The sequence below is a fragment of the Sphingobacterium sp. UBA3549 genome, assembly GCF_002376635.1.
Classification (GTDB): domain Bacteria; phylum Bacteroidota; class Bacteroidia; order Sphingobacteriales; family Sphingobacteriaceae; genus Sphingobacterium.
The window spans coordinates 118,570-176,240 of the sequence record NZ_DFOE01000034.1; the positions used below are offsets into that span (position 1 = coordinate 118,570).

Below are 57,671 nucleotides of genomic sequence, written 5' to 3' on the forward strand. Positions count from 1 at the left end.
TAGAAGTTATCGCTTCCCAGCAACGTTCCACCGGGCTTATTGATGGCGCATGGGCGGGCATCTATCATTGGAGTGAAACTGAAGGTAAGCACTGGAATAATGATATCAAACAAATGACCGATGAGCAGTGGCGTGAAATGGTGCGCGCCATGCACAAATTAAAAATGGATATTGTTGTTGTTCAGGAAGTTTTTCGAAATGAAGAATATGTAGGCAAGCATGAGACGACGGTAGATTCCTATAAAGGCAAGGCATTTTATCCATCTGTACTGTATCCCGAGCGGGTTCCGATCACGGCAAAAGATCCCGTGGAGGCCATTTTAGATGAAGCCGATAAGCAAGGTATGCATGTTTTTGTAGGTGTGGGGATGTTTGCTTGGTTCGATTTTACCAAAGAATCACTGCTTTGGCATAAGAAAGTGGCCCAAGAGCTTTGGGAAAAATATGGACATCATCCATCGTTCTATGGTTTCTATGTTTCGGAAGAAAGTGGTGGTAACTTAGATAATTGGGAGCATAGCGAAGTGATGCGAATGCAGCGCAAAAAAGAGATTGTTGACTTCTTTCGTGAATTCAAAGCCTATTGCAACCAAATTGCGCCTGCAAAGCCGGTCATGCTGGCCACGAATAGCATGCAGGTGCCCGTGGGGCTAGATACTTATCCAGCACTGCTACAGAATCTGGACATTCTTTGTCCCTTTGGCTTCGCTCGGATGCCCGAAGGTGACTTGACGGGCAAAGAAGCTGCCGATCTATTGCAGTCCCTATGCAACCAAGCGGGAGCTCATCTTTGGTTTGATTTGGAAACCTTTTTGTTTAATGAGGATCAATCCCTTTATCCGCGTCCTATGGAAGAGATTGTCCGCGACCTTAATCTTTTCCAAAACTTCGAAAAAATACTTTGTTATCAATTTCCAGGTGTATTTAACGATCCTAAAATGTCTATCCGCATCGGTGAGGAGCGCACATTAGATCTCTTTACGGCATATCAGCGCTATCTGGAAAAAACAATGAAAGATCGCCTGTCAAAAGACAAACGTATCCGTTAGGAAGGGTGGTGCGGCAGCGTTGTTAATTTCAGGTGAATTTTTCTTAAAGGAATTTATTCAGTTTATTTTATATTTTAAAATATTTTAATATTGTATAGTTTTATAGATATATTTATTAATAACTATGCGATACCACTACAACTACTAACCAAAAACTTTTATGAAGCCATTTAAACAAAAGCAATTAAGCAAAGAGGGGCAGAGGCGTGATCTTACATTCTCGCGTTCCTTATTTGCGCTGTGTCTCTTGTCTTGTACCTTCGCGAGATCCTACGCACAACAGTCACGACTTGAAGGTGTCGTTCGAAACGCCACTAACAGGCAGACATTAGAAAGGGTAAGCATACGCGAAACAGCAACAAAGCTCAATGTAGCGACAGACCTATCGGGTCGCTTTTCGTTACCAGTGGAAGGAAATAAGGTACGCCTTTTACTAACGGCAATTGGGTACGTTTCAAAGGATACTATAGTCACAGTGGGTAATAAACCCATTGAGTTTCTGCTGAAAGAAGATAATACCAAATTGGATGAGGTTATCATTGTGGGGTATGGGCAAATGAAAAAAGCGAGTGTTACAGGAGCTATTGCCCAGATGAGCGGCGATGAATTGAAAACAGCACCGACGGCCAATCTTTCTTCAATGCTGCAAGGGCGTTTACCTGGATTGGTAACTCGCCAAAGCAGCGGCCAGCCGGGGTCCGATGGTGCTTCGCTCATGGTGCGTGGCTATAATACACTGGGAAATAATTCACCGCTGATTATCGTGGATGGTATAGAACGCGAGTTTCCGCAGATCAATCCCGATGAGGTAGAAGCGATCTCGGTTTTAAAGGATGCGTCAGCGGCTATTTATGGTGTGAGAGGTGCTAACGGTGTAATCCTAATAACCACAAAAAAAGGAAAACAGCAGAAACCTACCTTAAATTACAAGGGATCCTATGCCCTAAGTAAAAATACCGCTTTTCCTGAATTTTTAAATGCAGCGGATTATGTAAAATATTACAATAAAGCACAGGAACTCGATGGTGTTGCTGAAACTTCGCGCCGTTTCAATGTTGATGAGATTGAACGCATCACCCATGGTGACCCGCAAGGGATATTTGGCAATACGGATTGGTTTAATATGCTTTTTAAAAGTAGCGCTCCAACGGTGACCAATAATTTGACTCTCAATGGTGGCTCAGACCGATACCGTTATTTTGTGTCAACGGGTGCTTTTAATCAAGATGGCATCATCGATCGCACGTCCTACGACCGGTATAACGGTCGTATAAATTTCGATGCCGATATCCTTGATAACCTCAAACTTTCACTAAACATTGCTTATCGGGATGACATCCGTAAAGAACCAGGCTTATCTGCGGGCTTGGGAAACAGCTATGCCTCGGTATTTGCACAGGCTATGATGTCCTATCCGTTTTTACCAGCTTACAATGCTGCAGGCATTCCCGTCGGAAGCCTGAATCCAGGGAACGGTAATCAGAATCCGCTGGCCGCGAGAGATTTATCGGGCGAAAACTCAATACGATCCAACCGTTTCCAAAGTAATCTTTCTCTTGAGTACGAGGTGCCTGGCGTGTCTGGCCTTCGGTTGAAAGTAAATGGCGCCTTTGATAAAGGATATACGATGCGTAAAGCCTATTTGTTACCTTATCAATTGGATGTATACAATAATGCTACCCGGCAGTATGCATTAGCTTTTGCACGGCATGCAAATGGTGGCGTAGCAAGTTTAAACCAATGGTTTACCGACTCATGGCAAAAGACGATCCAACCATCAATAAGCTATGCGAATAAGTTTGGAGCACATTCGGTCAATGCACTATTTCTCTATGAATATATGCGCACAGATAATAGCTCGTTATCTGGCGGGCGCCGTGGTTATCCGATCACAGATATTATGGACTTGAACTTTGGTGAGGAAGTTATTGATAATCTAGTAAAAGGAGGGCATGGGATGTTCAGTAGAGCCGGTTATTCTTTCCGTTTAAACTACGACTACGCTGATAAATACTTGTTGGAAGTGTTAGGACGTTATGATGGCTCGCCGATGCTTCCCGCTCATACACGCTGGGACATCTTTCCAGCCGTATCTGCCGGTTGGAGAATCTCTAAGGAGCCCTTTTTCAAAGAAGCGCTTGACGTGGTAGATGATTTAAAAATCCGTGGATCGATTGGCAAACTTGGAAACGACAGGATCGGAGACTATCAGTTCTTACGGACGATGAGTCTCGGGGCTGATCCCGTGGTCCTCATCGGGAATACGTTAGGAAAACCGCTTAATGTCACCACGGTACCTAATTTTGATATAAAATGGGAAACAACCACCACTTATAATGGTGGTCTGGAAGCTACCTTATGGAAAGGCCTTCTTGGCGTGGAAGCCGATGTATTTTATAGGGTCACCAAAGACATCTTGCAGGGTCAGTCAAATCTAAATCCACCATCATTTGGCGGATATTTTCCCAACTATATCAACTCGGGGGTAGTAGATAGCAGGGGCTTTGAGCTTGTTTTGTCGCATCGGAACACTATCGGTGATTTTAATTACAATGTACGTGGAAATGTAAGCTTTGCACGTAGTAAAGTAATCGAAACAACTGAAAATGCCAATGTACCCGATTATCTTCGTCGTACCGGAAGACCTATCGGTCTGAAATATGGTTTCGTAGCAGACGGATTTTTTCAAAGTGAAGAGGAAATTATGAGCAGTGCACTTTTTGGTCCTACGCGGGTAGGAGAGATTAAATTGAAAGATCTGAATGGCGACGGACGTATTACGTTCGATCAGGATTGGACTGTGATTGGAAAAAGTGACTTGCCAGAAATGATGTTTGGACTAAATTTGGGAGGCTCTTATAAAGGTTTTGATTTCAGTGCTTTCTTTCAGGGAGCAGCACGTTCGGATGTCGCTTTGTCAGGTCTTTATACCAATTCAGGAATCTATGATAATACCTTCTATACGATGCCTTTTTATCAGGATGGAAATTCGCCAAAATATTTAGTGGAGAATGCCTGGACACCGGAGAACACAAATGCGAAATACCCTCGTTTAAGTACGCAGTCGGCACAGAGCGGCGGCAAGTTCTCATCTTTCTGGATAAAAGACGGCGCTTATCTACGTCTAAAAACGGCGCAGATCGGTTACACGTTGCCGGCATCTTGGTTGAATAAAGCCAAAATTCAACAAGTACGCTGTTTTGTTTCGGGTAGCAACCTGGTTACATGGAGCAGTTTGCCCTATCTGGATCCCGAAATGCCGAGTGTGAATCAAGGTTATTATCCGCAACAGCGCGTTTATGAATTTGGCTTATCTCTTACCTTTTAACTAGTAAAACCATGAAATTGATATATAAATATAGCATACTGGCTTTGACCGTAATGCTTAGTTTTCAAAGCTGTTCGATAGAACCGGAACTTACCGATGTATATGATGAGCGGGTCGCCTGGAGTGGGGAAGCCAATGTGGAGCTTTCTCTAAATAAGTTCTATCCATTGATAGGACAATCCTATTATTCTGCACATGTCAATCAGGATGCGTATGCCGACTTGCTAAAGAAGAATACACCGAATGACGAGGTCAACCTGTTGATCTTAGGTTCATCTACGATCACACCGGGAGCCAATCCGCTCGATAACTGGTCTTGGGGATACACCTGGATCCGACATTGTAATGAGTTTTTGGACGGGCTGCAAACAAAGGGTGTCGGGCTGCCGACAGAATTTTATCAACGTGCAGAGGGAGAGGTTTTGTTTTTTAGAGCTTACGTGTATTTTGAATTGGCAAAGCGATATGGGGCTAGCGTAATTTTGTATGATGGCCTGAGTGATGGAATGGGACGCTCGCTTAGCAAGCCAGATGAGGTGTGGAATTTTATTGCTGCGGATCTGGATAAAGCGGCTGCGCAGCTGCCCGCGACTGTTCCAGCTGCAAAAAGGGGCAAGATAACCAAGGGGGCAGCATTAGGTCTTAAGGCACGTGCCATGCTCTATGCAAAACGATGGAAGGCCAGTTCTGATGCGGTAGCGTCCTTGCAGGCACTTAACCTGTATGATCTTTATCCTGATTACAGAGCTTTATTTAACCAACGCCGGAGCGAGGGCGCTGAAAATAAAGAGAGCATTTTGGAGTTCGGTTTCTTGGCACCTAACTTTACTTATTCTTTTGACTATTTCTTTGGTCCACCATTGGATGGTGGATATGCCCAGATTAGCCCCACAGAAAATTTGGTAAAGGAATACCAGATGGCAGACGGGACAGATTTTAGTTGGAACAACCCTGTACATGCAGCTAATCCGTACCAAGGGAGAGAACCTCGTTTTTATGCGTCAATACTCTACAATGGAGCTACTTGGAAAGGGCGTACTTTGGAAACTGTAGTGGGATCGAAAGAAGGGTACGCCGTTGGGGGCGGAACGACCTCAACAGGTTATTACATGCGTAAATTGTTTGATGAAAAACTGACGGATCTTGGAAGGGGCGAACTAACGTTCTATTTCATGCGGTACGCAGAAGTTTTGTTAATCCAAGCCGAGGCGATGGCCGAGCAAGGGCAATTGTCGGCAGGACTGGAAGCCTTGAACAAAGTGCGTCGTCGCGCTGGCTTTACAAGGGATCTAACCGCGACAAATACCGGCCAGTTGTTGAGCTTAATTCGTCGGGAGCGGATGGTGGAGCTCGCATTTGAAGGGCACCGTTTTTGGGATCTTCGCCGATGGGGACTCGCAACGAGCGTATTGAATGGTACACATGCTACAGGTGTTAAAATCACCAAGGGGACCAGCGGAAACTTAACTTATGAATTGGTGGATGTTGATAATGGACGTAGCCGTGTTTATCCGGAAAAATACAATCGCTTCCCTATTCCTATAGCAGAACTGCAACGGAATCCAAATATTGAACAATTTAATGAGTGGAAATAAACCAAGATATAGACCGATGAAAAATTATCTAAAATATACACTGCCGCTGTTGTTTATCCTCAGTTTGCTATCCTGCCAAAAAGTGGAATTGCATAAAGATGCGGAATTTAATCGTGGATTGTTAAATTTCATGTTGGCTATTCCAGGACAGACTACAGAGTACATGGCTAAAAATACTGGACCTTATGCGGATGGAGATACCATCTATGTCGAAGTACCAACAACAGAGGAAGAACCTATTGACATTTCCAAGTTAAAAGCTACAGCTAGCTTGGAAAATAATGCCCGCATGGAGCCGGCGCTGACAGGTGTGATGGACTTTACCCATCCGCTAGCGGTACGGGTGATTGATGGTGACGGAAATAGCAAGCGCCATATTATCAAGGCTGTGCCAACCCTTCCACGCACAACATTCAAGAAACGCTGGTTCTATACTGCTGACAAAATGGGGATACTTCGCACCAATATCTCTGGAATGACAGTGGTAAAAGATCAACTATTGGTTGCCGATTTTTCGGGTGGCAATTTGGGAGAAACAGTAGGTGTGCGGGTGTACAACGCTAGCGACGGAGCCTATGTGAAGACTATCCCTGCGCCAACAACATTCTGTATGCAGGTGAGCGCAGATGACGCGGATCACTTTGTGGTCAACCGATACAATATCTATTCGGCAGGATTGATGTTATATTACTACGAGGATGTGGATAGTAAGCCGAAGCTTATCTTGAACTATACTGCTGCAGATGGAGCTCCAGCCGAGCTAGGACGTAAAATCTCTATCATCGGTAATTTAAAGCAAGGGAAATCGTATGTTTATGCAACAGCACCGGCGGTCAATAATCAGATTTACTATTGGGAGTTTAACGACGGTGTGGTCGTGAATTCAAACCCAACGGTTATTCGCTATGCAGCGGCTGCTCCATGGACATTTGCAACCGTACAGCGTAAATCTTTGGACGATAATTCTGATCACTACCTGACATACTGTAACTACGTGGCTTCAGATGCCAACCGGGAAAAAGGAAGCCGCTTTGTTAAATTTACACCGACAATGGATGTCGTTCAAATGGCCTCATCAAACCATTATTATAAAATCTTAGACTTCGAAGTGTTTAATGTCGATGGAAATCAGTTTATGGCTATCCTTACACAGGGCTTTTTCGCTTGGGATGCAACCCACATTAAGGTCTATGATATTACAGACCCAAACAAAATGCTGCTGCTAGCAGATTCTCCATCTTACCGTGATTTTATGTTATTCGAATCGGACGCCTATGGTGGTACAAACTACAATCGCTACGGCGATATCGATGTACGTGTGGTGGGTAGAAAGATTTCAATCTTCGCTACCATGGCAACAAATGATAAAGCGTACGCCGGCGTGATGGCCTACGACATGAGTTATAACAGGTAAATTAGATAAAGCAACAAAATTCAACGCGTTATCCTTAGAGATAACGTGTTACCTCTTTTTTTATACGATGGAAAAAATAGCAGCGATTTTAATCTTTGTTTTGGGCTGTGTTTGCAAATGCTTTTCACAGGACAGAGCGGTGCGACAGCTCCCAGCAAATACACCACAAGTCACATATGTCGGACGGACGATTACCAATGCATCTAACGACGTGACTTTTGATTGGGTTGGAACTTATTTTGAGTTTAAGTTGACCGGACAATCTGTCGCCATGCGCGCTTCGGATACAGGGGAAAGTTATTACAATGTTTTCGTTGATGGTAGACTAGAGAAGACTTTTCTGATCAATAGCAGGGATACAGTGATTACGATCGTTTCAAACCTGAAAGGCAACAAGGCATATCACGTACGTGTACAAAAACGCTCGGAAGGCGAGTTCGGTTGCACGACGATAAAACGTTTTATGCTCGGCAATAAGTCTTTACTCGATGGTGTTGTGTCTCGACCAGCTCGATTTATAGAATTCATCGGCGACTCTTTTACGGTAGGATATGGCGCAGATGGAACGAACAGAGAGCAGGACTTTAGTGTGGAAACTGAAAATGCGGACAAGACCTACGCTTGCATACTGGCGCGGTACTTTCAAACAGACTATGCCCTGATTGCACATTCAGGACGTGGTGCAGCTAGAAACTATGGCGATACGTTAACGAGTTCTCGATACACCATGAAGGATGCCATGTTGAATACCTTGAATAGCGATTCATCCACACGCTATAAATTTGATCAGTACAAACCTGATTTAGTTATTATCAATCTGGGATCGAACGATTTTTCTACGCAACCAATTCCTTCGCAAACAACATTTGAAAAAGCGTATCTCCGCATTATTAGACAATTGCGGAGTGTATATGGTCCCGAGGTGAAAATTTTATGTGTCGTATCTCGTTTAGCTGATCCGGTTGAACGCTACATTGCCGAAATTGTAGAACGCGCTGGAGACACCAATCTGCACCATACAGCTTCCTTAAAAAACGTTATGAACAATGATTCGGATATGGGAGCTGCTTGGCACCCTGGCGTACGTGGGCAGCGGAAGATGGCTACTTTTTTGGTGCCCTATGTGGCTACGGTAATGGATTGGTCACTGGAAGACCGAGTTATAAAATAACGTTATGATGAAAATTTACAAATTTACATCCTATTGGCATAGATTATTATATCTAGTGCTGATCGTTGGTGTCCTTCCCAGTTGCGGTGCAACAGCACCAGACCCACCAATAATTCCTACGCCCGAACAGCCGAATGGTTCCGAAAAGGGATTATTTATTGAAACACCTGCACTAAAAAAGATAAAAGGCAACTCCATACAGATTGATCCGGAGATGCTTTACCAACAACAGATCTCCCCAGAGACGCTGGTTGCTGATCTTCGTATGGCCAATGTACGATCGGTACATTTTTTTATAGTTGGTAACTGGGATGGCAGTAGGAATGACCAATTGTTGAAGCCTGCGTATTTGCAGGCTCTTAAAGCAGAAAAAATTGCTGTTTGGTTTATGCTGCTCGGGAACTGTATCTATGGCAATTCTGACCTGCCGAGCGACTGGCAAATGGAGTTCCTTAAACCTTATCCAAATCCTGGTATCAAGTTTTTTTCTTTCCACAGACCGGAGTTTGTCGATTGGCAAATAAATCGCGTGAAGCGCATCTTGCAAAATTACGAGGTGGATGGCGTCGAATTTGCGGAAAGTTACTTTCCCGAATGGAAAACATTGAATGGAAATGGTTTTTATGGTGATGTGAGCGCGTTTGCGCGAAAAAAGTTTACCGAGAAATATATAGGATCTGGATTGGCGACTGTTTCTTTTGATTACATCGTAAAGAATCCGGCTGTTTATAGCAAGTGGATGGATTTTAGAGCAGACGCAATTTTGTCTTTTAACAAGCAGATAAAGAAGGCCATTAAAGAGGTTAATGCCGATGTCCTTTATGCGATATGGGGGATGGGCATTAGACAAGGCACCATTGCTGAAATTCGCGAACACTTTGGCTTAGATATGCCTGCACTTGCCGAAGAAGTACAGCCGGATGTCATGGTTTTGCAAACCGCAGCCCAGGATTGGCTGGATCCTAAACTTCCTTACAACTATCTACAGGATTATGCCACTTTTGCTAAGGCCATACAGGCAGCCAACCCAAAGGTTGCATTGAGTATCCAGGCAGATATCGTCTCCTTGGGCTACAGTAATCCGTCTGTAGAAAAGCGATACCCAATTTGGTGGTTGCCGTTTTTTGATCTAGCGCTGCAATCGGGGTACTATAGCAATGTGGCTTACGAATACGCCTTTTCAAAAAAAGAAGGTATCTGGCCAAAAAATAATATCGACAATCCGGTGCCAAGAAAACTCTATAGGGATCCTTCGCTGCAATCAGCTGTGATTAGCGATGCCATCGTACCATTAGCACTGATAAAAGAGGTAGATGCGCACTGGAAAATGGTTTATACAGAAAAAGGGCTGGGCTGGTTCTATATCAATTAATTATATTTTTATACTAAAATTTTGCCTAAATATCATGAAAAGATTATTCGTTAAAATAGGATGCTTTTTGTTTGTCGTTAGTTTGTTGACTGCCGCGGTTGCTGTAAAGCTCCAGGCACAGGACTTAAAAGCATTAAAAGGTACATGGCTTAATTTACCCTACCAAGATGTACGCAATAAATACATGAATCCGGCGCATGTCGATTGTCTTGCGCCAGCATTCTGGAAAACAAAAATTGAGGAATACGCGCAGATGGGCCTCAGGTATCTCGTTCTCATGGCGGTGGCCAACGACGGCAAAGCATTCTACCCTTCCTCTTTTATGCCGGCAGCGTATCCAGCGGGGCAACAAAGTCCTGTTGAGGCCATCATGGAGGCTGCAGATCAATATGGCATGCATGTGTTTATGAGTTGTGGTTGGGCTGAAAATCAGGACGATAACATACGTGATCCGAAGATTAAAGCATTGCAACAACGTATTATGCAAGAAACCGCCGCTCTATTCGCGAGAAACAAATCATTCTACGGCTGGTATCTTCCTGTGGAGGATAGCATGGAACCTATTCTTTCTGATGAAGCGGTCCATGCTGCAAATACACTTACAGGGATAGCCAAAATTTTAACTCCGGGTAAGAAAGTGATGATATCACCTTATGGTGTTTGTTACGCCGCGTTGGAAGATCCAAAGTTTGCCCAACAGATCAAGAAGCTAAACGTCGATATCATCGCCTATCAGGATGAAGTTGGCTGCGTGCGCGAACCGATGCCTTTGCCACGTGTTAGGGAAAACTTTAAAAAACTGGGCAAGATACATGAAGACACAGGGATAGAATTTTGGTCCAATATCGAATCGTTTACCTGGCAGAAGGAGGACAACTCTCGAGAATCTGCGTTGATTCCAGCTGCTTTTCCACGCTACCTGTCGCAGCTTGTTGCCGCTTCACTGGCGGGAGCAAAAAATGTGATCAGTTTTTCAGTTTATGGTATTATCGATGATGCAAACTCGATTATGCCAATTGGTCAGCCCATCGAGTCGGCACAGTCGTTCATCGATTTTACAGATTGGAAGCAGCGCAAAGGACGTTGGCCTTTGCTGGAGGCAACATTTAAAGGCGACGTAATGCACTATGCAATAGGTGCAGACATAAAGGTCGAAGGTAATTTTGCAAAATCCGTTGTTTATGATAAATTAACAGATGGTAAGTTGGGCGAGGAGCACACCGATGACTTAAATTGGGTGGATTTTGGAAATCAGAATATGGGTGTTATACTTGATCTGAAGAAACAACTGCCTATTAATTCACTAGCAGCACGGTTTCTGCACTATCGCCCTGCGGGTATCTTATTGCCTGCAGCAGTACATTTTTATGTTTCTAAGGATGGAAAACAATTTAATCACCTGCAAACTATAAACCTATCTGCGTCAAAAAATGATAAACATGATTGTTGGATCGACATCGCTTCGACCGCTAAATTAAAAACAACAGGTAGATACGTGAAGGTTGTCGCAGAACGAGAAGTTAATTTCCGGATAGTATGTGATGAAATATTGGTTAACCCTCGTATTGATAAATAGATTGGCAATAAATGCATTTTGCGAATAGTGGTGATGAGAACGGAGTGCAACGTTTCGATGCTGGGTTAAATTTATTGGGTGGTTACAAACTAACAAATGGTTTCTTGATCAATGCTGGTTATGGATTAGGACTCACCAGTATGGATAAAGAATCTTTCGATGGTGCATCGATTAAAAACTACGTATTCTCAGTAGGTGTCGGTTACCAATTCTAGTCACAAAAGTATAAACAACAAAAAAGAGCTTTTCTTACGAAAGGCTCTTTCTTTTTTCAGTGATTGAAATCTATCACACTTTGATTTCTACTTCAACACCTGAAGACAATTCAAGTTTCATCAATGCGTCAACAGTTTTAGCGTTTGATGAATAGATATCCAACAATCTTTGTAGCACACAATTTGAATTGCTCACGTGCATTTTTGTTAACATGTGGTAGACCTATTATCTAAGATTTTTTTAGAATATCTTGCAGAGATTACTATTTTATTGTATTTAATTAAATTATGTTGTATTTTTGTTTTATATTTAATTTATTTTTAATGAAAAGAAAATTACTAACAATCGCCGCGGCATTATGTTTTGTTGCTGGAGCAAAAGCACAGACTTCTTATGGTTTAAAGGCTGGTGTTAACTTCGCAAAGTTAATAGCAAAAGGAGGAAACATTACTACTATATCTAATAACGCTACTAATTTTTATGTTACCGGATATGCGGATGTGCCTTTAGCGAATAGCTTTAGTATTCAACCTGGAGTGTCCTTCCAGGGTAAAGGTGGTAAAGATTTTGATGATACAAAATTAAATTTAATGTACATTGAAGTACCAGTCAATTTTGTATATTCTATTCCAACAGGAAATTCTGGTAACGTATTTTTAGGCGCAGGTCCTTATGCTGGATTTGGTATTCACGCTAAAGCAAAATTAGGGAATGTAAGTGAAGGTATGAGCTTCAGTGATGCTAATATAAAGACCTTCGATGCTGGTTTAAATTTATTGGGTGGTTACAAACTAACAGATGGTTTCTTGATCAATGCTGGTTATGGATTAGGACTTACCAATATGGCCAAAAAACCTGTCGATGGTGAATCGGTTAAAAACCGCGTATTCTCAGTAGGTGTTGGATACCAGTTCTAAAAAAAAATATAAATAACAAAAAAGGGCTTTTCGCAAGAAAAGCCCTTTCTTTTTTCAGTGACTGAAATCTATCACACTTTGATTTCTACTTCAACACCTGAAGGCAATTCAAGTTTCATCAATGCGTCAACAGTTTTAGCGTTTGATGAATAGATATCCAACAATCTTTTGTAAGCACACAATTGGAATTGCTCACGTGCTTTTTTGTTAACGTGTGGTGAACGTAATACCGTATAGATTTTTTTCTCAGTAGGCAATGGAATAGGACCACTAACAACTGCACCTGTAGGTTTTACTGTTTTTACGATTTTTTCAGCTGATTTGTCAACCAAATTGTAATCGTAAGATTTCAATTTAATTCTGATTCTTTGGCTCATTTTTATTTATTTAAAATGACTGCTAATTAGAGCTATTCACAACTAGCAATCGGTGTTTATTTAATATTTTATTAAAGAACAAAGACAAATTACAACAGTACTTCATCTTTGTTCCTCTATCTATGTTCTATATTATTCTACAGAACCTTTGATTTTACCTTTTGATTTTGCAATCACCTCTTCAGCAACGTTACGAGGAGCTTCTTCAAAGTGATCAAATTCCATTGTAGATGTAGCACGGCCTGAAGTGATTGTACGTAATTGTGTTACGTAACCGAACATCTCAGAAAGTGGAACCAATGCTTTGATTACTTGTACACCATTACGTGAATCCAAACCTTGCATTTGACCACGACGACGGTTTAAGTCACCCATTACATCACCCATGTTTTCTTCAGGTGTTAAAACCTCAATCTTCATGATTGGTTCCATTAACACTGGAGAACATTTAGGCAATCCTTCACGGTATGCTTGACGAGCAGCTAATTCGAAAGACAATGAATCTGAATCGACAGCGTGGAATGAACCATCAATCAAACGAACTTTCATTCCTGATAATGGGAATCCTGCTAACACACCATTTTTCATTGAAGTTTCAAATCCTTTTTGAACTGAAGGGATAAATTCTTTAGGAATTTTACCACCAACGATTTCATTAACGAATTGAAGAGGTGATTTTGTTAAATCGAAATCTTCATCCGCTGGAGAGATAACAACTTTGATATCCGCGAATTTACCACGACCACCTGATTGTTTTTTGAATACTTCACGGTGCTCAGTAGTACCATTGATAGACTCTTTGTAAGATACTTGAGGAGCACCTTGGTTAACCTCAACTTTAAATTCACGTTTCAAACGGTCGATCAAGATCTCTAAGTGGAGCTCTCCCATACCAGAGATTACTGTTTGACCAGTTTCTTCATCAGTTTTTACAACGAATGTTGGATCCTCTTCAGCCAATTTACCAAGACCAATACCTAATCTATCAACGTCAGCCTGAGTTTTAGGCTCAATTGCCAAACCAATTACTGGCTCAGGGAAAGTCATAGACTCCAATACGATAGGAGCTTTTTCGTCACAAAGTGTATCACCAGTTTTGATGTCTTTGAAACCTACAACAGCGCCGATATCACCTGCCTCAATGAAAGGGATAGGGTTTTGTTTGTTCGCGTGCATCTGGAAGATACGAGAGATACGCTCTTTGTTTCCTGAACGTGTGTTCAATACATAAGAACCTGCATCTAACTTACCAGAATAAGCACGGATAAAACATAAACGACCTACAAATGGGTCAGTCGCGATTTTGAAACCTAAAGCAGCGAATGGTTCGTTTACAGATGGTTTACGTAATATTTCTTCGCCTGTATCAGGGTTAGTTCCTTTTACAGCCTCTACATCAAGAGGAGAAGGCAATAATTCCATCACCAAATCCAACATGGTTTGAACACCTTTGTTTTTGAAAGATGAACCACAAACCATAGGAACGATAGAGTTATCCAATACAGCAGCGCGTAACGCATTTAAGATCTCACGCTCAGTCAATGAATCTGGATCTTCGAAGAATTTCTCCATCAAAGTCTCATCATAACCAGCAACAGCTTCTAATAATTTCTCACGGTATTCGGCAACTTCTTCCACCATATCATCAGGAATAGGAACTTCAGTGAAAGTCATTCCTTTATCATGCTCATTCCAAACGATACCACGGTTGTTGATTAAGTCAACTACACCTTTAAAACTATCTTCCGCACCGATAGGCAATTGCAAAGCAACTGCATCAGAACCTAACATATCTTTAACTTGTTTTACAACTTTCAAGAAGTCAGCTCCTGAACGGTCCATTTTGTTAACGAAACCGATACGAGGTACTTTATAACCATCCGCTAAACGCCAGTTTGTTTCAGATTGAGGCTCAACACCATCAACAGCTGAGAACAAGAATACTAATCCGTCTAATACACGTAATGAACGGTTTACTTCAACCGTGAAATCCACGTGTCCTGGAGTATCGATTACGTTTACTTGGTATTTGCTACCACGGTAGTTCCAGAATACAGTTGTAGCAGCAGAAGTAATTGTGATACCACGCTCAGCTTCTTGCTCCATCCAGTCCATTGTTGAAGCACCTTCGTGAACTTCACCAATTTTGTGGTTTACACCTGAGTAATAAAGGATACGCTCAGTTGTTGTAGTTTTACCAGCATCGATGTGAGCAGCGATACCGATATTTCTAGTGAATTTTAAATCTCTTGCCATAATATTTTTAAGCAACTGGCCGTACAAGGGCCTTATGTGTTTAAATGTAATGTTAAATAAGTACACCGACCTTGATAAAGGATTGTTCTTTTATCGGAGGTCGGTGTAATCATATTTTTTTGAATGTCTTCAAAATTAGAATCTGAAGTGTGAGAACGCTTTGTTAGCTTCCGCCATTTTGTGCGTATCTTCTTTCTTCTTAACAGCAGCACCTTCACCTTTAGAAGCTGAAATGATTTCTCCTGCTAATTTCTCGAACATTGTTTTTTCACCACGTTTGCGAGCGTACGAAATTAACCATTTCATACCTAAAGCAATTTTACGGTCTGGACGAACCTCCATAGGAACTTGGAAGTTTGCACCACCCACACGACGTGATTTCACTTCAACAGCAGGCATAACGTTGTTTAAAGCTTTTTTCCAAGCTTCTAAACCGCTTTCTTGTGTTTTTTGTTCTACTAATTCTACTGCATCGTAAAAAATAGAATACGCGATGGATTTTTTACCATCTACCATCATATTGTTTACGAAACGTGTTACCTGAACGTCGTTAAACTTTGGATCAGGTAAAATGATTCTCTTTTTCGGTTTTGATTTTCTCATTTTTCTTTCCTCCGTTTAATTATTTCTTTTTACCTTTTGCTGGAGCTGCAGCTGCTTGTCCTGGTTTAGGACGCTTAGTTCCGTATTTTGAACGACGTTGGTTACGACCTGCTACACCTGAAGTATCTAATGCACCACGGATGATGTGGTAACGCACACCTGGTAAATCCTTAACACGACCACCACGGATCAAAACGATCGAGTGCTCTTGTAAGTTGTGACCTTCTCCAGGGATGTAAGCGTTGACCTCTTTACCGTTTGTTAAACGTACACGAGCTACTTTACGCATTGCTGAGTTTGGTTTTTTAGGGGTAGTAGTATATACACGTGTACATACACCTCTTCGCTGTGGACAGGAGTCCAACGCTGGTGACTTACTCTTATCAACCAGAGCTACTCTACCTTTTCTAACTAATTGTTGAATAGTAGGCATTTACCTGTTTTTGTTTATAAATTTTGTACCTAAATTATTTTAAGTTCGCAAAGATACTGATTCCCTTTTGAATATGAAATAGTTACTATATAATATTTAGATTATTTTTTCGAAATAGGACCTCTAATTCGTCATTACGCTGTCCTATCCCTATGCAGAACTCTTTTGTCCTGAAATATAGACAGTCTATGCTAGTAATTGGTATATCCTGAATCAACAATAATTTTGGAATAATAGCTGCTGCGGATCTGTTTTCCCTTGGTATTACACTTAATAACAGTCTTTTGCCCGAAATTATTTTTCTACTTGTTTCCAAGTATATTGTGTAGTCTGCATGTTTTTGCGTGCTGTTTGGCAAAGCATTTGATAAACACGGATAAAATTATTTAGTAAAAACAGATAAAGTATTCAAGTTATGAAAATGAAAATGAAATTAATGTATGCGGTTGTATTGGCCTTGGTAACCTTCGCTTTTGTTGGATGTTCGAAAGATGATGATAATACCGTTCCGACAAGTGGTAGTATTGATGCTGCTGTAGGTACGTATAAAGGATCAATTAAAATTGCGGGAGTTGATAAAATGTTCGATAAAATACTTGTAGTAACAAAGGTCTCAGACGGTGTATTGAAAGCTGAGGTGTCAGATAAATCTTTAAACCTTCCTGTAAAACAATTTAATGTTGTGAATAATATGAACATATCTATTCAAACAGCTGGTGTTTCTCCAGAAGGATCATTTTTATTTGATGTAAAAAATAAAACGCTTCTTTGTCAAGGAGAGGAAACAAATGCAGGTGATATCTTTTATACTTTCGAAGGAACGAAACAATAATTTTTTCCTTTCTTATTCCAAAAAAAGCGGTATTGACTTTAATCAATACCGCTTTATTTTGTCATAGACCCAATTGGATGAGTTTAATGCGCAGCAAATTATTGCAGATTTATTTTTAAGACAACAACGTAAAATCAATCTGCCTTTTATCCAGATCGACTTTCTTCACGCGGATCTGAACCTCATCACCCAATTGGAATTTCTTTTTCTTCCGTTGTCCAATGATTGCATAGTTTTTCTCGTCAAGCACGTAAAAGTCATCGGTAATATCACGCAAGCGCACCATACCTTCACATTTGTTCTCCTCAATCTCTACATACATACCCCATTCGGTCACGCCCGACACAATACCGGTATAGTCAGTGCCAATCTGGTCCTGCAAATATTCCGCTTGTTTGTACTTGATTGATGCACGCTCGGCCTCAGCTGCCTTTTTCTCCATTTGCGAAGAATGTTCCGCCATTTTCTCGTAATGCTCTGCATTGATCTTCGTGCCGCCATCCAGATAAAACTGTAAAAGACGGTGTACCATCACATCCGGATAGCGGCGGATAGGAGAGGTGAAGTGTGTATAATAATCGAATGCCAATCCATAGTGGCTTGTTTTCTTCGTCGTATAGATTGCTTTGGCCATCGAGCGCACAGCCAATGAAGTCAGCATATTCTGCTCTTTGCTACCTTCGATCTTGGTCATTAGTGCATTCAAAGATTTTGCCGTTTCCTTATCTGTTTTGATGGTCAATTTATGGCCAAACCGCGCAGCAAATTGAGAGAAGGTAGTGAGTGTTTCTGGATTAGGTACATCGTGAAAACGGTAAACAAACGTAAGCTTGTTTTTTCCGCGCCCTTGTTTACCGATAAACTCAGCAACCTTACGATTGGCCAATAACATAAAATCTTCAATCAGTTTATGGGCATCTTTACGGACTTTGGTGTATACCCCCGTAGGTTTGCCATTTTCATCCAACGTGAATTTTACTTCTTCACTTTCAAAGGCTATTGCTCCATTTTTAAACTTCCGCTCCCGAAGGATATAAGCGAGTTCATTTAGTTTCAAAATCTCCTCGTTGAAATCACCCGATCTCGTCTCGATCACCTCCTGCGCCTCTTCATAGCTAAACCGTCTATCCGAGTGAATCACTGTGCGCCCAAACCATTGATCGTGTACATTAGCTTTCTCATCCAGTTCGAAAACAGCTGAAAAACACAGCTTATCTTCATGCGGACGTAAGGAACATACACCATTGGAAAGGCGCTCCGGAAGCATAGGAATAACACGGTCCACCAAATAAACCGATGTGCCGCGACTGAAGGCTTCTTTATCTAATTCTGTATCTGGCACCACAAAATGGGAAACATCAGCAATATGAACACCAATTTCATAATTGCCATTCTCCAGTTTCTGAAATGAAATTGCATCATCGAAATCTTTTGCATCTGCCGGGTCAATGGTAAAGGTCGTCACGCTTCTAAAGTCACGTCTTTTCGCAATTTCCTCGTTGCTTATTTCTTCCGAAATCTTATTGGCTTCAGCTTCCACTTTTTTCGGGAATTCCAATGGAAAACCAAAGTCGGCCAAAATCGCATTCATCTCGGTATTGTTTTCTCCTTTGGTTCCCAAAACGTGTTTTACTGTCCCCACAGGGTTTTTGCTTCCGCTCGGCCAGTCAATAATCGAAACCACTACTTTTTCTTTATCCTTAGCACCATTCAGGTTATCCAAGGGAATGAAGATGTCGTGCAACATCTTTCGATCGTCCGCAATGAAAAATGCAAAATTATTGGAGATACTGATGGTTCCCGTAAAATCGGTCTTGGCCCTTTGCAGGATTTCAACCACTTCACCTTCTTTTTTACGGCCGCCTTTTCGTTTTTCAAAAGTATGTACCTTAACGATATCGCCGTGTAGCGCTTGCCTCAGCTTACGTGGGGCAATATAAATGTCATTTTCAAATTCGTCATCAGGAATGACATAGGCAGAACCATCGGCGGTCATATCGACCTTCCCTGTGACATAAACTTTGAGTTGCTTCAAATTAAACTTGCCTCGCTCGACCTCAACAAAAAGTCCATTTCTAACATTATCATGTAAGATATCGGCAATAGCGACTTTGGAATCGTTATCCGTAAGGTTCAATTTTGAAGATACTTGTTTATAGTTGAGCGGCTTGTTAGCTGATTTTTCGAAAATATCGACGATCAGTTGTGTCAAGACCTCTTTATATGGATTTTCTTTTCTTGTTTTCATCCAATTTTTTTCTTAATTATTATTTATTCAGTTGTATCGATCCTATACAGCCTTCGGCTTTCCGCTAACTGACTGCGCGGTAATGGATCGCGCAAAGCCAGTCCTTGGAACGCAGCATGAGAGTGTCGGATAGCAAGATCGATGTTACTACAAGGTACAAAAAAAACAGCAGTTGGCACGACAATAACGAGCTAAACGGAGCATCTTCCGATAGCTGATGTATAGACACTTGAACCGACAAATAGTTTTTGATTCGTATAGCCTGATTTATTTTTTGCAATGATTGCACACGCCAAGCGCATTTACAGCTATGGCTTCGAGACTAAAGCCTTCAGGTATAGATACCTTCGGTAAAGTCATATCTTCCAGACAGTACACAGAATTGCACACCCGGCAAATAAAATGTACGTGTTGGTCGTGGTGATCATGTTCTGAACAGTTTGTCGAGCACATGGCATAAGTGGCCGTACCATGTAGGTCAAAGATTTTATGGATAATCCCTTTCTCTTCAAAACTGGCCAGTACGCGGTATAATGTAACACGGTCAATATCCTTGCCCAGTAATTTTTCCAGCTCCGGCTGAGAAATCGCCGAATCTTTACGGGAGATAATTTCAAGTACCTTCAACCGTGGCTGGGTAACTTTTAAACTATTTCGTTTGAGAATTTCTGGATATACAGTGTTGGAATCTTCCATGGATTTTCTTCGTTAAGCCTTAGATCAGATACAAACTAAGAGAAATTTACGGTCATTTACAAGTTTTAAAAACTGTCTGACGAATTTATTCATCGCACTTTTCCCCTTTTACCCTTCCCTAGATGAAACAAAAATTAAATCTTTTTCACTAGTCAGCTGAAGCTTTGATAAGACAAAAATACGGAATCTGATGAAATAAAGAAAACCGATAAGTTTAAGATTCGTGTCATCTTACTTATCGGTTTTAACGCTATATGGAACTATAGATGCCTTATTTTCCTGCAGCTTTAGCGTGATCAGCTAAAAATGTTGCCAAACCGCTATCTGTCAATGGATGTTTCAGTAGGGAAAGGATCGCCGACAATGGACCTGTCATCACATCAGCGCCAATTTTAGCACATCCTAGAATGTGCGCACTGTGACGTACAGAAGCCGCTAATATTTGCGTTGGATAGTTGTAGTTATCGTAGATCAAACGGATATCTTCAATCAGCGCCAATCCATCTGTAGAGATATCATCCAAACGACCAATGAAAGGAGATACATAGGTTGCACCAGCTTTAGCAGCCAATAACGCCTGACCCGCTGTGAACACTAATGTACAATTTGTTTTAATGCCTTTTTTGCTGAAATATTTAATTGCTTTTACGCCATCTTTGATCATAGGAACTTTAACAACAATCTTATTATCAAGAGCTGCCAACGCTTCTCCTTCTTTGATCATTTCCTCATAAGTAGTAGAAATAACTTCTGCACTTACGTCGCCATCAACGATCGCACAGATCGCTTTATAATGGTTGATTACGTTTTCATCACCGCTAATACCTTCTTTAGCCATTAAACTCGGATTGGTCGTTACACCGTCTAATACGCCTAAATCTTGAGCTTCTTTGATTTGTTCTAGGTTTGCTGTGTCAATAAAAAATTTCATTGTGTATTGTGTTGAATGATAATTATTTGATTATTCTATTGTTGAAAATAACAGTACAAAGTTATCGATTATATTCCACTATTGAAGCATCGATTTTCACCTATTGCATCATAATCTTTGCAAAAAAAGAATCTCTTCGGCTAATTTTTTGTTATACTTTATTATAGTATTATCTTTAACGTATGCAGGTTTTCCGTTCGCTCCAATATAGAAATTTTCGTTTACATGTTATTGGACAGGCAATTTCCCTGATGGGAACATGGATGCAGCGTATAGCTATCAGCTGGTTGGTCTATGAAATCACGGGCTCTGTATTCTGGCTCGGTTTTGTTCAGTTCATCTCCTTATTGCCTTCGCTCATCCTTTCGCCATTTATTGGAAGTTTTGTTGATAAGCACAAAAAGTATAAATTGGTTTTGATGACCCAAATTGGTCTCATGATCCAGGCGGGTATTTTGACTCTGGTGGTGTATCTGAAGTGGGAGAGTGTGCTATGGCTTTCCGCATTGGGACTTATACAAGGGATCATTAACTCCTTTGACGTTTTGGGACGACAGTCCCTTATGATGCATTTGATTGGAGATCGTAAAGATCTGCCGAATGCCATCGCCCTGAACTCAACGATTTTCAATGGCGCACGCATGGTGGGCCCTGCAATAGGGGGGATTTTATTAAGTACTTACGGCGAACTCGCCTGCTTTGCACTTAACTTTATTAGTTTTGTTCCTGTCATTATTACGCTATTGATGATGCGGGTCGACGAAACTCATGCTCAGCTTAGCAAGGGGAGCAATTGGGAAGGCTTGGTCGAAGGTTTTCGCTATCTCAAACGGTCACCACATATCTCTTCGCTGATTATCATCATGACCTTTTCCAGCCTGATTGTCATTCCCTACACGTCGTTGCTACCGGCCATAGCCAAAGAAATGTTTCACGGTGATGAACGCACCTTTTCCTGGTTTGAAAGTGCAGCCGGATTGGGAGCTATGATTGGTGCCTTTAATATGGCTCGTTTAAAATCTGGTACCAATTTGCGGTATCAGGTGATGGGAGCTGCCGCACTGATGGGGATGGCATTGTTGTTTCTGGCGCATTCTAGCATGCTTCAGATGGCACTCGTTTATGTCATGTTGGTGTCTTTTGCCATGATGATGCAAACGTCAAGTATCAATACCTATATTCAGACCCACGCCATACCGATTTACCGTGCCCGCGCGATCTCCTATTACGTGATGGCCTTTCAGGGGATTTTCCCGATCGGCACATTGATGATCGGTTCTCTGGCCAGCTATTGTGGCCTGAGAATAACATTATATGCGATGGGCGGGCTAGGTATTATGATAGCAGTCGTTTATTACGGTTATCTCCGATTCCACATCCAAAAACGTTTATTTAAGTTTTAGTTTTCGGGTGCGCAATTTTAGCGTGCGCTTGGCATAATCGATGACAGCACCATAGTCTGCAAAAATATCTCCACCCAATACGCCAATCACAGGATCTAGATGCATTTGTTCGTAGGCATAATTAATGGAACTTAAGTCCAATACCGCAGTATGTAGTTTGTTGATCTCCCATTCGCCAATTTTCAGGCTCGGAATTGCCAGGTTAAAGCTTTCCATTGAATTGGTACCAAGTCCTGTTGATAGTGTTTCAGATGGTTCAAGCTCCAATTGATCCTCTAAAAGATGGCCCAATTGTGTTTTATCAAATACAGTTTTAGAAGCACCTGTATCAATCACCATCTTGAATGAACGACTATAAATTTCTACATCAACCAAAATGTGTGTGCCTTGGCCTTGTAAATCCAATAATTGAAATGGTACTGTTGTCATACCTCCAAACATAGCCAAAAAATCCATCAAAAAAGAAACTTTCCGCCGCTAGAAGCTTAAAATTGAGCTTGATGCTGCATGGTGTATCTGCACTTTTCCGCTTTTCAACGTTTTCAGGTAGCGATGCAGGTTTACTAAAAGCAACGACAATACAAGAAAGATAATAGATCCTAAAGGAGAGGAGACAGAGAAATAGGCTGTTATTTGTGTACAACAGCCTATTATTTTGTTGCCTATAGGGCTTTTATTTCTTTTAATACATTATTCATGTTACGGACTGCTTCCGCGCTTTTGCGAAATTTTTCTTCGTCCTCTTCATCCAAATGAAGTGGTACGATCCGATCCCATCCTTTTTTATTGATGATAACCGGTACGCCAAGCGTAATATCTTCTTGGCCAAATTCACCTTCCAAATAAACGGAAGCAGTAAATAATTTCCCTTGATCACGGACAATGCTTTCAACTACTGCAGCAGTTGCCGCGCCCGGCGCATACCATGCGGATGTTCCGATTAGGCTGGTTAATGTAGCTCCTCCAACCATGGTTTTGTGGACAATTTCATTCTGCTCTTCCACGGTGAGGAAATCCGTCACCGGAATACTGTTCCACGTGGAGTGCTTAATAAGCGGTATCATTGTTGTATCGCCATGACCACCAATGACTATCGCATTGAGATCCGCAGCGGAAGCATTCAGTTTATCACTTAATTGATATTTAAATCGGGCCGAATCCAAGGTTCCACCCATACCTATAATCCTATTTTTGGGTAAACCACTTGCCTTTAAGGCCAGATAGGTCATGGTATCCATCGGATTAGAAACGATGACAATGATAATATCTGGAGAATGTTTTACTAAGTTCTCGACAACAGACTTGACGATATTCGCATTTGTCCCGATTAATTCTTCACGTGTCATTCCAGGTTTACGTGGAATGCCCGACGTAATCACAGCAACAGTAGAACCTGCAGTTGAAAGATAGTCATTCGTGACCCCTTTAATTTTTGATTCAAAACCCAATAAGGCTGCGGTTTGTGCCATATCTTGCGCTTTGCCTTCTGCAAAACCTTCTTTAATATCCAATAATACAATCTCCTCTGCGACATTCCGACGGATTAAATTGTCCGCTGTAGTAGCTCCTACAGCTCCAGCACCAACAATAGTTACTTTCATATGTACTTTATTTGTTTATTTATGCGCTAATTATCCGACTAAGTCCAGGTTGCCTTTGGCAGCTTTATGCCATATAGAATATCCAGCCTATCCTCATCAGTGCTTGTCTCTTAATGCTGCATGGATATTTCCTGAACATTTATGTGGATCAAAAAATAATGCTTGAATTTAATCAATTATTGTCAGTAAACCAATGCCGGCCGTGGGAATAACTCGTTTTTTGACATAATAATATGCCAGGAATTCGTCCTGAGCAAAGAATACCCGATAACATCGTTCCAAGTGTATGACCTAGGTAAGACGACCCGAAAAAACAACAGGCTTGAAATCATTCAAGCCTGTTGTTACTAGTACGTAAGCCGGATCGGTCGCCTAGAACGGATAACCGATGGCTAAGTTGAACATCAGGTTGTCTTTACGCCATTTAGAACTTCCAAAGTCAATATCGCTAAATACCCAACGTTCTCCTTTTGGGAGATAGGGAATACGGAATGGTATGGACATGTCGGTACGGACGATCAAGAAAGTGAAGTCGAAACGTAATCCCGCTCCACCACCAACTGCTAATTCATTTAAAAAATCCTTACTAAATTTGCCGCCCGGCTTGTTCACATCCGCTCGCTGCAACCAGACGTTTCCCGCATCAATAAATGCTGCCCAATGCACAAACCCCGCTAATTTTGCTCTATATTCTGTATTTAGTTCCAATTTAATGTCACCGGTTTGATCCGCAAAGAAAAGTCCATTGCTTAGCTTTTCAGGGGCAACTGTTCCCGGACCAATAGCGCGCGCACCGAAAGCACGGATACTATTAGGCCCCCCCACATAATACTGTTTTAAATAGGGAAGGGAGCGGGAGTTGCCATAAGAATAACTCAAACCCAAACTTACCCGCGATGCAAGTTGTGAATTCTCCGATAACTTTAAATAATGTCGACCATCGCCACTGATCTTGATATATTGTGAAAAATAAGCATCAAACAATTTGAACGTTTTCCCTTTATTAAAATCTGCTCCTTTTATCAGCCCAAGTATGTTTCCCGACAGGTCCAAGTTGCCTTTGAAATAAAATGTATTTTTCAAATGCTGCTTCATGGTGTTTTGAAACGTAAAGTTGTAGTTTGGACCAATGGTAAACTGCGGGTCTATGGCATGTCGCAATGCAGGAATGGTATCCATTTGTTTTTGGTAGTTTTCCGAAATGCCTTTAGGCTGAACATAAGTAATCTCCATTAAAGCGAGATCATGCTGTTTTTCTTCAGACTCTTGCCAGATATAACCGTAATCCAATGCAATCGAATTTAGCGTATAAGCTTTGCGGCGATTTAAAAACTCATAGCGGCCTTTGATATAAGTCTTCGGAATAAAGCGCCGCGACGGCGAAACTCTTCCAAAAGGAGACAATATGCGAGGAAAAGTCAAGGTCGCCTCCATACCGTAGCGGTAATAACTCGAATTAAGGTCGGCCGATCCTCCCGTCTGGGTCTCATAACCGCCGAATACGTTAAAGCTGAGTTGCTCGGCACCTTTGAATGCATTTCGTAAAGTCCAGTTGACATTCACCTCAGTACCGTTGTATACCGAAGCCATTTTTCCTAAAAGCTCCACCCGAAGGGACTTTTTTGGTAATGGGGTCAAGTAATAGTAGACATCCAGTGCGTTGGGCACTTCTTTGCTGTCGACAAAATTGTTCTTTACAAATTTCCAGCTATTGAGGTTTACCAAATGACTGATGGTCTGATTGTGGGCATTACGGTTGTATATATCGCCCGGATGAAAGAAGATATGGTTCGCAATAACAGGCTTCCGGTAAAGATGCTGACGGTCTATAAAATAATAGCTGCTATCGTACAGTTCTGCACTCCGTGTGGATCGCTGATAACCAGAGCTTGTTTCCGTATAGTTCGGAAAAATGTAAATTTTATTGATCTTGGATGGGACTTTCGCTTGCGCCGGTGTCTCTTTTTTAACCGTAACATACATATCCACCTTGTTATTCCGGTTCGAACTGTCTACCTGAACCAAGATGTAATCCGGGCTGAAATAATAATAGCCTTTATTTTTAAGATCATTATCGATGCGGTCACGTTCGTTTAAGATAACATCTAAACTGTAGTTCTTTCCTACCTGGAGAAGACTTTGATCAGAACTCGAACGAATATCTTTCCCCAACTGACTGTTGCTGTCAACATCAAATTTAACAGACTGTATGCGGTAAATCAGGTTGGGCTTGGCGGTATAATTAATCGTTGCTTTTTTGTTTTCTACTAACGTATCGGATCTCACTTCCGCATTAAAGAAACCAAAATTTTCCAGACGATTGCGCAATAGATTTTCATTATATTCTCGATTAACATCCCGAAGCAACACGGGCTCTTCACCAATTTTTTTAAAGAATTTTTTTATGATGTTGTTCCCGGCTGAATCTCCAGCCATATTATTAAAATATAGCTTAAAAGGTACCCCCGCCAGTCGTTTATTCGGTTTGGGCATAAGGGCCTCTTCGAGGCGGGTTGATATCTTTTCCTTGTTTTCCTTAGAAATGGTGTCCGACTCGACGATGACATTCCCCTTCACATATAAGCTTTCTCCTTCTTTCAGATTTTTGGTTGACGAACAGGAGGCGATGAATGCAGCGAATGTTACTATTCCAACACTATACTTTAATCTAACCCGCATGATAACTCCTTTCCTCATCTTCATTTTTTATAGCTGTTGTTCTGATGGTATCTAAATTTGATTTTGGACCATTGCTTTTTGGTAATTTTTTGCTGGAGTCCAATTGCTGTTTACGTTTCTCTTCTTCTCTTTCCTCCATACGTTTTCTGTATGCTGGACTATGTAGCATCAAACTGTCACGGATGACGGTGCGCACGCTATCACGATAGACTGAGTCGGTTTCCATACGCTCGACATCGAAACGTTTTCTGAAACTTTTGCTATTCGTATCATAGTACTCTTTGAGTTTTTTTGAACTCATCCAGATTTCCTTAAACCTATTGTAATCCATATTGATGATAAATCCAATACCTGTTTCTACATATTGGCCTTGTAGTGTAACTTGATATTGATTCTTACGGTATACCCGCGCAAAATAACGACCGTCTTGTGAAAGCTGATAATCCAATTGGATATCTCCGGCAATATTATTGGCTGTCTCTCCAGGCCGTGTGTTTCCTTCCACTTCAAAATTAGAACCAATAGTAATTTTTAAACGATCATTTAAGAGCATTTTTGATACACCTATATTTAGATCCGTGCGAGTTTGTCCTGCTCCGGTAGCATAATCCTCTTCTGAAGTTAGATTAAAATCAAGTTCTACTCCTGTAATAAGTTCGGAAGCCAAGCGGTTCAATTGACCACTCAGGAAGGAACTGATACTATTTCTCACAATAGCTTCGGTACCACCGCCACCCGAAAGACTCTCAAATGGATTGGTCGACATAAAGCGCCCCAACACAATAAGTGAAAAGACCTGCTTGTTGAGTTCAGACGGATTTTCACGTAGCGTAGTCAATGCATTGTTCACCTTGCTGATTACATCTTGCGAAACAACCGAGTTGTTTTCGTCCAGGTCAATATCAAAATTCAGTTGCGGCTGGAACAATTTGTCTGTAATCTTTAGTAAGACATTGAACGGAATACGTTGCTTATACAAATTGGCATTTTCTGAACCGAGTTGCGTTGCAACAAGCTCTAAAGTCGGTGCTTTGGTCGTATATGCTGCCGTGATATTCAGCTGGGCATCCAATGGATCGCCATTCCAGGTAATGGTGCTTCCTTTTCGGAACGTAAAATCTTTCTTCACAGGGCCAAAACTAAATGAATAGCTTCCCTTGTCAACGGTAAACGTCCCAGACAAAGTTATTTTGCTACTGGCATCGATACCTGCGTTCAGCTCGGCTTCTCCCTGGATGTTAAGGGCATCCTGCGAACCGGCATCCAGCAGGATCTTAAATTTAGCATCCTTATCTGTTTGAAGGTTGAGGTCCACATCGATCCCCGTTAAACGGGTGACAGTCATGGAATCTAATTTGGCAAAAACATTTGCTCTTGTTGTATCCCTCTTATCAACAAATTCAACAACCCCTTTACGATCGGCCATTCCTGGATCATCGTTTGGCATGACAAAGGTGAAATCGGTATCATCTAACACTTTGATTGTACCGTCCACGATAGGTTTATCGAGATTTCCGCGAATGCGCAGATTCGAAGTAAGATACATTTTACCATAGAACATGTCATTATCGCTTTGTGTTGAATTGAGCACTTCAAAATTGTCCGTATTGACATTGAGATTAAAATCAAAATCAGTATACGTTGTCGTAGCTATGGATCCCGTCAGCTTAGCAATATTTCCCTTTTTGTCTTCTAATGCAAATTTGGGAAAAGTAATGCCTCTTTCATCCAAATGAATTGTTTCGTTTTTTGCTTTAAAGAGTGCATTCAGCATGGCAATGTTAAATTGTGCATCTTTAAAATTAACATCGCCGTTAATGAGCGGTTTAGATGGTGATCCTGTTATTTTCAATTGGCCTTCAAGATTTCCTTTCGAATCTTTAAGATATCCGAGGCTAAATGCTTGCACGGTCTGCATCGAAAGCGGCGCAATATCTAAGGTAAAATCTAAGCTTGCTTCTCCCTGGGGGGGATTCACAAAATCACCATTTAAGACAACATTGTTGCCATTCTCACTAATACTAATATTGGCATTGTACGTGTTTTCTTTCTCATTATTAACTTTAATATTGACATTCCCAACGGTATCCTGTCCAATATAAAATTTATTGATAACAAGATCCGATACAAATACAGGGCTGCTCTCCAGGCGCGATATGGTCGCCTGACCATTAATTCCACCCCCGAGATCTACGGTTTCGCTTTCGAGCATTTTACTTAATGTCTCAATCCGGAAATTCTTGAATGCAATGTTTATCGGTGAATTGAGTACACTATCTTGTGAAGATATACTGAGCTCCTGTCCCTTATTGCTTAAGATAAATTCATTGGCCTGAATCCCTGTACGTCCAAATTTGAGCACATTGTTTGGATTTATTGTCCATTTGTCGTAATTCAGCATAAGGCCATCCTGCAGTAAACTGAAAACAAAGGCCCCATTATCAACACGCATATTTGCACCCAGATGATACTGCTCTTTCTCTTTCTTGTCTTTTATCCATAATCCAAAGTCTAAGTTGTTTTGAATGACTTTGCCACTGAATACCGTATTGACAAGTTCAATATTACTTATCTTGATCTTATTGATCAATGCGGAGTAATACAGTGTGCTATCCAGCGTATTGATGTCTAAAGTGACGTTATTGATTTCTGTACCATTATATATTATTTTGGGAGCATCCAACTTGGCGAGAATCGTTTTAGATTTACTGTTAAACATACCGTCCAAGGTGATGTCCGACATGGCTGTTAGTTCCGGTAAAAAATCCCTTATAAACTTCGTTCTGGTCAACTGAGCCGAAAACTCTATATTCTGTGGATCATATTTTGGTACTTCAACAGCTTTACCGGGTTGGTAGTATACCTGCAGAATGTCCTGTATGGCATTCTGCAATTCCAGAATTTTATATTTACCAACTAGATGAGCATTTAAAAAGTTTGATTTTAGAAGCAATAAATTACGGCTGGTATCGGCTTTTGCTATAAGCGAAATGCTGTCTAAAGAATAATATGCACCACTGTAAAAGATAGAGGAATTGGTAATATGTGCTTCACCGTTTAAAAAATTTGGATCCGCTGAACTAAACTTTCCAACGAGTTTACCCTGGTATTTGAACTCGTCATCCATTAACTTTAAATTCTTAAGATTGATGGTATCTACCTGAAGCTCGAAATCCACCTGTGGATATTTGGACTTCATATTCGCTGTTGCATTTAACGTCAATTGAATATTTGGATCAGGACTGACCACAGCCGCTTTGATATCTCCCTTGTCGGCGGTCAGGTTCATGTCGATATTCTGATACCGGTAACCCATGGCGTCCATTCGGTTTACTTTACCATCGAAGTTGGCTACAAGCTTCTTGGGGTCAGTACCATGGCCTTTAATCTTTCCTTCAAAAGAAAGAATGCCGAGGGTACTGTCCATTTTCATGATCTTACCAATGTCGAAATCACGAATACTGACAAAGGCATCATAGGTTGTATCGCGGCCGATCATGCCCACCTTACCATTAAACTTGGCCGTTCCCTTTTCTGTAACCAGCGAAAGATTGGTGTTAAAGGCTTTCATACCGCCTTTAAATGTTCCCGTAAGGCCAATCGTATTCGGTAGCTCAATACCGCTCGGAAGTATATTTTTAGAAATTAGTTTTTCGATATCCGAACGGCCTGTCGTCAATTTCTTTAAATTAAGATCCAGTGACATTTTATCCACTTCGGGGAGCCCCCTTAAACGTAGGCTCGCTATGACACGTGTATTGGACAGGGTTTGGAAATCAATTGCTGGAATATTCAGATCATTTACCTTACCCACAACACGTCCATCGATAGCAAATTTTTTGTCCATCAAGGGTTTCATCACCTGCATAGTATCCAAAAAAGGGGCAAAATAGTAAATGTCGCGCATATCGACTTGACTCTTTTTGATGTTTGCATTGACGTAGAGGAGTTCCGGTTTTTTTGCAACAATATCCAATGATGGATAGGTGACTTTTACGTAATCACGTAGGAGCGTACGTGGAGTTTCCGCATACAGATTTTTGATTTCAGCACCAGTATTTGTATACTTAAAATCTCCCTTTAATTGTTTGATCACAAAACCCGAACGATCAGAGGCTACCAGTTCGTTCAAAGATCCACTGATTGAATCGGCACTGTAGTAAAGATCACTTAAGCTGGTTTTCATACCCGGGATCTTAATGTTAAAATAATCAAAACCCTTCATCCGCGCCTGATTGTCATCGCGGTAAGCTAAACTTGTATTATTGATCTGAATATCTTTAGCCGATACAATCCAGTTTACTTTGGTCGTATCTACTGTAGGTTTAGCTATGCTGTTTGCTTTTTTTAGGACCTTTCCAAAGAGCACACTGTTGTCCGAACCGTCGAGGCTGATTGTTTGAATATCCACAACTTCTTTGTTGAGGTCGATCTTGTTAATGTCTGCGTGAAGATTTTTGACATAAAACTTGGTGTTCAAGAGGCTGGACTGATCTTCATAACGCACTAAGATATTGGTCAAGTCCGCGATCTGTATGCCAACATCGGGAAGCAATGTGGTTGTTTGAGCCGTTTCATCCGTAATGCCAAAGTCCTCAACAGAAGGCGCTGAGCCGTCAACCATCGGCCGCCATTGTTTGATGGTAGCACTCAGACCATCGATCTTCACTTTTGGAAGATTGAAAGCCATATTTTTTGTTAGATCAAACTTCTTAATGTTGGTATTTAGGCTGTTGAGATATACGTCAGCGCTGGTCCCAATTACATCATCGGCATAGACAATATGAAATTTATCAAATTTTACTTTATCGAGGTTGAATAGGAGTGCTGAACTGCTGTCGGCAGTTGGAGTGCTTTCTTTTTGCGATGCAAATGCTTTGACAATATAATCAAAGTTGAACGAACTGTCAGGTAATGTACGGCGAATTTTCGCGGTGATACCTTCTGCTTCTATACTTTGGATTTCAACCGTATTTTTTAGCAGTTTCAGCATATTGATATCCACAGCTATCGATTTTCCAGCAACCAATGTGTCCTTGCTTTGGTCCGCTAAATAGATGTCCTGTAAAACTAGTTTCTTAGGAAAATCGATATTGATGTAGCCGATTTTAACGGGCGTACCAATCTTTCCTTCAACATATTGAGTTACTTTTCCGGCAATATAATTCTGAACCGATGGTATTCGAATTAAAAATACAATTAGAATAGCAAGCGCAATTATTACTCCAATAATCCACAAAATTGTTTTGAAAGCAACTCGGGTAAATCTGTTCAACGTGTAATTTGATTTAAGTATCTATTAATAAAAATTAAAACGGGAAAAAGTTACATCAAATAATTGACCAAACCTGTATAGTCATATAAAGTTTTTTGTTTTTTAATTTTATGTTAATAAAAACATTAAATACCTATCAATTTGTCAAAAAATAGTTATTTAATGGGAATATATGCGCTATGCTGAACGAGCTCGTTTGTCTAACATTGAAGCAATTATTCAAGCAATTTTTTATATCTTCCCCAGTTTTCAAAAACTACCCATAGCCAGATAATGAAAAGTACAGCCCAAATAATTAATCCCTGCTGACTATAGAAAATCATGTTATGGGTAAAAATACCAATGAGGATCGGGAAGATGACCAATGCACCCAACGTTCTTGTCTTTGGAAAAATAAATAGTAAACCGCCAATGAGCTCGATAATTCCAACCAGTGGCATTAGCCATTTTATAGCGTTAAAAGCTTCAAATACCTTTTTCATGTCCATATCCATTGGTGGAGCTGGCATATAATGAAAAAGTTTATCCAAGCCCGCATTAATGAATAGCAAGGCAAATAGAATACAAAGTATATTTTTTAAGATTTTCATAGCGGGCAATCTGAGTTGATTAGTTTACTGTTATTGTGGTTGGTGGATCCGTACTGTTGTCTTCGTTGTCATTGTCTTCCTTTTGACTATTGCGTTCCACAGTAATGGTACACTCTGTAAGTAATGCTGCCACTGCGCCAATCGCTGCAAAAACAGGCGCTAAGATCAAGCCTATGGCCCCAACAGTTACTGGAAAGCTCATGATTTCCTTTCCATGTTTGTCCGAAATGCTAATTTTGTTCACGTTGCCCTCAGCAATAATTTCTTTGATTTTCTGCAAAAGGTTTTCACCGTTAATCTGAAATGTTTCTTTAAATCCCATAATCGTATAATTTAAGTTCGCTATTATAAAGTTATTCATTTTTTACAGAATTAGGATAAACTTTCCGGTATTGTTCCATTCGAAGTCAATTTTAAACTACACCAGACTCTCTCGCGAAACAACCATACCTTATTCATTAAGCGCTTTTTAGAAAATCCTTGAAATGAAATTTCCGATACTAAAAGGGGAATTGACGGGTGCATATCCTTAGTAAACCCTGGATACCTCCTCCAGTATTCACACGATCATTTGTCGTATATACTTCGGTACTTGTACGGTATTTCTTCGGTTACAACCGAAGAAGCACCGTACGAGTACCGAACAAGCACCGAACAAGCACCGAATAAGCGCCGAAGAAAAGGCGAATTTGGTATTAATTTGTATTCGTATTAATGGAGCTTCGCTTTAGGCGGTAACACCTTAAAAAAGTATAATCTAACGGCGAATTCAAGAAGAATGTGGATGTTTCAATTGGGCGGTATGCAAAAAAAGTCCCGTGCATTACACGGGACCTGATCAGCTGTATCGTTTAGGTGTTAACCTAATGTTATTAAACTTTCTTGCAGTATTTTAATCTTAGCTTCTGCGTCAGCTTTTTTGCTTTTCTCGTTTTCGACAATTTCAGGTTTTGCATTTTGTACAAATCGCTCATTGGAAAGCTTCTTGTCTACCGAAATTAGGAAACCCTTTAAGTATTCCAATTCTTTCTCAATGCGTTCACGCTCGGCATCCGCATCAACATTGTTTTCCAAAGTCACATAACATTCATCTTTGCCGGCAAGGAAACTGGCAGCACCTGCAATTTTCTCAGAGACAAAAGTCACGTCCTCCAAATTGGCAATCTTAGTGATGATAGCAATGTATTGTTTCAAGTTGATCTCAGATTGCTGATTGATCGCTAATGGCAACGCAATTTTAGGGGAGATACCTTTAGAATTACGGATATTACGAATCTCAGAAATGATCTGTTGTGCGACAGCGAAATCTTTAATAAGCTGCTCATCAAAGGCATCTGCCGTCGGATAGGGAGCGACGATAATGCAATCTTTCTCCTCTTTTATTCCGAACAATTCGTCGTGCCATAATTCTTCCGTCAGGAAAGGCATGAAAGGGTGCACCAGCGTAAGTATACGTTGAAAAAATGATTTTACCGTGTCTAAGGTTTCGCCAGAAATCGGTGAGCCGTAAGCCGGTTTTACTAATTCAAGATACCAGGCGCAAAAGTCATCCCATACTAATTTATAGGTTGTCATCAGCGCATCTGATAAACGATAATGCTTAAAGTTTTCCTCGATATCGACCAAAGACTGATTTAATCTTGCCTCAAACCAGGCAGCCGCAATTTTATCGGACGCCGAAGCTGGTGCGGCGGTGATTTCCCAGCCTTTAACCAAGCGGAAAGCATTCCAGATTTTATTGGCAAAATTCCGTCCCTGTACACAGAGTTCAACATCGAAAGGTAGGTCATTACCCGCTGGAGCAGTTAATAACATCCCCATTCTCGTCGCATCGGCACCGTATTCGTTCATCAAATCAATCGGGTCAGGTGAGTTGCCCAGCGATTTGGACATTTTGCGGCCGAGTTTGTCCCGTACAATCCCAGTAAAATAAACATTTTCAAAAGGCAATTGTCCGCGGAATTCATATCCTGAAACGATCATACGTGCTACCCAGAAAAAGATGATATCGGGGGCAGTGACCAAATCTTGGGTTGGGTAATAATAATTTATTTCTGGATTTTCTGGTTCATTGATACCATTGAAGACTGAAATTGGCCATAACCACGCTGAGAACCACGTGTCAAGGACATCTTCGTCTTGACGGAGATCTTCTGCTTGAAGATTTGCATTGCCCGACTTTTCTTGCGCTAATACCAGTGCTTCTTCAACTGTTTGTGCAACCACAAAGTCTTCGTTGCCATCGCCATAGAAATATGCCGGTATTTGATGGCCCCACCACAATTGTCTTGAGATATTCCAGTCGGTCACATTCTCCATCCAATTGCGGTAAATATTTTTGAATTTTGTCGGATGAAATTTGATGGTATCATCCATGACATTATCCAAAGCCGGTTTCGCAAGGTCTTCCATTTTAAGGAACCACTGATTGGAGATTTTGGGCTCGATCACCGCACCGGTTCGCTCTGAAGTCCCCACATTATTGGTATAATTCTCAACTTTTTCCAATAACCCCTTTTCCTCAAGCTCTTTCTCAATTTTCTTCCGGACTTTAAAACGATCCATACCAGCATAGTGTAAGCCGTTGTCGTTCAGCTTTGCTTCGTCAGTGAAGATATCCACAAACTCCAGATGGTGTTTTTTGCCGAGCGCATAGTCGTTTACATCGTGTGCTGGTGTAACTTTTAGACATCCAGTACCGAACTCCAAATCTACATATTCATCCTCAATGATGTTCACTTTTCTGCCTACGATCGGTACAATGACTTGCTTTCCTTTTAACCAGGTGTAGCGTTCGTCGTTGGGATTGATACAGACCGCTGTATCACCAAAAATTGTTTCGGGACGGGTCGTTGCAACAACAATGTATTGATCAGTACCATCAACCTGATATTTCAGGTGATATAATTTACCATTTTTCTCTTTATAAATAACTTCTTCGTCGGAAATATTTGTTTTTGCTTCCGGATCCCAATTGACCATGCGGTAGCCCCGATAAATCAATCCTTTGTTATACAGATCTACAAATACGCGGATAACAGATTGATACAACTCTGGGTCCATCGTAAAACGCGTGCGATCCCAGTCACAGGAAGCACCAAGTTTTTCCAATTGTTTCAGAATAATACCACCATATTTTTCTTTCCATTCCCAAGCATGCTTTAAGAAATCTTCGCGGGATAACGATCGTTTGTCAATTCCTTGTTCTTTCAACATAGCGACGACCTTGGCTTCAGTAGCAATGGAGGCGTGATCGGTCCCCGGTACCCAACAGGCGTTTTTCCCCTGCATACGTGCTCGGCGAATCAAAACATCTTGAATGGTATTATTTAGCATATGCCCCATGTGCAACACTCCAGTGACGTTTGGAGGAGGCATCACAATCGTGTAAGGTTCACGTTCGTCAGGGGTGGAACGGAAAAATCCGTTCGCTTTCCAATAGCTGTACCACTTTTCTTCAGCTTCTTTTGGATTATAAGTTTTCGCTATGCTCATTTTAAATTTTCTATTCAAACTTTTAAGGAACACAAAAGTAAGTATTTCTATGTTATTTTCCTTAGTTATCAGCTGATCTTGTGCTCAAACAAAAAGATGCTATCCATCACGTATCGGCAATTCATTCAAACACCATCCTGCTTTAGCAGAAGAGTTTGCTATTTACGCGGTATACTACCTCAGGGGTACTTTATAATTTTTTAATCTTTTATTCATATTACTAAGTAATTAGCCTGTATTTCATGTAAATTAATGTAAATTTGCCTGTTTTATTTTTACGCGAAAGAATGCAACGATTTGCTAAAGAGTTGAGAGCTTTAACACAGTATTTTCTATTCTGGTTAATTATCTGTTTTATAGATAGATTGATTTTTGTTACTGCTTTTTTTGAGAAAATTGGTTTTTCCAATATTACAGAGGTTTTCAGAATTTACTATCATGGCCTCAATCTGGATTTCTCTGCTGTTTCTTACATATGTGCACTACCCTTCCTTGTGTATTGTATATTAAGTTTTTTTCCAAAGCTCAAACCCAAAAGGCGGATCTTGGATGTCTATACCATTATTGTGCTGGTTTTATTTTTTGTGACAAGCTTTATCAATGTCAATATCTACCGGGAATGGGGCGACAAGATTTCCAAGCGTGCGATTGATTCTTTTTTGGCCTCACCTTCAGGAGCAGTAGCTTCGGCAGAAGCCACGCCGGTATTTCTTCCAATCGTCGGCATGGTGATCGGCATATTGTGTGGCTATTTTTTATACCGCTGGATGTTTAAAAAGGTATTCTTTTTCAATATCAAATCTCCGGTTGGTAATATCTTTAAACTGCTCGTCGGAATGTTTGTCCTTTTCACGTTTATTCGCGGCGGTTATGGGCGGGCAACATTAAACCCCAGTAAAGCTTATTATTCGGAAGATACATTTTATAATCATGCGGCAGTCAATACGCAATGGGCTTTTTTACGCGATTTCTTTGCTAAAAATACCAAACTGAAAAACCCATATAGTTACTATAGCGATCAGAAAGAGATCGCAGACAAACTACGGCCCGCCTTTCAGCATCAGCCCGATTCGGCGGTTCAGGTGCTTTCAACGACTCGTCCGAATGTGGTTTTTATTATGTTAGAAAGTTTTGTCGGAGACCTCATCCAGTCCCTCGGGGGGGAGAAGGGAATTACTCCACACATGGAAGAGTTGATCAAAGGGGGGATTTTGTTTGACCATATTTATTCTGCTGCTGATCGATCTGACAAAGGAATGGTTGCGATATTGAGTGGCTTTCCGGCGCAAGGCCCGGAAAGTATTATTAAATATATTGATAAACATGAAAATATGCCTGCAATTGGGCAAGAGCTTGATCATGCAGGTTACGAAACATCCTTTTACCACGGTGGACAAAGTGAGTTTTACAATTTTAAATCGTATATGCTGACACATGGGATAGCTAAGGTTGTGGACAATGCTAATTTTGGCTTGGATGCTGAACGTGCCTCGTGGGGGGTATATGACCATGTGGTTTTTAATCGGATGATCAACGACTTCAAAAAGGAAAAACAGCCTTTCTTTTCTACGATCTTTACCTTGGTCAATCACGAGCCATTCGATTTAAAAAACGGTTATAAATTTGGCAATGCTACCAATGCAGATAAGTTTAGAAGCACAGCATATTACACGGATTCAGTAGTGTATGACTTTATCTCAAAAGCCAAAAAAGAAGCTTGGTATAAGAATACTCTTTTTGTTATTGTAGCTGATCATGGACACCGCCTTCCTTCGGAAAAATGGGAGCTATTCCATCCTAATCGCTTTCATATTCCATTGATTTTTTTCGGAGATGTTATCAAGCCCGAGTTTCGGGGGAAAATTTTCAGCAGAATTGGCAATCAGACAGATTTGGCAGCAACGTTATTGACCCAATTGAAACTTCCAACCGAACGTTACCACTGGAGCCGGGATTTGTTTAATCCAACGACACCTCAAATTGCCTTTTATAATTCCAAAGATGCCTTTGGAGTGATTACTCCAGAACAAGCTGTTTCATTCGATAATGTGGGAAGGATAATCAACTATAGATCGAACAAGGAATATCCAGTGAGCAAAACAGATAGTTTGTTGAATATCGGTAAAGCGTATTATCAAGAGGTATATCGTGAATTTTTAAAATATTAGGACTATGAAATTAAAAGGAGTACTTGCACCGTATTTTGCTGTCGCAATTCGTTTTATCTTTCTTTTGGTCATTTATGCGTCGTTAAGATTGGGGTTTTATGGCATCAATGCCTCCTTATTTCCGCACGTCGATGCGGGTAAGCTCCTGGTGATGTTTGCCGGTGGTGTGCGTTTCGACATTGTAGCCCTGCTGTATTTAAATATTCTTTATATTGTGATGATGACTGTTCCGGGACCGTTTAAGGATAACCGGGTCTATCAGCAAGTCGCGAAATGGATCTTCGTTGTGGTCAATTCAATAGGAATAGCCTTGAACCTGATTGATTTTGCCTATTATCCCTTTACACTCAAAAGAACTACAGGTACAGTAATCGATCAATTTTCAAATGAATCAAACTTGATGAAGCTGGCCTTTGATTTTTGTTTGGACTATTGGTATCTTATCGTACTATTGGCTCTTATCGTGTATGGCCTGATGAGATCCTATCAGCTCATTCAGCTGGAAAAGATCACGAAATATAACTGGAAGTCATTTTTGATCCAAGTACCTTTGTTTCTATTGACCGCCTTTCTTTTCATTGGTGGGGTACGTGGGGGCTGGGCCCATAGCACGCGTCCCATTACGTTAAGCAATGCAGGAGATTATGTAGAAACACCAGAAGAAATGAATATTGTACTGAACACACCATTCAGTATATTGAAAACATTAAAGGCTGTAAATCTGAAACCTGTTCATTATTATTCTGACCAAGAACTTGAGCAGTTGTACAATCCCATTCATATACCAAAAGCAGACCAGCCTTTTGCAAAGAAAAATGTCGTCGTTCTGATTTTGGAGAGTTTTGCAAAAGAGCATTTTGGCGAATTGAATAAAGATATCCAAGGTGGAAAATACAAAGGTTATACGCCTTTTTTGGATTCATTGATCCGCCATGCTTACACTTTTACAGATACGTATGCCAATGGGCGTAAGTCAATTGATGCACTACCATCCGTGATTACCGGAATTCCTTCGATAGGTGAACCTTTTGTACTTTCCATATACTCGGGAAATGAAACCACGAGCTTAGCAAAGCTGTTGGGTAAGAAAGGGTATGAGACGGCCTTTTTCCACGGGGCACCTAATGGCAGTATGGGCTTTTCGGCTTATATGAAATTGGCAGGCATTCAGCATTATTTTGGTAAGAATGAATATAACAATGATGCGGACTTTGATGGCATATGGGGAATCTGGGATGAACCTTTTTTGCAATTTGTCGCAAACAAGATCAATACTTTTCATCAACCATTTTTCGCCAGTTTCTTCTCATTATCCTCGCATCATCCGTTTAAAGTACCCGAAAAATATCAGGGGAAATTTCCAAAAGGACCTTTGCCAGTACAAGAGCCCATCGGATATACCGATAATGCGCTGCGCGAATTTTTTGCGACAGCATCTAAAATGCCCTGGTACAAGAACACCGTCTTCGTGATTTGTGCAGACCATGCTACTGTAAGCTACCTGCCAGAATATCAAACGGCAGCAGGGGGCTTCCAAATTCCTATTATATTTTATGCACCAGGCGATAACCTAGTTGGCAAAGCGGATAAACTGGTACAGCAAATAGATATTATGCCGACGATTTTAAATTATTTGCATTATGATGAACCTTATTTTGCCTTTGGTTCGGATGCCTTCAAACAGGGTAAGGACAATTTTGTGCTCAATAACAATGCAGGGAGCTATAACCTTTATTATAAAGATTATATGATGTCCTATGATGGACTGAAAGTGACATCATTTTATGACTTAAAGAAGGACCGCTTGATGAAACAGGATCTACTGAAACAGCATCCCGCCGTACTGGATACGATGGAGACCAAAATGAAAGCATTTATTCAACAGTATAACAACCGCATGATTGAAAATAAGCTAACCTACAAAAAGTAGGCTGTCGGTTTTCTAGGTGGAAAACCTTGATCGGATGCTTCTGTCTATAATCAATAGAACCAGGTCGTAAATGATGTAGATCAAGGGTAAGGTGAAGATGACTAGCAGTATAAAGCCCCGGGATTTCTCCTCAAATGAACCGTTGATCAGATAGTTGGCCAGACTGGACCAAAACCAGCAGAAGAAATAGAAGGAGCTTGGAATAATTAGGTTTCCAATAAGCAGTGCATAGCGGTATTTGCCACCTTTGTATTTTAGATAAATACATCGGATATGTAGGTATAACAAAAATAGCGATCCGATCAGCGCAAGCAGTTCCGGGTGTACCCAAAGAATTGCTTTTGCTAACGGGGAGGTCTTCAAGCCGACTTCTATATGGAAACTCTCTTTCTTTTCTACCTGATCAATGTCCCAGTGCATGATTGAATCCGTTTTTAATTTGGAGGTTCCCAAATCCTGTGCAAGGACTTCCATGTCACCGTTTAGGTGGAGATACAGGTCAATTGGGCCAAAGGAAGACCAGTATCTGGAAGGAAATAAGAGGTAGTCAATTTCGTATCTGGTTCGGATATCGCGCCGGTCATAGCCCATATAAGCGCTGTATTGAACCTGAATATTGTTTTCGCCTTTGTGTAGCTTAGCGGTAAAATAAAATGCATCATTCAGCGAGATGCGCTTCCATTCATCGCTGTCGTAGCTGATTTCATAATAGCCATCCTTTAAACGTAAAAAAGGGAACTTCGAATCGGGCTGATCCATCCTCTTTGCTTTAATTTCTTTCTGATTGACAATGACCCGGTCCAATCCATCCATATTTAGCGCGAGAAATACGAGCGGTAATTCGATCTCTTCTTCAGCATGGATATTGTATACAATGCTGAAGTGACTACGATAGTCCGAATGATCATCAGTGCTGTCCAATAAAAGGCGGATGTCGATACGCTCATGGGTGACTTTTACCTTGCCGGCAGGGACGAGCTGTCCTGTTATGCTGTGCGGACTTCTTGGGTTTGCCATGTTGGCAAACAGTGTCGTTACAGTGAGTAATAGATATGCAGCTGTTATTAAAATTTTCATTTTGTTTGATAAGGTCTGCTTAATAATCAATTTCGCGTTCGTATAGGAGCTTTTATGTTATAAAGCCTGCTGTGTATTGAGATATGCTTGATCTTTAACAAGATGAAAGTAAAAATTAAAAGGGAGAAATTAAAAAGGCGGTTTATATTCGGCTATCTCTGATTTATATTCGTTAAGTAGACCGTTTCTTTTTTGAAGGTTCTTTCTGGTCAATAAGATCAGACACTTTCAGAAAAAAAAGACCTATACCACAAAGGCATAGGTCTTTTTTATATTTCCAAACTTTATTGCGGTTTAAACACCCAACAATAAACGAGCTGGATCTTCTAATAATTGTTTTACACGTACCAAGAAGCTAACTGATTCACGACCATCAATGATGCGGTGGTCATAAGAAAGCGCGATATACATCATTGGACGGATCACCACCTGACCATTTTCAGCAATAGGACGTTGGATGATGTTGTGCATACCCAAGATTGCCGATTGTGGCGCGTTGATGATTGGCGTAGACATCATTGATCCGAATACACCACCATTGGTAATTGTAAATGTACCACCAGTCATTTCGTCGATCGTTAATTTGTTGTCACGTGCTTTACCTGCCAATGCAGCAATTGCTTTTTCGATCTGCTCCAATGACATGGCATCAGCGTTACGGATAACTGGAACTACCAATCCTTTAGGTGCAGAAACCGCGATTGAAACATCTGCGAAATCAGAATATACAATTTCGTTATCTTCAATACGTGCATTGACAGCAGGCCATTCAGCTAACGCAGTTGTTACTGCTTTTGTAAAGAATGACATAAAACCTAGACCGATACCAAATTTCTCTTTAAAAGTATCTTTATATTTGGCACGTAAGTCCATGATCGGCTGCATATTGACTTCATTGAATGTTGTCAACATCGCTGTTTCGTTTTTAACGGCAACTAAGCGTTTTGCGATCGTTTTTCGTAAGGAAGATAATTTCTCACGACGTTCGTTTCTAGAACCCGCCACGGGAGCAACTGTCGCAGCTGGAGCCGCAGCAGGTTTTGTTGCTGGTGCTGCAGCTTTAGCAACGGGTTGAGCTTTTTCGGCATCTTCTTTTGTGATGCGGCCTTCTTTCCCTGTTCCTTTTATTGTAGAAGGATCAATTCCTTTTTCTCTTAAGATTTTTGCAGCAGCAGGAGAAGCTGTACCAGCAGCATAGCTATCTGGATCTTCGTCTTTCGCGGCAGCCGCTGGAGCAGCAGTTGATGATGCCTCCTTAGCAGGTGCAGCAGCTGGAGCTGAATCGCCAGTAGGGGCAGCACCCTCTTCAATTGTACAAACAACAGCACCGATTTCTAAAGTATCACCTTCTTGTGCAATGATTCTTAAGATACCTGCTTTTTCAGCTGGTAATTCAAACGTTGCTTTGTCTGATTCCAGTTCGGCGATGTTTTCATCCATCTCCACATAATCGCCATCTTGTTTCAACCATTGTGATAAGGTTACCTCCGTGATTGATTCACCTACGGTTGGTACTTTAATTTCTAAGCTCATATATAATGTTCTTTATTGACAATTGCGTCCTATAGCTAGGACGCAATTGATTTTAAATTGTTTTTATTCGAATGATTTATTTAAGATTGCTGCCTGTTGAGCAACGTGTTGCTTCATATAACCTGTTGCTGTACTTCCACTTTCTTTGCGGGCAACAAAACCTGTAAATGCAATCTCAGTACCCATGAGTTTACGGCAATAATAAGACCAAGCCCCCATGTTTTCGTTTTCTTCCTGAACCCAAACAAACTCTTTTGCTTTTGTGTATTTTTTGCGGATTGCTTTCAATTGATCTGTAGGGATCGGAAACAATTGCTCGACACGAACGATAGCAACATCTTTGCGCTTATCCGCCTCTTGTTTTTCTAATAAGTCGTAGTACACTTTACCCGAACAGAACAATACGCGTTTAACATCTTTTGCTGAAACATTAACATCGTCGATTACCTCTTGGAAAACACCTTCTGTAAAGTCTTTTAAAGGCGACACCACTTTTGGATGACGCAACAATGATTTTGGTGTAAATACAATCAACGGTTTGCGGAACTCGCGTACCAGTTGACGACGCAACAAATGGAAGTAGTTTGCAGGTAAAGTACAGTTGGCTAAGATCATATTTTCATCTGCACACAGCTCCAAGAATCTTTCGATACGTGCTGAAGAGTGCTCAGGACCCTGACCTTCCATACCGTGAGGAAGCATCATCACCAATCCGTTGGAGCGTTTCCATTTCGTCTCTGCACTAGATAGATATTGATCTACAATAATTTGAGCACCATTATAAAAATCTCCGAATTGCGCTTCCCAAATGGTCAATGAATTGGGATTAGAGGATGCATAGCCATATTCAAAACCCAAAACAGCATACTCGGAAAGTAAGGAGTTATAGATGGAGAATTTATCGCCGCCTTTCACATGAGCTAAAGGAACATATTTTTCTTCTGAATCTTCAAGCGTTAATACGGCATGACGGTGTGAGAAGGTACCACGTTGCACATCTTGCCCCGAGATACGCACACGGTTACCTTGATCCAATAATGTCGCGTAAGCCATCAATTCACCCATTGCCCAATCGTATGAATCCGTATCGATCATTTTGGCACGGTCTTCAAATAAACGCGTAATCTTACGGAAGAATTTTTTGTCAGCAGGTAAGGTTGTAATTTCTTTTGCTAATTTCAAAAATAGATCCTTTGCAACTTTGGTTTTATCGGAGGTTGTTAATACTTCACCTTTTTTAGCAGGACGCAATCCTTCCCATGCCCCTTTAAACATCGGAATCTCTTCAGTCAATACCTCAACTGTTTTAGATTCCTCAAATTTAGTCTGTAGTGCAGCTTTAAATTCCTTCTCGATAGTTTTGGAATATGCTTCGTCAATACTTCCTTCGGTAATTAATTTTTTAGCATAAACTTCTTTCGGGTTGGGATGCTTATCGATAAGTTTGTACAACAATGGCTGCGTGAATTTTGGTTCATCGGCCTCATTATGTCCAAATCTTCTATAACATAATAGATCGATAAAGACGTCAGTTTTGTATTTCTGACGGTATTCTACAGCTAAATTGATGGCGTATACTACTGCTTCAGCATCATCACCGTTGACATGGAATACAGGTGAAGAAGTGATTTTTGCGACGTCGGTACAATATGTACCCGAACGGGCATCCTTATAGTTTGTTGTAAATCCGATCTGGTTGTTGATGACAATATGTACAGTACCACCAGTTTTGTAACCATCTAGTTTCGACATCTGGGTTACTTCATACACGACACCCTGGCCAGCAATTGCCGCATCACCATGGATGATGATCGGTGCGATTTTAGAAGAATCTCCTTCGTATTTAAAATCGATTTTCGAACGAACCATACCTTCTACGATTGGATCTACCGTTTCCAGATGTGAAGGGTTAGGAGCCAAACTTAGGTGGACAGATTTGCCATCGTTGGTTTTGACTTCAGAAGAGAAACCCAAGTGATATTTTACGTCACCACCAAAGTTTACTTCGGGATCGTCGGCATAAGTCTTACCTTCAAATTCAGAAAATACTGACTTGTAAGATTTACCCATAATATTGGTCAATACATTGAGACGGCCACGGTGAGCCATACCGATAACAAATTCCTGAATACCGATTTCTGCTCCTTTTTCGATAACAGAATCTAGCGCAGGGATTAAACTTTCGGCACCTTCAAGCGAAAAACGTTTTTGACCTAAAAACTTAGTACCCAAAAAGTTTTCGAATACAACAGCATGGTTTAATTTGTTTAAGATTCTCTTTTTGGTATCTAAAGAGAATTTAGGCATGTTACGATCCGCTTCCATACGGTCCTGTAACCATTTAATTTTCTCTGGGTTACGGATATATTTGAATTCTGCACCAATGGAACGGCAGTAAGTATCCTCTACCAATTGACGGATGTCTTTTAATGTTGCTGGACCTAAGCCTACTTCAACACCGGCATTGAAAACGGTACTCATGTCTGCTTCAGCAAGACCAAACGTCTCCAATTCCTTGCCAGGATAGTATTTACGTCGCTCACGCACAGGATTTGTGTGTGTGAATAGGTGGCCACGATCGCGGTAGCCGTTAATCATGTTCAGCACGTTGATTTCTTTCAAAACGTGCTCAGGAGTAGCTTCACCTACTGAACTTGTTGTTCCACCAGCATTTTGACCGAAATCAAAACCTTCAAAGAATTTTTGCCATCCGAAATCTACCGATTGGGGATCTTGCTTGTACGATTGATATAAGCCATCGACATAAGCCGAATCAGCATTACTCAAATATGTCAGATTGTCCATTTACAATTAAAACTATGAAATTTGTCAAAGTTATGAATAAAAAAAGAGTTTCTAATACTGAAATTGAATAATTTAATCAATAAATCTATCCAATTCTTAACATTTTTAGCATGATTTTAAAGGGGATTCCGGCGTGCTAAAAAGACCTTTTCCCTCGGAATTATTTATTTCCGAAGAAGATTTATTTAACCATTATTTCATCCAGTTTTGGAAGTCCATTCGGGAAATGAATTTTGATCAATTTTTGCCAATCCAATGCCTTATTATCTTTTTCACTCGTCCCCACGCCAGCGACATGAGACCATTGTCCATATACGGTGGCAGGAGAATAGTCCAGCAGGTGCTCCTCATACCAGGAAGCTCCACGAAGCCAATTGACACCGTACTCATGGACCAAATAACTGGCGGCAATAAAGCGTGCCTGATAGGGAATGTAGCCCGTCTTCTGCAATTGAATCATCACACTGTTTACAAAATCATGCTCTGTACGGCCAGATTTCCATTTATCAAATCGTTCGTCATCGCCGTCTGTGGATGGAAAACCCTGTGGTGCACTAGTTGTAAAGCCCTGTGATTTAAAAAATATATTCGGATATTTTTTTAGCATAAACCTAAAATAATCACGCCAAAGAAGTATGTCAATAATCTTCTCAAAGCGTTTGTCCTTTCTGCCTTCACCCAATTTTTTGATATTTTGATATAAAAGGATAGGGGATAAGGCGCCTGAGGCAATAAAAGGACCGAGGATGAGCGGATCCTGATCCGTCTCTGGGTAGGTTGACAATAGCGCATGCATAATACTGAGTGCCGTGTCTTCGCCTCCGAGAATGTAAATGTCGTCGACAGATTTGATCTCCTCAGCTGAATAACCTAAGTCTTTCAGTGAGGGGATTTTGGTGTCCTCTAAATGGGGGGGCGTCAGGAAGTTGGTCGGTAATGGAATCGGTTGCCGGACTAAACTTTCCCGCTCAACTTTTTTCTTGAAAACAGCAAAACCATTGGGTATATCCTTGATCGGAAATGGAAGGTCTTCTTTGTGATAAAGGGTATGACCGATGAAATGCCGGAGATTTATTTTGCTGCTCCAAAGTCTACTTTCTACTTTTTCGGAAATAGAGGTCTCCCGAAGTGCTACTTCGCGGTGGTGATAAACTTCGTGAACTTGATACTTTTGTGCGATTCTAGGGATAATATCTTCAGGCTTTCCCACATAAGTCAACAAGTCGCTACCATGGCTTTTTAATTTTTCTTTTAAAGCCGTGACGGCTTCGATAACAAAGGCCGCTCGCAGAACACCAGTGTTCAAGTTGCCAAACTGATTTCGGTCGAAATATCGCGGGTCAAAACAATAAACGGGGATAATAAATGAACTTTTCTCAGAAGCTTGATAAAAAACCTCATTGTCATGAAGTCTTAAATCATTTCGAAACCAGATCATTGTAGCCCTTTTGTCCATAGAGGTGAAGATAAATACTTTTTAGTGCAGCCTATTTTCAGAAGATTTACAAATATATAAGGATATTGTGTTCTTGAAAGTATTAATTCATGAATTGACAAAAAAAGGACAATGACGGTCGCCACGAGGCTGGCTGAGTCTTTTTTATCGAAAAAAATAAAAATTAGTGTTAAACTTATTTGACGTTTTTCTGTTCTAAAATCAGAGTAAACACAGCTTACTAACGGGGAAGGGTCATCTTTAATGTCCACTATAGTGAGAACGAATTATAAAATCGGGATGGTTTCATAGCCATAAAATAGAGCATTCGAATGAAAAAGGTTTTAATCAGCGGGCTAAATACCTATTTGGGACGACGGGCATCCTGTTATCTGCAATCCAGCGATTTTGATGTGACGGGATTAGTCCGCAATTTATCTCTATTTAATAGGATTGTGAAGGAAAAGGTTACGGCTAAGCTTTTTGAACTCGACCTCTTGCGGAAAGGCGAAGCTTTTGAGAATTTTGAAATCTCAGATCTTAATTTTGGAATTTATTTTACGCAAGTTCCTTCGCTGGATAATGATATTCAGCTTCAGCTTGAATTGCTCGGTCTGCGCAATTTCGTGGAGCTTTGTAAGCGGGCAGGAAATAATCGTGTTATTTACGTCGCGCGGTTAATGGACGAACATTTCTTGGAGCCCGTGCGCAATCTTCTTGAAAATTTACGTGTACAATATACGATTGTGATTAAAAGCAGTGTGGTGGGAAAAGAGAGTGTACTGAACCGAATATTTGCTAAACTTGCGCGACGTCAAACTATATTTTATTGGAATTGGGTGGCTTCCCTAAAGTTTAAGCCACTTCCTCTGCTTGATGTATACCGTTGGCTGCGGGAAATGCCCTGGGAAAATAATTTTATATCTGAGGTCATCTACCTTGGCGGCAATGAGGAAATGACTTTTAGAGGCTTGTTTTACCATTTTCTGAACTGCTCATCCGAACGTCCCAAAAAAGAGATCGGTGTGAATAAATTCTTTGCTAAACTTCTGTTAACAAGATTGAATGATATCAATAAAGAAGATATCGATGAGTTTAGAAGAGTGCTTTATTATGAAAAGAATGTCGATAATACTACTTGGCAGAAAATACAGGCATTTGAATTTACCCCTTTGAAAACCTATGTCTGCGTAGACACCTGATGTACCGTTCCGGGGGATATCGAAACAATAGTTTTTATAGCTGTTTTTTAGATAGGTGTTTTCGTATGTTATACCGGTTTTTATCCTGTATAATCAATAATTCTGTTAAATTTGTGGATTGACGTGGTGAAACAGATTTAATATATGGGATACAATAGTTTAGAAGCATGTGTTGCGGATCTTGAAAAGCATGGGCATTTGATCCGTATTAAAGAAGAGGTTGATCCTTATCTCGAAATGGCTGCAATTCATATGCGGGTATTTGATGTTGAGGGACCGGCCCTGTATTTTGAAAATATCAAAGGTACCACATTCCCTGCGGTGTCCAATTTGTTTGGTACGTTAGAACGTTCGAAATTTATGTTTCGCGATTCGCTGGATCACTTAAAGAAATTGGTGGACGTTAAAATGAATCCTGCTGCGGTGCTGAAAAACCCTTTCCAATATATTGGTTCGTCAATGACAGCTTTAGGGGCTCTACCCTGGAAAAGGAAGTCGGGTGCTCCTATTCTTCATGGAAAGACATCCATTAGTAAACTTCCGCAGATTGTCAACTGGCCCATGGATGGTGGTGCTTTTGTGACTATGCCGCAAGTGTATACCGAAGATGTCAGCAAGCCTGGTATCATGCATGCTAATCTCGGAATGTACAGGATTCAGCTTTCTGGTAATGATTATCTACCGGATCAGGAAATTGGTTTGCATTATCAGTTGCATCGTGGCATAGGGATACATCAAACAAAGGCAAATGCACTGGGTAGACCTTTAAAGGTGAGTATTTTTGTCGGGGGACCTCCTGCACATCCTTTAGCTGCTGTAATGCCATTGCCGGAAGGACTTTCTGAGATGATTTTCGCGGGCGCATTGGGGAATAGAAGATTCCGTTATTTCTATGATGATGAAGGTTTTTGTATTTCGGCAGATGCTGACTTTGTAATTACAGGTACTGTTTATCCGAATGAAAATAAGCCAGAAGGTCCTTTTGGTGACCATATTGGATATTATAGCCTGACCCATCCATTCCCATTGATGAAAGTGCACAATGTGTACCATAAGAAAAATCCGATTTGGTCTTTTACGGTTGTGGGGCGTCCACCGCAGGAAGATACCAGCTTTGGCGCTTTAATCCACGAAATTACGGGAGCAGCTATTCCACAGGAGATTTCAGGCCTTCATGCTGTTAATGCTGTGGATGCCGCTGGGGTACACCCCTTGCTTTTCGCCATAGGTTCTGAACGTTATACGCCTTACCAACGTGTGGATAGACCACAGGAAATTCTAACAATAGCGAATCAAATACTCGGGAAAAACCAGCTTAGTCTTGCTAAATATTTGTTTATTTCAGCGCATGAGGATAATCCGCAACTGGATATTTATGATATTCCAGCTTTTTTGGGGCATATTCTTGAGCGAATAGACCTGACCCGTGATGTTCACTTTCAAACCAATACGACAATTGATACTTTAGACTATTCTGGAGAAGGATTAAATGCGGGCTCAAAGGTCGTCTTTGCCGCTGCCGGATCGAAGAAAAGAACCCTCGGACGTGAATTGCCGTCTCACTTTGAACTGCCGCGGCCATTCAACCAGGCGAAATTTGTGATGCCCGGTGTGATAGCGATCGATGGTCAGGCATTCTCTAGTTATGACAATGAATTGAAGATTATGGAAGAATGGTGCCATGCTGCAGCAGGCAGTTTCTGGGAGGGGTTTCCGTTGGTTGTTTTATGCGATGATGCGAACTTTACCGCCGCTTCGGTCAATAACTTTGTTTGGACAACGTTTACCAGAAGTAATCCTGCATTTGATATTTACGGGATACACAGCTTTACGGATTTTAAACATTGGGGTTGTGAAGGTCCCTTGATTATTGATGCGCGAACAAAACCCCACCATGCTCCGGCTTTGATCAAAGACGAAGCAGTGGAAAAACGTGTTGATCAGCTTGGAGCAAGGGGAAAATCACTGCATGGAATTATTTAAGAACGCCTAATGCCTATTCATTTACAATAAAATTTACAAGGAGCAACCTTAAGATGAAGATAGAAGAATTATTGAATAAAGTAAAAGAAAATGAATTACCCTTTCAGGAAGTGCTGACGCATATTGCTGATCAGTATAGCTATACGCCCAGTGCATTTCAAAATGGGACGTTGAAAAATTCAAAAGAAGAAAATCAAGGGAGTGCAAAAGTGTTCTATTTCGCCAAGCTGAATAATCTGTCTCCCGAAGATACATTGTGTCTTTTTGCCGAACATTATCAGCATGTACTCGATGATCCAGCGGGAGATAGCCATCAGAATATTCGTCAATTTAGGACAAATGGTTGGGATGGGATCTCGTTTGAGCAAGAGGTATTGGTAAAGAAATAATAGCAATCTGAAGGGGGGGAAGCTCGAGATGAAATAGACGCTTCCTGTAGCGGCAGTTTCGATTGAGGTGCAAAGTCATAGAAAAAAGAAAGGGCGGTAAACTGTTGTTATCGCCCTTTTTCGCCAGATATATTGCTAACTGTTTGGCTTGCTTAAGGCTTACTTTCGCAATCTTCTTCTTTATTTCCACCAAAGTAAACCATCCAGCAAATGCCGAACTGGTCTTGAAAAGCGCTGTACAGTTCGGCGAAAAATGTTTCTCCGAGGGGCATTTCGACCAACTTTGCATCGGTAGTTAACGCATCATATAATGTCCTTGCCTCTGTCGTGCTTTCACACATGAGCATGACATAGCTGTTGTTTCCTTGAATATAGTGTTGTCCAAAAGCGGGGACAACATCAGCGCCCATCAGCATGCTATCTCCATTGATGGAAATTGCGGTATGACAGATTTTATTTTTTGCTTCGTCCGGAACTGGAGGCATTTGTGGATCAGCAGGAATATCTCCGTAGCGCATGTAACCTGGGTTCTTTGTGTTGAACACTTTTTCATAAAAATTGAAAGCTTCTTCGCAATTTCCGTTAAAATTTAAATAAGCGTGTAATTTTGCCATAATCTCTGATTTTGAATGTACATTACTTTTTTGGCTTCCTATATTCATCTTGCTATCCTATTGAAGCGATTACATGTAGCCAAGAAAGCTTTAGTAAAAATAACCTGAAACCTGCTTAAAAAACTTGCCTTAAGACAAGTTTGAAAAAAATAGCACGCTAATCAGGAAAAGGGCCAATTCCCTTGAGCAATTTCTTTGCGGATACGACTCAAAGAAGTATCAGTAATGCCCAGATAAGAGGCAATATGCTTGAGTGGTGCTTGCTGTATCAATAGGGGTTTTTCTTTCATGAGGTGAAGATAACGTGCCGTTGCCGGTTCGGTAATCATAGCGATAGCTCTATTTTTACTGTGAACAAGCTCTTTTGCCATCCAGGATCGGCCCCATTCCCTAAATCCAGGAATCTGATGAAAGAGTTCCTGAAAATCTTCGAATTTTATTTTCCAAAGACGGGTTTCCACGAGTGCCTGAATATTTTCAACCGTTGGACTGCGTTGAAAAAAGGAGGCCACTTCAATGACTATCTCCTTTTCAATGCAGAATCCGGTAGTTACTTCATTACCATTGAAATCATGTAAAAAAGAACGTGTGAGCCCGTGCTCAATCAGGTAGTAGGCATTTGAAACCTGCCCTTTGGTCAATATAAAGTCGCCCTTTTTGACGGTAATGGGCGCATGTTTTTCAATAATAGCAGTTAATTCCTCTGGTGTGAGCGCTAGCTCGCTGTAAAAGGTTCTGATTGGATCCATGTCCTGGTTATTTGATTATAAGCTCAATTTAATCATTAATGTCCATACCAAGTGCAGATCTGTTGTGTGATTATTTTAAACAAACAAGTGTTTCATTGATAATTTTGTTTGTTTTGAAAACTATTTTTAATAAAAATATAATAAAAATTAAAAATTATTATGAATTTAGTTTTTAATTGTTTTACTTTGTGTCAATAACATAATGTAAAAACGAAATCTTTAAAAAGTTCATAATATGTGTGGAATTATTGGCGCTTTTGAATTAAAGCAACCTGCAAGCTCATTGAGATCTCAAGTATTGGAAATGTCAAAACGTATTCGTCACCGTGGTCCTGACTGGTCGGGTATCTTCACTGGCGAAAAAGCTTTGTTGGCACACGAGCGATTAGCTATCGTTGATCCTAAATCGGGAAGTCAACCTTTGTACAGTCCAGATGGTCAAGTTGTACTGGCAGTTAATGGCGAGATCTATAACCACCATGAATTAAGAAATAGTCTTCCCGATTATGAATTTTCGACACAAAGTGATTCTGAGGTTGTGTTGGCTTTATACTTAGCCAAAGGGCCTTCATTTGTTGACGAATTGAATGGTATTTTTAGTTTTGCACTTTATGATTCGCGTGACGATTCCTTTTTTGTTGCTCGTGACCATATGGGGATTATTCCCTTATATTATGGTAAAGATAAAGAGGGGCAGTTGTTTGTTGCATCGGAATTAAAATCACTGGAAGGTTTCTGTGAGACGATCGAACAGTTTCCTCCGGGACATTACTTGTATAGTAAAACCGGAACAGTTCCGCAGCGCTGGTACGAACGCGATTGGGAAAGTTATGATACAGTAAAAGATAACGAAACTGATATCGCTGTTTTGCGCAAAGGATTGGAAGATGCGGTGCATCGTCAGTTAATGTCAGATGTGCCCTATGGTGTATTGCTTTCTGGAGGTTTGGATTCATCTGTTATTGCTGCTGTAACGAAGAAGTTTGCGTCTAAACGTATTGAGAGTGACGATCAGGAAGATGCTTGGTATCCTCAATTGCATTCATTTGCGGTAGGTTTGAAAGGTGCCCCAGATTTAATTGCGGCAAAAAAAGCTGCTGATCATATTGGCACGATACATCACGAAATTAATTTTACGATCCAGGAGGGGTTGGATGCTATCCGTGATGTAATCTATCACTTGGAAACGTATGACGTTACAACAGTCCGTGCTTCGACACCAATGTATCTATTGGCGCGTGTAATCAAATCGATGGGAATTAAAATGGTATTGTCAGGCGAAGGTTCGGATGAACTTTTTGGTGGGTATCTCTATTTTCATAAAGCACCCAATGCACAGGAATTTCACGAGGAAACTGTACGCAAGCTAAAAAAACTTTATCTATATGATTGTCTTCGCGCAAATAAATCACTCGCGGCTTGGGGGGTTGAGGGACGTGTGCCTTTCTTGGACAAAGAATTCATGGATATTGCCATGCGCATCAACCCTTCCGATAAAATGATCCGTGATGGAAGAATGGAAAAATGGGTGGTACGTAAAGCTTTTGAAGACTATCTGCCCGAGAGCATCGCTTGGCGCCAGAAAGAGCAATTTTCTGATGGTGTAGGCTACAGCTGGATCGATACATTGAAAGAGCAGGCTGAAAGTAAAGTTTCTGATCAGGAATTTGCCGAGGCTTCGACGCGCTTCCCGATAAACACACCGAAAAATAAAGAAGAGTTTTTATATCGGACAATTTTCGAATCACATTTTCCGTCAACAGCAGCAGCACAAACTGTTCCTTCAGTAAAATCTGTTGCATGTAGTACGCCCGAAGCGTTGGCATGGGATGCTTCTTTCCAGAACCTGAACGACCCTTCGGGTAGAGCGGTGGCTTCTGTGCACCAAGAGAGCTACGAAAAATCCAAAGTGGAAGCCGTGTAACTAATCAACCTTCATATCTATATTTTTAGTAAAGCCTGGAAAGTATCTTTTCAGGCTTTTTTTATTCTTTCTTTTGTCATTTCCGAGCCAAATAGAAAGATATCATTGAGCTGCTTGAAAATAATGTGTGTTTTTAAATATTCTTTAGTAATTTTCGGAAACACCAATGAGCGGAAGCTTTGGTTTTTCAAATTAATTACAGTTAACCAGAGTGCTTTCTTTTTTGGAAGATCCGATTGGAGCTAATGGAATGTACGCGAAGTGCATCACGCTTGCGGTGTCTGCTTGTCAACGGATAATTATAAAGTAACTAATAATAACATATGAAAATAGATGCAACGATACCACTCGGAATAAAATCTTTGGGATTAGCACTTCTTTTATGGAGTACTCCTCGGGTTTTTGCTCAGCAAAAGGAAGCGATGGTTTCGTCGATTGTACAGGAAGCAAATGCAAATTCGCAATTGGAAAAGTATGCATTTGAGCTGATCGACATGATTGGTCCTCGCCTTGTTGGGAGTCCGCAAATGCAACAGGCGCACGACTGGGTTGTTAGAAATTATAATTCGCTTGGAGCGCAGGCCCGTAATGAGCCTTATGGCGAATGGCGTTCTTGGGAGCGGGGCACCTCGCAAGTGACGATGACCTATCCGCGCGTAAAGTCTTTGGAAGGTACACAATTGGCTTTCAGTCCGATGACAAAGGGGAAAGGTGTCGAGGCGGAGGTGGTGACTATGCCTTTGTTTCAGTCCCAGTCCGACTTTCAGTCGTGGCTTAGAACAGTCAAAGGGAAAATTGTGCTTATTGGCATGAATCCACTGTCGGGACGTTCAGATGCCAACTGGAAGGAATCTGCTACTGCTCAAGGTTACGAAAAATACCAAACCTTAAAAAACGATCAGCTAAAAATGTGGGAGCGCAGTATGGTCTACACGGGAAGCACTCGTCGGACATTGCCTTTAGTATTGGAAGAAGCCGGTGCAGTTGGTGTCATAGATTCTTACTGGACAGAGTTGCCGGGTATCACGCGTATTTTTGATGCAAAGTCTAAACAGATTCCCGTATTTAATGTGGGATTGGAAGATTATGGTCTGTTACACCGCATGGCAGAACATGGCGTCAAACCTCGGGTGTTGCTTCAGGGAAATTCAAAAGAACTTGGAATATCAAAAACCTATAATAGTATCGCCGAGATCAAAGGTAAAGAAAAGCCCGATGAATATGTTGTACTTTCGGCACATTTAGATTCTTGGGACGGGGCCTCTGGCGCGACAGATAATGCTACCGGTGTGATTACCATGATGGAGGCCGTCCGTATTTTAAGGAAGGTTTATCCGGATAATAAAAGAACAATTTTGGTCGGGAACTGGGGGAGTGAAGAGCAGGGGCTGAACGGTTCTTCCGCATTTGTCGAGGACCATCCTGAGCTTGCAAAAAATATACAGGTGGTGTGGAACCAGGATAATGGAACCGGTCGAATCGTTCGTATCGGGGGCAGTGGTTTTGAAAAATCCTACGAATACATTAGTCGCTGGCTGCACTATCTACCTGAAGATTTTCGCAATGAAATTCAAACGAGTTTTCCCGGTATGCCAGGGACCGGCGGAAGTGATCACTCTTCTTTTGTTCAAAAAGGAATTCCGGCGTTTGGACTTTCCTCGACTTCTTGGGACTATGGTAAAGTGACCTGGCATACCAACCGTGATACTTACGATAAGATAGTATTTGATGAGGTGAAGCAAAATGCCATTATTGTTGCAATTTTGACTTACTTGGCCTGTGAAGAGCCGACATTGGTTGCACGCGACAAAATCACATTACCTATCGATAAAGATGGTAAGCCAGCAGCATGGCCAATGAATCTTCAGTCGAAAAGAACAAGCGGCAATTAGCTATGAAACAACTCATCTTAGTTTATCTATTTCTCGTATGCGGTCTTTTTTCTTTTGGACAGACTTCATTTGTCAATTTAGAAAACTACAGGACCGAGTGGCTGATCCTTCGCGAAAATGATCGATCTTTGGTGGGTATTCGAAGTTTCACATCGAATGCTGTAAAATATTACCTCACGGTAGATCCTACTACACTGCAAACGCGTGTAGTAGGTGATCGATCGGTAATCGTGCGCTATACTGATGCGAATCAGGTTAATAAAAGTTTAAAGGGTTCTGTATATGAAAGCTGTTTTTCCTTCGTTAGAAAAACGGAGAATAACTTACAGGATGCTGGTCTGAATTTTAGCCTTCCTAAAGAAGCGGGTATTAATTTGACAATCGATTTATGCCCTTCACATAAGCCCTTGGATAAAGCTATTTTTGAAGATCTTCTATTGGCGTTTAGGGGTGTCGATGGTACTTTGCCATTGGCTGTTTCTGTTTCGGGTAAATGGATGCTGAATCATGGGGCTGATCTGGAATGGCTAAAGTCGCTGGCAGGAAAGGGTATCAAGATTACCTGGATCAATCATACGTATGACCATGTCTTTAACAATCATCCACTGTCGTCCAATTTTCTGCTTTCTAAAAATACGGATCTAAGGTTTGAAGTGTTGGAAAATGAAAAATTGATGCTGAAGAATGGCCTTATGCCTTCGGTGTTTTTCCGTTGTCCGGGCTTGGTTTCAGATCGCCGAGTTATTGAACACCTGATATCTTATGGTCTCCTTGCCGTTGGATCGGATGCCTGGCTGGCTAAGGGGCAACAGGCGAAGAATGGGAGTATTGTCCTGATTCACGGTAACGGAAACGAGGAGCTTGGGGTACATGACTTTATCAAATTACTCCAGGCAGAATCGGAGGCAATAAAAACGAAGCATTGGACATTGTATAGTTTGTCTGAAGGCTTAGATCAAAATGAGCACTAGCCATTAAATAGCTTATTTTTTACGATCGTTTTACCTTGACGGAGTAAAATAGCATGATAAAAGCTGGGTATATCATTTGACCAGTTTTTAAGTATTAGGATGATTGCAACAATCTCCAGGCGGGTTATTAATCCTATCCAGATTGTTAATTGGAATAGGATGGTGGATTGGCCGCGGAGTAGCAATTCGATTAAAAATGCGAATAAAAAAAGTGTCCAGACCTTGGCCCCGATAGAGTGTGTTGCGATTTCTTTTTTGAACTTGATGAAGCTAATGACGTAGGTTAATGCTTCTGATCCGATCAGGGTCAAGATCAATGCGGCATTATCTTTAAAAAAATCGGGACTGCTCAGGTAGGCTGCCAGGCAGATACAGCAGAAAAATAACAGGTCCACACTAGAATCCCAGCGTCTTAACAAGGCAGTAGCGACACCCAACCTTCGGGCAATGATACCGTCAAAAATATCACTCAGTAATCCGATGATAAGGAAAGAAACAGCATACCAGTTGAAATGATCAATCTGGAGCCAATACAAGAGGATAAGCAACGGTCCTAGAATAAGGCGAAGTAATATCAGGATAAATGGAATGTGTCTTTTCGATAGCAATGTTTACTTGGTTAAAGCAGTGTGTCTAAAGATAGTTATTGTTCGTTAAAATACAAAAAGGCCAATCAGTTGATTAGCCTTTTTGTTGTATTAAAAATCGTGACTCTTCTTGGCTTTTTTTAACTAAGAAGGGTTTTTAAGATGTTGATTAAAATAGTCAGCAATTTTTTCGTACATATGGATACGGTCTTTCCCCATCACATTGTGTTCGTGCGTAGGGTATAGAAAATAATCTACTTGCTTACCGGCTTTAATGCAGGCTTCTAAAAACTCCATGCTATTTTGCTGTACAACAACAGGGTCTTGTGCACCGTGAATAATCAATAGTCTTCCT

The 57,671-nt window shown here is 40.9% G+C and carries 41 protein-coding genes and 1 pseudogene (2 of these 42 only partly in view); 19 read left to right on the top strand and 23 right to left on the bottom strand.

Annotated elements, in window-relative coordinates:
- The 8 genes from B2W36_RS17005 to B2W36_RS17040 all read left to right on the top strand — a co-directional run.
- Positions 1 to 1,049: the 3' portion of a DUF4434 domain-containing protein gene (locus B2W36_RS17005; RefSeq protein WP_293888866.1), read on the top strand. The gene continues 364 nt to the left of window position 1, outside the view; only the last 1,049 of its 1,413 coding nucleotides appear in the window; its start codon lies off the left edge, out of view; the stop codon is at positions 1,047 to 1,049.
- A 160-nt stretch (positions 1,050 to 1,209) separates the two neighbouring features.
- Complete coding sequence (locus tag B2W36_RS17010) at positions 1,210 to 4,377, top strand: SusC/RagA family TonB-linked outer membrane protein (RefSeq protein ID WP_293888868.1); 3,168 nt, start codon at positions 1,210 to 1,212, stop codon at positions 4,375 to 4,377.
- A gap of 11 nt (positions 4,378 to 4,388) precedes the next feature.
- Positions 4,389 to 5,972, top strand: coding sequence for a RagB/SusD family nutrient uptake outer membrane protein (locus B2W36_RS17015; RefSeq protein WP_293888870.1), 1,584 nt, complete (start codon positions 4,389 to 4,391; stop codon positions 5,970 to 5,972).
- 16 nt (positions 5,973 to 5,988) lie between these two features.
- Positions 5,989 to 7,386 carry a hypothetical protein gene (locus tag B2W36_RS17020; protein WP_293888872.1) on the top strand — a complete coding sequence of 466 codons (1,398 nt, stop codon included), beginning with the start codon at positions 5,989 to 5,991 and terminating at the stop codon, positions 7,384 to 7,386.
- A 67-nt stretch (positions 7,387 to 7,453) separates the two neighbouring features.
- Positions 7,454 to 8,557 (top strand): SGNH/GDSL hydrolase family protein, encoded by a 1,104-nt coding sequence (locus B2W36_RS17025; protein WP_293888873.1) that lies wholly within the window; start codon positions 7,454 to 7,456, stop codon positions 8,555 to 8,557.
- 4 nt (positions 8,558 to 8,561) lie between these two features.
- The gene (locus B2W36_RS17030; RefSeq protein WP_293888875.1) at positions 8,562 to 9,929 is read left to right on the top strand and encodes a hypothetical protein; all 1,368 of its coding nucleotides are present in this window, start codon (positions 8,562 to 8,564) and stop codon (positions 9,927 to 9,929) included.
- A 34-nt stretch (positions 9,930 to 9,963) separates the two neighbouring features.
- Positions 9,964 to 11,505: a DUF4434 domain-containing protein gene (locus B2W36_RS17035; protein ID WP_293888877.1), complete on the top strand. Its 1,542-nt coding sequence runs from the start codon at positions 9,964 to 9,966 to the stop codon at positions 11,503 to 11,505.
- A gap of 11 nt (positions 11,506 to 11,516) precedes the next feature.
- Positions 11,517 to 11,720, top strand: a complete 204-nt coding sequence (locus tag B2W36_RS17040) for a hypothetical protein (protein WP_293888879.1) — start codon at positions 11,517 to 11,519, stop codon at positions 11,718 to 11,720.
- Between the two features lie 73 nt (positions 11,721 to 11,793).
- Here the strand turns inward: B2W36_RS17040 and B2W36_RS17045 are convergent.
- Positions 11,794 to 11,950, bottom strand: a pseudogene (locus B2W36_RS17045) (30S ribosomal protein S10); the annotation flags it as partial.
- Positions 11,951 to 12,044: 94 nt separating this feature from the next.
- Here B2W36_RS17045 and B2W36_RS17050 point away from each other — a divergent pair.
- Positions 12,045 to 12,638 carry a porin family protein gene (locus B2W36_RS17050; RefSeq protein WP_293888881.1) on the top strand — a complete coding sequence of 198 codons (594 nt, stop codon included), beginning with the start codon at positions 12,045 to 12,047 and terminating at the stop codon, positions 12,636 to 12,638.
- Between the two features lie 71 nt (positions 12,639 to 12,709).
- Here the strand turns inward: B2W36_RS17050 and rpsJ are convergent, their stop codons facing one another.
- From rpsJ to rpsL, 4 genes are all read right to left on the bottom strand, one after another.
- Positions 12,710 to 13,015 carry a 30S ribosomal protein S10 gene (rpsJ, locus tag B2W36_RS17055; RefSeq protein ID WP_028070501.1) on the bottom strand — a complete coding sequence of 102 codons (306 nt, stop codon included), beginning with the start codon at positions 13,013 to 13,015 and terminating at the stop codon, positions 12,710 to 12,712.
- 132 nt (positions 13,016 to 13,147) lie between these two features.
- On the bottom strand, positions 13,148 to 15,271 hold the full coding sequence (gene fusA / locus B2W36_RS17060) for an elongation factor G (protein ID WP_293888883.1): 2,124 nt from the start codon (positions 15,269 to 15,271) through the stop codon (positions 13,148 to 13,150).
- 135 nt (positions 15,272 to 15,406) lie between these two features.
- Positions 15,407 to 15,874, bottom strand: coding sequence for a 30S ribosomal protein S7 (gene rpsG / locus B2W36_RS17065; RefSeq protein WP_046671863.1), 468 nt, complete (start codon positions 15,872 to 15,874; stop codon positions 15,407 to 15,409).
- A gap of 19 nt (positions 15,875 to 15,893) precedes the next feature.
- Positions 15,894 to 16,307, bottom strand: a complete 414-nt coding sequence (gene rpsL / locus B2W36_RS17070) for a 30S ribosomal protein S12 (protein WP_002993550.1) — start codon at positions 16,305 to 16,307, stop codon at positions 15,894 to 15,896.
- A gap of 415 nt (positions 16,308 to 16,722) precedes the next feature.
- Between rpsL and B2W36_RS17075 the strand changes: the two genes are divergently transcribed.
- On the top strand, positions 16,723 to 17,139 hold the full coding sequence (locus B2W36_RS17075; RefSeq protein WP_293888887.1) for a hypothetical protein: 417 nt from the start codon (positions 16,723 to 16,725) through the stop codon (positions 17,137 to 17,139).
- A gap of 115 nt (positions 17,140 to 17,254) precedes the next feature.
- Here B2W36_RS17075 and rnr read toward each other — a convergent pair whose 3' ends face one another.
- The 3 genes from rnr to fsa all read right to left on the bottom strand — a co-directional run bounded on the left by rnr (position 17,255) and on the right by fsa (position 21,014).
- Complete coding sequence (rnr, locus tag B2W36_RS17080; protein WP_293888889.1) at positions 17,255 to 19,387, bottom strand: ribonuclease R; 2,133 nt, start codon at positions 19,385 to 19,387, stop codon at positions 17,255 to 17,257.
- A 267-nt stretch (positions 19,388 to 19,654) separates the two neighbouring features.
- Positions 19,655 to 20,083 (bottom strand): Fur family transcriptional regulator, encoded by a 429-nt coding sequence (locus B2W36_RS17085; protein ID WP_209581612.1) that lies wholly within the window; start codon positions 20,081 to 20,083, stop codon positions 19,655 to 19,657.
- Between the two features lie 271 nt (positions 20,084 to 20,354).
- Complete coding sequence (gene fsa, locus B2W36_RS17090) at positions 20,355 to 21,014, bottom strand: fructose-6-phosphate aldolase (RefSeq protein WP_209581614.1); 660 nt, start codon at positions 21,012 to 21,014, stop codon at positions 20,355 to 20,357.
- Positions 21,015 to 21,196: 182 nt separating this feature from the next.
- Between fsa and B2W36_RS17095 the strand changes: the two genes are divergently transcribed.
- Positions 21,197 to 22,417 (top strand): MFS transporter, encoded by a 1,221-nt coding sequence (locus B2W36_RS17095; protein WP_293888891.1) that lies wholly within the window; start codon positions 21,197 to 21,199, stop codon positions 22,415 to 22,417.
- Here the strand turns inward: B2W36_RS17095 and B2W36_RS17100 are convergent.
- From B2W36_RS17100 to B2W36_RS17130, 7 genes are all read right to left on the bottom strand, one after another.
- Entirely contained in the window at positions 22,403 to 22,846 is a 444-nt protein-coding gene (locus B2W36_RS17100) for an aspartyl protease family protein (protein ID WP_209581618.1), read from the bottom strand. The genes B2W36_RS17095 and B2W36_RS17100 overlap by 15 nt on opposite strands.
- Before the next feature lie 233 nt (positions 22,847 to 23,079).
- Positions 23,080 to 24,018: a malate dehydrogenase gene (locus B2W36_RS17105; protein ID WP_293888893.1), complete on the bottom strand. Its 939-nt coding sequence runs from the start codon at positions 24,016 to 24,018 to the stop codon at positions 23,080 to 23,082.
- Positions 24,019 to 24,390: 372 nt separating this feature from the next.
- The gene (locus tag B2W36_RS17110) at positions 24,391 to 26,715 is read right to left on the bottom strand and encodes a BamA/TamA family outer membrane protein (protein ID WP_293888895.1); all 2,325 of its coding nucleotides are present in this window, start codon (positions 26,713 to 26,715) and stop codon (positions 24,391 to 24,393) included.
- Entirely contained in the window at positions 26,687 to 31,972 is a 5,286-nt protein-coding gene (locus B2W36_RS17115) for a translocation/assembly module TamB domain-containing protein (protein WP_293888897.1), read from the bottom strand. The genes B2W36_RS17110 and B2W36_RS17115 overlap by 29 nt, the downstream gene beginning before the upstream one ends.
- Before the next feature lie 215 nt (positions 31,973 to 32,187).
- The gene (locus tag B2W36_RS17120; protein ID WP_293882221.1) at positions 32,188 to 32,562 is read right to left on the bottom strand and encodes a MauE/DoxX family redox-associated membrane protein; all 375 of its coding nucleotides are present in this window, start codon (positions 32,560 to 32,562) and stop codon (positions 32,188 to 32,190) included.
- A 19-nt stretch (positions 32,563 to 32,581) separates the two neighbouring features.
- On the bottom strand, positions 32,582 to 32,884 hold the full coding sequence (locus tag B2W36_RS17125) for a DUF4342 domain-containing protein (RefSeq protein ID WP_209581631.1): 303 nt from the start codon (positions 32,882 to 32,884) through the stop codon (positions 32,582 to 32,584).
- 536 nt (positions 32,885 to 33,420) lie between these two features.
- Positions 33,421 to 36,057: a valine--tRNA ligase gene (locus B2W36_RS17130; RefSeq protein ID WP_293888899.1), complete on the bottom strand. Its 2,637-nt coding sequence runs from the start codon at positions 36,055 to 36,057 to the stop codon at positions 33,421 to 33,423.
- A 287-nt stretch (positions 36,058 to 36,344) separates the two neighbouring features.
- Between B2W36_RS17130 and B2W36_RS17135 the strand changes: the two genes are divergently transcribed.
- Together B2W36_RS17135 and B2W36_RS17140 are read left to right on the top strand one after the other, a co-directional pair.
- Entirely contained in the window at positions 36,345 to 38,225 is a 1,881-nt protein-coding gene (locus tag B2W36_RS17135; RefSeq protein WP_293882227.1) for an LTA synthase family protein, read from the top strand.
- Between the two features lie 4 nt (positions 38,226 to 38,229).
- On the top strand, positions 38,230 to 40,155 hold the full coding sequence (locus B2W36_RS17140) for an LTA synthase family protein (RefSeq protein ID WP_293888901.1): 1,926 nt from the start codon (positions 38,230 to 38,232) through the stop codon (positions 40,153 to 40,155).
- A gap of 12 nt (positions 40,156 to 40,167) precedes the next feature.
- On the opposite strand, the gene B2W36_RS17145 is transcribed toward B2W36_RS17140, so the two are convergent.
- The 4 genes from B2W36_RS17145 to B2W36_RS17160 form a co-directional block, all read right to left on the bottom strand.
- Complete coding sequence (locus B2W36_RS17145; RefSeq protein WP_293882231.1) at positions 40,168 to 41,232, bottom strand: hypothetical protein; 1,065 nt, start codon at positions 41,230 to 41,232, stop codon at positions 40,168 to 40,170.
- 294 nt (positions 41,233 to 41,526) lie between these two features.
- On the bottom strand, positions 41,527 to 42,765 hold the full coding sequence (gene odhB / locus B2W36_RS17150; RefSeq protein WP_293888903.1) for a 2-oxoglutarate dehydrogenase complex dihydrolipoyllysine-residue succinyltransferase: 1,239 nt from the start codon (positions 42,763 to 42,765) through the stop codon (positions 41,527 to 41,529).
- A gap of 63 nt (positions 42,766 to 42,828) precedes the next feature.
- Entirely contained in the window at positions 42,829 to 45,570 is a 2,742-nt protein-coding gene (locus tag B2W36_RS17155; RefSeq protein WP_293882235.1) for a 2-oxoglutarate dehydrogenase E1 component, read from the bottom strand.
- A gap of 181 nt (positions 45,571 to 45,751) precedes the next feature.
- Entirely contained in the window at positions 45,752 to 47,008 is a 1,257-nt protein-coding gene (locus tag B2W36_RS17160; RefSeq protein ID WP_293888905.1) for a deoxyribodipyrimidine photo-lyase, read from the bottom strand.
- 329 nt (positions 47,009 to 47,337) lie between these two features.
- Between B2W36_RS17160 and B2W36_RS17165 the strand changes: the two genes are divergently transcribed.
- From B2W36_RS17165 to B2W36_RS17175, 3 genes are all read left to right on the top strand, one after another.
- The gene (locus B2W36_RS17165; RefSeq protein ID WP_293888907.1) at positions 47,338 to 48,207 is read left to right on the top strand and encodes a hypothetical protein; all 870 of its coding nucleotides are present in this window, start codon (positions 47,338 to 47,340) and stop codon (positions 48,205 to 48,207) included.
- 144 nt (positions 48,208 to 48,351) lie between these two features.
- Positions 48,352 to 50,190: a UbiD family decarboxylase gene (locus tag B2W36_RS17170; RefSeq protein WP_293888909.1), complete on the top strand. Its 1,839-nt coding sequence runs from the start codon at positions 48,352 to 48,354 to the stop codon at positions 50,188 to 50,190.
- Positions 50,191 to 50,243: 53 nt separating this feature from the next.
- Positions 50,244 to 50,579 carry a HopJ type III effector protein gene (locus tag B2W36_RS17175; RefSeq protein ID WP_293888911.1) on the top strand — a complete coding sequence of 112 codons (336 nt, stop codon included), beginning with the start codon at positions 50,244 to 50,246 and terminating at the stop codon, positions 50,577 to 50,579.
- Between the two features lie 152 nt (positions 50,580 to 50,731).
- Here the strand turns inward: B2W36_RS17175 and B2W36_RS17180 are convergent, their stop codons facing one another.
- Both B2W36_RS17180 and B2W36_RS17185 read right to left on the bottom strand, forming a co-directional pair.
- A complete protein-coding gene (locus tag B2W36_RS17180; RefSeq protein ID WP_293882245.1) occupies positions 50,732 to 51,193 on the bottom strand; it encodes a VOC family protein in 462 nt (153 codons plus the stop codon).
- A gap of 161 nt (positions 51,194 to 51,354) precedes the next feature.
- Positions 51,355 to 51,942, bottom strand: a complete 588-nt coding sequence (locus B2W36_RS17185; protein ID WP_293882247.1) for a Crp/Fnr family transcriptional regulator — start codon at positions 51,940 to 51,942, stop codon at positions 51,355 to 51,357.
- A gap of 235 nt (positions 51,943 to 52,177) precedes the next feature.
- Between B2W36_RS17185 and asnB the strand changes: the two genes are divergently transcribed.
- From asnB to B2W36_RS17200, 3 genes are all read left to right on the top strand, one after another.
- Positions 52,178 to 53,866, top strand: coding sequence for an asparagine synthase B (asnB, locus tag B2W36_RS17190; RefSeq protein ID WP_293882249.1), 1,689 nt, complete (start codon positions 52,178 to 52,180; stop codon positions 53,864 to 53,866).
- A 323-nt stretch (positions 53,867 to 54,189) separates the two neighbouring features.
- Positions 54,190 to 55,758 (top strand): M20/M25/M40 family metallo-hydrolase, encoded by a 1,569-nt coding sequence (locus B2W36_RS17195; RefSeq protein WP_293882251.1) that lies wholly within the window; start codon positions 54,190 to 54,192, stop codon positions 55,756 to 55,758.
- Between the two features lie 2 nt (positions 55,759 to 55,760).
- Positions 55,761 to 56,729 carry a polysaccharide deacetylase gene (locus B2W36_RS17200; protein ID WP_293888913.1) on the top strand — a complete coding sequence of 323 codons (969 nt, stop codon included), beginning with the start codon at positions 55,761 to 55,763 and terminating at the stop codon, positions 56,727 to 56,729.
- Here the strand turns inward: B2W36_RS17200 and B2W36_RS17205 are convergent.
- Together B2W36_RS17205 and B2W36_RS17210 are read right to left on the bottom strand one after the other, a co-directional pair.
- Positions 56,726 to 57,337, bottom strand: a complete 612-nt coding sequence (locus B2W36_RS17205) for a CDP-alcohol phosphatidyltransferase family protein (RefSeq protein ID WP_293888915.1) — start codon at positions 57,335 to 57,337, stop codon at positions 56,726 to 56,728. The two genes, B2W36_RS17200 and B2W36_RS17205, sit on opposite strands and share 4 nt — an antisense overlap.
- Positions 57,338 to 57,460: 123 nt before the next feature.
- Positions 57,461 to 57,671: the end of a S9 family peptidase gene (locus tag B2W36_RS17210; protein ID WP_293888917.1), read on the bottom strand. 1,973 nt of this gene lie beyond the right edge of the window; the window shows 211 of its 2,184 coding nt (coding positions 1,974-2,184); the start codon falls outside the window, past its right edge; it ends in the stop codon at positions 57,461 to 57,463.

Bases quoted from the DNA above. Each gene is read 5' to 3' on its own strand.
- B2W36_RS17110 (WP_293888895.1), bottom strand. From the start codon at position 26,715: ATGAGGAAAGGAGTTATCATGCGGGTTAGATTAAAGTATAGTGTTGGA.
- B2W36_RS17125 (WP_209581631.1), bottom strand. From the start codon at position 32,884: ATGGGATTTAAAGAAACATTTCAGATTAACGGTGAAAACCTTTTGCAG.
- rnr (WP_293888889.1), bottom strand. From the start codon at position 19,387: ATGAAAACAAGAAAAGAAAATCCATATAAAGAGGTCTTGACACAACTG.
- B2W36_RS17040 (WP_293888879.1), top strand. From the start codon at position 11,517: ATGCATTTTGCGAATAGTGGTGATGAGAACGGAGTGCAACGTTTCGAT.
- B2W36_RS17185 (WP_293882247.1), bottom strand. From the start codon at position 51,942: ATGGATCCAATCAGAACCTTTTACAGCGAGCTAGCGCTCACACCAGAG.
- B2W36_RS17155 (WP_293882235.1), bottom strand. From the start codon at position 45,570: ATGGACAATCTGACATATTTGAGTAATGCTGATTCGGCTTATGTCGAT.
- B2W36_RS17020 (WP_293888872.1), top strand. From the start codon at position 5,989: ATGAAAAATTATCTAAAATATACACTGCCGCTGTTGTTTATCCTCAGT.
- B2W36_RS17180 (WP_293882245.1), bottom strand. From the start codon at position 51,193: ATGGCAAAATTACACGCTTATTTAAATTTTAACGGAAATTGCGAAGAA.
- B2W36_RS17170 (WP_293888909.1), top strand. From the start codon at position 48,352: ATGGGATACAATAGTTTAGAAGCATGTGTTGCGGATCTTGAAAAGCAT.
- B2W36_RS17135 (WP_293882227.1), top strand. From the start codon at position 36,345: ATGCAACGATTTGCTAAAGAGTTGAGAGCTTTAACACAGTATTTTCTA.
- asnB (WP_293882249.1), top strand. From the start codon at position 52,178: ATGTGTGGAATTATTGGCGCTTTTGAATTAAAGCAACCTGCAAGCTCA.
- B2W36_RS17050 (WP_293888881.1), top strand. From the start codon at position 12,045: ATGAAAAGAAAATTACTAACAATCGCCGCGGCATTATGTTTTGTTGCT.
- B2W36_RS17175 (WP_293888911.1), top strand. From the start codon at position 50,244: ATGAAGATAGAAGAATTATTGAATAAAGTAAAAGAAAATGAATTACCC.
- B2W36_RS17035 (WP_293888877.1), top strand. From the start codon at position 9,964: ATGAAAAGATTATTCGTTAAAATAGGATGCTTTTTGTTTGTCGTTAGT.
- B2W36_RS17105 (WP_293888893.1), bottom strand. From the start codon at position 24,018: ATGAAAGTAACTATTGTTGGTGCTGGAGCTGTAGGAGCTACTACAGCG.
- rpsL (WP_002993550.1), bottom strand. From the start codon at position 16,307: ATGCCTACTATTCAACAATTAGTTAGAAAAGGTAGAGTAGCTCTGGTT.
- B2W36_RS17195 (WP_293882251.1), top strand. From the start codon at position 54,190: ATGAAAATAGATGCAACGATACCACTCGGAATAAAATCTTTGGGATTA.
- rpsJ (WP_028070501.1), bottom strand. From the start codon at position 13,015: ATGAGCCAAAGAATCAGAATTAAATTGAAATCTTACGATTACAATTTG.
- rpsG (WP_046671863.1), bottom strand. From the start codon at position 15,874: ATGAGAAAATCAAAACCGAAAAAGAGAATCATTTTACCTGATCCAAAG.
- B2W36_RS17120 (WP_293882221.1), bottom strand. From the start codon at position 32,562: ATGAAAATCTTAAAAAATATACTTTGTATTCTATTTGCCTTGCTATTC.
- B2W36_RS17140 (WP_293888901.1), top strand. From the start codon at position 38,230: ATGAAATTAAAAGGAGTACTTGCACCGTATTTTGCTGTCGCAATTCGT.
- B2W36_RS17165 (WP_293888907.1), top strand. From the start codon at position 47,338: ATGAAAAAGGTTTTAATCAGCGGGCTAAATACCTATTTGGGACGACGG.
- B2W36_RS17025 (WP_293888873.1), top strand. From the start codon at position 7,454: ATGGAAAAAATAGCAGCGATTTTAATCTTTGTTTTGGGCTGTGTTTGC.
- B2W36_RS17095 (WP_293888891.1), top strand. From the start codon at position 21,197: ATGCAGGTTTTCCGTTCGCTCCAATATAGAAATTTTCGTTTACATGTT.
- B2W36_RS17145 (WP_293882231.1), bottom strand. From the start codon at position 41,232: ATGAAAATTTTAATAACAGCTGCATATCTATTACTCACTGTAACGACA.
- fsa (WP_209581614.1), bottom strand. From the start codon at position 21,014: ATGAAATTTTTTATTGACACAGCAAACCTAGAACAAATCAAAGAAGCT.
- fusA (WP_293888883.1), bottom strand. From the start codon at position 15,271: ATGGCAAGAGATTTAAAATTCACTAGAAATATCGGTATCGCTGCTCAC.
- B2W36_RS17075 (WP_293888887.1), top strand. From the start codon at position 16,723: ATGAAAATGAAAATGAAATTAATGTATGCGGTTGTATTGGCCTTGGTA.
- B2W36_RS17200 (WP_293888913.1), top strand. From the start codon at position 55,761: ATGAAACAACTCATCTTAGTTTATCTATTTCTCGTATGCGGTCTTTTT.
- B2W36_RS17130 (WP_293888899.1), bottom strand. From the start codon at position 36,057: ATGAGCATAGCGAAAACTTATAATCCAAAAGAAGCTGAAGAAAAGTGG.
- B2W36_RS17015 (WP_293888870.1), top strand. From the start codon at position 4,389: ATGAAATTGATATATAAATATAGCATACTGGCTTTGACCGTAATGCTT.
- B2W36_RS17160 (WP_293888905.1), bottom strand. From the start codon at position 47,008: ATGATCTGGTTTCGAAATGATTTAAGACTTCATGACAATGAGGTTTTT.
- odhB (WP_293888903.1), bottom strand. From the start codon at position 42,765: ATGAGCTTAGAAATTAAAGTACCAACCGTAGGTGAATCAATCACGGAG.
- B2W36_RS17010 (WP_293888868.1), top strand. From the start codon at position 1,210: ATGAAGCCATTTAAACAAAAGCAATTAAGCAAAGAGGGGCAGAGGCGT.
- B2W36_RS17030 (WP_293888875.1), top strand. From the start codon at position 8,562: ATGATGAAAATTTACAAATTTACATCCTATTGGCATAGATTATTATAT.
- B2W36_RS17100 (WP_209581618.1), bottom strand. From the start codon at position 22,846: ATGACAACAGTACCATTTCAATTATTGGATTTACAAGGCCAAGGCACA.
- B2W36_RS17085 (WP_209581612.1), bottom strand. From the start codon at position 20,083: ATGGAAGATTCCAACACTGTATATCCAGAAATTCTCAAACGAAATAGT.